This window comes from Plesiocystis pacifica SIR-1 (assembly GCF_000170895.1).
GTDB lineage: Bacteria > Myxococcota_A > Polyangia > Nannocystales > Nannocystaceae > Plesiocystis > Plesiocystis pacifica.
Genome location: NZ_ABCS01000081.1, coordinates 1 through 43,935 on the forward strand (window position 1 = coordinate 1; position 43,935 = coordinate 43,935).

36 protein-coding genes are annotated in these 43,935 nt (G+C 71.5%); 22 read left to right on the plus strand and 14 right to left on the minus strand.

Translation table 11 applies throughout. From position 1 onward, the window contains the following. Positions 1 to 34 precede the first annotated feature (34 nt). The 3 genes from PPSIR1_RS30360 to PPSIR1_RS30370 form a co-directional block, all read right to left on the minus strand. Positions 35 to 793, minus strand: a complete 759-nt coding sequence (locus tag PPSIR1_RS30360) for a hypothetical protein (protein ID WP_006975053.1) — start codon at positions 791 to 793, stop codon at positions 35 to 37. Between the two features lie 94 nt (positions 794 to 887). Beyond that, entirely contained in the window at positions 888 to 1,676 is a 789-nt protein-coding gene (locus tag PPSIR1_RS30365) for a PAS domain S-box protein (protein ID WP_006975054.1), read from the minus strand. A 129-nt stretch (positions 1,677 to 1,805) separates the two neighbouring features. Next, complete coding sequence (locus PPSIR1_RS30370) at positions 1,806 to 3,011, minus strand: hypothetical protein (protein WP_006975055.1); 1,206 nt, start codon at positions 3,009 to 3,011, stop codon at positions 1,806 to 1,808. Between the two features lie 195 nt (positions 3,012 to 3,206). Between PPSIR1_RS30370 and PPSIR1_RS30375 the strand changes: the two genes are divergently transcribed. Beyond that, positions 3,207 to 3,707: a hypothetical protein gene (locus PPSIR1_RS30375; protein WP_006975056.1), complete on the plus strand. Its 501-nt coding sequence runs from the start codon at positions 3,207 to 3,209 to the stop codon at positions 3,705 to 3,707. 40 nt (positions 3,708 to 3,747) lie between these two features. Here the strand turns inward: PPSIR1_RS30375 and PPSIR1_RS30380 are convergent, their stop codons facing one another. Both PPSIR1_RS30380 and PPSIR1_RS30385 read right to left on the minus strand, forming a co-directional pair. After that, a complete protein-coding gene (locus tag PPSIR1_RS30380) occupies positions 3,748 to 5,277 on the minus strand; it encodes a pyridoxal phosphate-dependent decarboxylase family protein (RefSeq protein WP_006975057.1) in 1,530 nt (509 codons plus the stop codon). 64 nt (positions 5,278 to 5,341) lie between these two features. Next, positions 5,342 to 5,962 carry a glutathione S-transferase family protein gene (locus PPSIR1_RS30385; RefSeq protein WP_006975058.1) on the minus strand — a complete coding sequence of 207 codons (621 nt, stop codon included), beginning with the start codon at positions 5,960 to 5,962 and terminating at the stop codon, positions 5,342 to 5,344. A gap of 199 nt (positions 5,963 to 6,161) precedes the next feature. Between PPSIR1_RS30385 and PPSIR1_RS30390 the strand changes: the two genes are divergently transcribed. The 6 genes from PPSIR1_RS30390 (at position 6,162) to PPSIR1_RS30415 (ending at position 14,084) form a co-directional block, all read left to right on the plus strand. Beyond that, the gene (locus PPSIR1_RS30390; RefSeq protein ID WP_006975059.1) at positions 6,162 to 6,650 is read left to right on the plus strand and encodes a (2Fe-2S)-binding protein; all 489 of its coding nucleotides are present in this window, start codon (positions 6,162 to 6,164) and stop codon (positions 6,648 to 6,650) included. Next, positions 6,647 to 8,944: a xanthine dehydrogenase family protein molybdopterin-binding subunit gene (locus PPSIR1_RS30395; protein ID WP_006975060.1), complete on the plus strand. Its 2,298-nt coding sequence runs from the start codon at positions 6,647 to 6,649 to the stop codon at positions 8,942 to 8,944. The genes PPSIR1_RS30390 and PPSIR1_RS30395 overlap by 4 nt, the downstream gene beginning before the upstream one ends. 1 nt (position 8,945) lies before the next feature. Then, positions 8,946 to 9,740, plus strand: coding sequence for a hypothetical protein (locus tag PPSIR1_RS44295; protein WP_006975061.1), 795 nt, complete (start codon positions 8,946 to 8,948; stop codon positions 9,738 to 9,740). After that, complete coding sequence (locus PPSIR1_RS30405) at positions 9,721 to 10,932, plus strand: aminotransferase class V-fold PLP-dependent enzyme (protein WP_045117081.1); 1,212 nt, start codon at positions 9,721 to 9,723, stop codon at positions 10,930 to 10,932. Before PPSIR1_RS44295 ends, PPSIR1_RS30405 begins: the two co-directional genes overlap by 20 nt. Then, entirely contained in the window at positions 10,929 to 13,004 is a 2,076-nt protein-coding gene (locus PPSIR1_RS44300; protein ID WP_006975063.1) for an XdhC family protein, read from the plus strand. Before PPSIR1_RS30405 ends, PPSIR1_RS44300 begins: the two co-directional genes overlap by 4 nt. Positions 13,005 to 13,136: 132 nt before the next feature. Beyond that, the gene (locus PPSIR1_RS30415) at positions 13,137 to 14,084 is read left to right on the plus strand and encodes a fatty acid desaturase (protein WP_006975064.1); all 948 of its coding nucleotides are present in this window, start codon (positions 13,137 to 13,139) and stop codon (positions 14,082 to 14,084) included. A 9-nt stretch (positions 14,085 to 14,093) separates the two neighbouring features. On the opposite strand, the gene PPSIR1_RS30420 is transcribed toward PPSIR1_RS30415, so the two are convergent. Then, complete coding sequence (locus PPSIR1_RS30420; RefSeq protein ID WP_045117072.1) at positions 14,094 to 14,933, minus strand: AraC family transcriptional regulator; 840 nt, start codon at positions 14,931 to 14,933, stop codon at positions 14,094 to 14,096. A gap of 109 nt (positions 14,934 to 15,042) precedes the next feature. On the opposite strand from PPSIR1_RS30420, the gene PPSIR1_RS30425 reads away from it, so the two are divergent. Beyond that, the gene (locus tag PPSIR1_RS30425; RefSeq protein ID WP_006975066.1) at positions 15,043 to 15,732 is read left to right on the plus strand and encodes a class I SAM-dependent methyltransferase; all 690 of its coding nucleotides are present in this window, start codon (positions 15,043 to 15,045) and stop codon (positions 15,730 to 15,732) included. A 19-nt stretch (positions 15,733 to 15,751) separates the two neighbouring features. Here PPSIR1_RS30425 and PPSIR1_RS30430 read toward each other — a convergent pair whose 3' ends face one another. From PPSIR1_RS30430 to PPSIR1_RS30440, 3 genes are all read right to left on the minus strand, one after another. Then, positions 15,752 to 16,309 (minus strand): hypothetical protein, encoded by a 558-nt coding sequence (locus tag PPSIR1_RS30430; RefSeq protein ID WP_006975067.1) that lies wholly within the window; start codon positions 16,307 to 16,309, stop codon positions 15,752 to 15,754. 140 nt (positions 16,310 to 16,449) lie between these two features. Further along, the gene (locus PPSIR1_RS44305; protein WP_006975068.1) at positions 16,450 to 20,406 is read right to left on the minus strand and encodes a serine/threonine-protein kinase; all 3,957 of its coding nucleotides are present in this window, start codon (positions 20,404 to 20,406) and stop codon (positions 16,450 to 16,452) included. A gap of 162 nt (positions 20,407 to 20,568) precedes the next feature. Then, positions 20,569 to 21,387: a glycerophosphodiester phosphodiesterase family protein gene (locus PPSIR1_RS30440; RefSeq protein ID WP_006975069.1), complete on the minus strand. Its 819-nt coding sequence runs from the start codon at positions 21,385 to 21,387 to the stop codon at positions 20,569 to 20,571. Positions 21,388 to 21,670: 283 nt separating this feature from the next. Here PPSIR1_RS30440 and PPSIR1_RS30445 point away from each other — a divergent pair, with 283 nt between their 5' ends. Both PPSIR1_RS30445 and PPSIR1_RS30450 read left to right on the plus strand, forming a co-directional pair. Further along, positions 21,671 to 22,321: a hypothetical protein gene (locus PPSIR1_RS30445; protein ID WP_006975070.1), complete on the plus strand. Its 651-nt coding sequence runs from the start codon at positions 21,671 to 21,673 to the stop codon at positions 22,319 to 22,321. A gap of 46 nt (positions 22,322 to 22,367) precedes the next feature. Then, the gene (locus PPSIR1_RS30450) at positions 22,368 to 24,347 is read left to right on the plus strand and encodes a hypothetical protein (protein WP_006975071.1); all 1,980 of its coding nucleotides are present in this window, start codon (positions 22,368 to 22,370) and stop codon (positions 24,345 to 24,347) included. Positions 24,348 to 24,407: 60 nt separating this feature from the next. Here PPSIR1_RS30450 and PPSIR1_RS30455 read toward each other — a convergent pair whose 3' ends face one another. Further along, a complete protein-coding gene (locus tag PPSIR1_RS30455) occupies positions 24,408 to 26,045 on the minus strand; it encodes a xylulokinase (RefSeq protein ID WP_045117074.1) in 1,638 nt (545 codons plus the stop codon). A 130-nt stretch (positions 26,046 to 26,175) separates the two neighbouring features. Between PPSIR1_RS30455 and PPSIR1_RS30460 the strand changes: the two genes are divergently transcribed. Genes PPSIR1_RS30460 through PPSIR1_RS30470 form a run of 3 tightly spaced genes read left to right on the plus strand, consistent with a single transcriptional unit; the run spans position 26,176 to position 30,015 of the window. Continuing rightward, entirely contained in the window at positions 26,176 to 26,805 is a 630-nt protein-coding gene (locus PPSIR1_RS30460; protein ID WP_006975073.1) for an RNA polymerase sigma factor, read from the plus strand. Beyond that, positions 26,802 to 28,172: a hypothetical protein gene (locus PPSIR1_RS30465; RefSeq protein ID WP_006975074.1), complete on the plus strand. Its 1,371-nt coding sequence runs from the start codon at positions 26,802 to 26,804 to the stop codon at positions 28,170 to 28,172. The genes PPSIR1_RS30460 and PPSIR1_RS30465 overlap by 4 nt, the downstream gene beginning before the upstream one ends. 37 nt (positions 28,173 to 28,209) lie before the next feature. Continuing rightward, the gene (locus tag PPSIR1_RS30470; RefSeq protein WP_198154649.1) at positions 28,210 to 30,015 is read left to right on the plus strand and encodes a serine hydrolase domain-containing protein; all 1,806 of its coding nucleotides are present in this window, start codon (positions 28,210 to 28,212) and stop codon (positions 30,013 to 30,015) included. Between the two features lie 613 nt (positions 30,016 to 30,628). Here PPSIR1_RS30470 and PPSIR1_RS30475 read toward each other — a convergent pair. After that, positions 30,629 to 32,500 (minus strand): FG-GAP repeat domain-containing protein, encoded by a 1,872-nt coding sequence (locus PPSIR1_RS30475; protein ID WP_198154650.1) that lies wholly within the window; start codon positions 32,498 to 32,500, stop codon positions 30,629 to 30,631. A gap of 177 nt (positions 32,501 to 32,677) precedes the next feature. Here PPSIR1_RS30475 and PPSIR1_RS30480 point away from each other — a divergent pair, with 177 nt between their 5' ends. The 5 genes from PPSIR1_RS30480 to PPSIR1_RS30500 all read left to right on the plus strand — a co-directional run bounded on the left by PPSIR1_RS30480 (position 32,678) and on the right by PPSIR1_RS30500 (position 37,548). Next, entirely contained in the window at positions 32,678 to 33,730 is a 1,053-nt protein-coding gene (locus tag PPSIR1_RS30480) for an LLM class flavin-dependent oxidoreductase (RefSeq protein WP_045117075.1), read from the plus strand. A 118-nt stretch (positions 33,731 to 33,848) separates the two neighbouring features. Next, a complete protein-coding gene (locus tag PPSIR1_RS44310) occupies positions 33,849 to 34,652 on the plus strand; it encodes a hypothetical protein (protein ID WP_053335457.1) in 804 nt (267 codons plus the stop codon). A 496-nt stretch (positions 34,653 to 35,148) separates the two neighbouring features. Beyond that, a complete protein-coding gene (locus tag PPSIR1_RS30490; RefSeq protein ID WP_006975080.1) occupies positions 35,149 to 36,009 on the plus strand; it encodes an STAS domain-containing protein in 861 nt (286 codons plus the stop codon). Between the two features lie 13 nt (positions 36,010 to 36,022). Then, positions 36,023 to 36,808 carry an alpha/beta fold hydrolase gene (locus PPSIR1_RS30495; RefSeq protein ID WP_006975081.1) on the plus strand — a complete coding sequence of 262 codons (786 nt, stop codon included), beginning with the start codon at positions 36,023 to 36,025 and terminating at the stop codon, positions 36,806 to 36,808. 74 nt (positions 36,809 to 36,882) lie between these two features. After that, positions 36,883 to 37,548 carry a hypothetical protein gene (locus tag PPSIR1_RS30500; RefSeq protein WP_157596130.1) on the plus strand — a complete coding sequence of 222 codons (666 nt, stop codon included), beginning with the start codon at positions 36,883 to 36,885 and terminating at the stop codon, positions 37,546 to 37,548. A gap of 1 nt (position 37,549) precedes the next feature. Here the strand turns inward: PPSIR1_RS30500 and PPSIR1_RS30505 are convergent, their stop codons facing one another. Then, positions 37,550 to 38,479 (minus strand): LysR family transcriptional regulator, encoded by a 930-nt coding sequence (locus tag PPSIR1_RS30505; RefSeq protein WP_006975083.1) that lies wholly within the window; start codon positions 38,477 to 38,479, stop codon positions 37,550 to 37,552. Between the two features lie 75 nt (positions 38,480 to 38,554). Here PPSIR1_RS30505 and PPSIR1_RS30510 point away from each other — a divergent pair, with 75 nt between their 5' ends. Beyond that, entirely contained in the window at positions 38,555 to 39,136 is a 582-nt protein-coding gene (locus PPSIR1_RS30510) for an SRPBCC family protein (protein ID WP_006975084.1), read from the plus strand. A gap of 45 nt (positions 39,137 to 39,181) precedes the next feature. Here the strand turns inward: PPSIR1_RS30510 and rlmD are convergent, their stop codons facing one another. Continuing rightward, positions 39,182 to 40,582: a 23S rRNA (uracil(1939)-C(5))-methyltransferase RlmD gene (rlmD, locus tag PPSIR1_RS30515; RefSeq protein WP_006975085.1), complete on the minus strand. Its 1,401-nt coding sequence runs from the start codon at positions 40,580 to 40,582 to the stop codon at positions 39,182 to 39,184. An 85-nt stretch (positions 40,583 to 40,667) separates the two neighbouring features. Then, entirely contained in the window at positions 40,668 to 41,282 is a 615-nt protein-coding gene (locus PPSIR1_RS30520) for a hypothetical protein (protein ID WP_006975086.1), read from the minus strand. Positions 41,283 to 41,594: 312 nt separating this feature from the next. Between PPSIR1_RS30520 and PPSIR1_RS30525 the strand changes: the two genes are divergently transcribed. From PPSIR1_RS30525 to PPSIR1_RS30535, 3 genes are all read left to right on the plus strand, one after another. Then, complete coding sequence (locus PPSIR1_RS30525; RefSeq protein ID WP_045117076.1) at positions 41,595 to 41,915, plus strand: hypothetical protein; 321 nt, start codon at positions 41,595 to 41,597, stop codon at positions 41,913 to 41,915. 320 nt (positions 41,916 to 42,235) lie between these two features. Continuing rightward, positions 42,236 to 43,390 (plus strand): pyridoxal phosphate-dependent aminotransferase, encoded by a 1,155-nt coding sequence (locus tag PPSIR1_RS30530; protein WP_006975088.1) that lies wholly within the window; start codon positions 42,236 to 42,238, stop codon positions 43,388 to 43,390. After that, on the plus strand, positions 43,387 to 43,935 hold a 549-nt coding region (locus PPSIR1_RS30535), incomplete at its 3' end, for an FAD-dependent oxidoreductase (RefSeq protein ID WP_006975089.1). The genes PPSIR1_RS30530 and PPSIR1_RS30535, both read left to right, overlap by 4 nt.

Sequence of the window (43,935 nt, forward strand, 5' to 3'; positions counted from 1 at the left end):
AGATGACGTGCAGAGCGGCCCAAGGGGCCGCTCTTCACATCATCTTCGGCGCGCACTCCTTGACCTCAGCCAAGGTCGTCGCCTTCATCCCGCACTCGACCTCCGCCTTGGTCCCCTGGTCCATGCAGGTCTCGACCACGTCCGCGCGGACCTCCTCGAGGATCTCCTTCACGACCTCCGGGTGGTCGTCCTTGGCGTCCTCGATGGCCAGCTTCTCGAACTGGTCAAAGAGCTCGGTGCAGGTCTTCTCGTCGAGGCCGTCGCCGTGGGGCTTTTCGTGCAAGAGCAGCTCGGCCTCCTTCTCGGCGGCGACGCACAGGTCGATCTGCTCGGCCGTGCTCGCGTCCATGAGGCACTCGACGGCCTGGGCGTAGATCTCGGGCCCGAGCAGGACGACGTGGTGCTCCTGCTCCTTGACGCAAGCGTCGAGCTCGCCAGAACCGCGGACCTCGATGATGTGCTTGCAGACGGTCTCGTCGCTGGCGAGCTTCTCGGCGTGGTGCGAGATGTCCGCGAGGACGTCGCTGTGGTGGGCGTTGTCGTTGGTCTCGAGCACGGCGGCGGCGCGGGCGAGCGCGCCGGACTTGTCCGCGGACACGTCGAGGTGCTTGGCCTCGGCCTCGGCGGCCTTGGCCTCGTCGGCCTTGGCCGCGTCGCCGTCGGCCTTGGCCTCGTCGGCCTTCGGCTCTTCCTTGGTCGCCTTGTCGGCCTTCTCGGCCGCGGGCTCGGCCTTGTCGCAGGCGAGGGCGAGGGTGAACGAGCAGGCGAGCAGGCTGAGGCTGAGGCGCTTCACGGCTTCGAAGCTACACGGCGTCTGGGACGCAGCGCAATCCCCGGGGTTTGGGCCGTCCCTGGGGGGGCCGTCCCTGGGGCCCAGGGAGCGCGAATCAAGGGCGCGAGTCCCCTCGCCGGGCGAGCGCCTGCGCCAAATTGGCGGCGATTTCGAAGTCCTCGGTGCCGAGGCCCTGGTCCGCGAAGGCCCTGGCGAGTTCTGGAGACAAGCCCGCGAGGGTGCAGCGGGCCCCGAGCATCCCCGCGACGCGGGCGATTCGAGTCAGCGCCGCGAGCACGCCCACGCCCTCGAAGCGCAGCCCGGTCAGATCCAAGATCAGCTCCCGGGCGCCGAGCTCGGGGAGCGAGGCGATGACGTCCTCGACCAGACGCTCGGCCCGGTCCGCGACGTAGCGCCCCACCAGGGGGATGACGACCACGCCCTCGGCCACGCGGATCACCGGCGCGGTCAACCGCTGGAGCGCCTCGGCCTGCTCGCGGATGTGCGCGACCTTGGCCTCGATCTCGGCCTGCATCGCCCGCTGCTCGCGGATGTCGACGACCGTGCCGATGTTGTAGGCCGCGCCCTCGATGGTCAGCAGCCTGGCCGTGCTGCGCACCGCGATCCGCTCGCCCGAGCGGGGCAGGATCACCGAGTACTCGTAGTCTGGACTGACCGCCTCTCCCCGCATCCGTCGGCGGTGGCGATCGATGACCGCCGGCAGATCCTCCGGGGCGACGAAGTCGATCAGCGAGCGACCCAGGACGGCGCTGCGCTCGACGCCCAGCAGCGCGGTGAAGGCCGCGTTGATGTAGACGACCGAGGTCGCGTCGACGACGTAGACCGGGACCGGCAGGGCCTCGAGCACCCGCGCGAAGTGCTGAAAGTCCCCGCGCTCGGTCACCAGGCCAGCCTAACAGGGCGAGGCTTCCTCGACACGGCCCCGCGCGACGACGACAAAAAAATGGGGCCCCCGAGCGGAACTCGGGGACCCCTCGGGCCCGCCCCTGGCCCCCACCAGGGGCGGACTAGCTCACTGGCACATCACGCCGATCTGGTGCTCGTAGTTCATCGAGCCCGGGCCGCCGCAGCCGTCCCCCACCCCGGGGTACGGGACGCAGGAGTTCGGCACGTAGAAGTAGCTGTTGGGGACCGGGCTGGTGCCCTGCGGGCAGGGGTTGCCCCAGTGGCTCGAGTAGTTGTAGCTCCCGTTCGTGTACCAGCCGACCCAGTTGGCCGCGAACTGCTCGCACTGCGCCTGCATCTGGGCAGGGGTCCCGGCGCCGATGCAGAACTTCCGCGTGCCCTCGGGGATGCCCTCGACCGACTGCGAGGCGAGGCAGTCCGGCGGGGTGACGCCGGCGTCCTCGCTGAGCACCACGCAGGCCTGCTGCACGCCGGCGCCGTCGCGGGAGCCGCTGCCGACGGTGCGGTTGAGGCCGAAGTGCCAGCGGTCGACGTCGCTGAGGCTGCTGTCCTCGAAGTCGCAGCTGATCCCGCGGGCGGGGTCCGAGCTCGTCGCGCAGGCCTGGTAGTCGAGCTTGAAGGTCTGAGTGTCGCGGATGGTCATCGGCGAGCCGCCGCCGTCGAAGCTGAACACGCCGACGTCGCCGCCCTCCTTGTGATAGACGACGGTGTGGACCACCTGGCAGCCGCCGGCGTGGGCCGAGCCCAAGCTGGTGTGGTTGCCGTAGGCCCCGTGGGTGGCGTCGAGGGTGCCGTAGACCTGCAGGCCGGTGCCGTAGAGGTGGGCCTCGGCGTCGTGGTCGGCGGTGCTGGAGTCGCCGCCCCAGCCGTTGGTCGTGGGCGAGTCGGCGACGGCGAAGGCGTACTCGCTCGGGTCGCAGATCTCGGCGTAGATGTCCATGCGGCGGAAGTTGGCGCCCTTGTGGCGCATGTCGACGTTGGCCGTCCACTCGCTGGGGTCGAACTCGTTGGCGTCGACGTACTGCGGGTCGCAGTTGGTGGTCCCGTTGAGCACGTCGATGTCGCACTGGTAGACCTGCTGGGACAGGGTCGAGACGGGCTGGGGCGGCGCGTTGAGGGCGAGCTCTTCGGCGTCGAGCTCGTCCACGGGGAGGGCGTCGAGGTCGGCGAGGGTCGCGGTGAGCTCGGGGCCGTCGATGGCCGCGTCGAGCTCCGCGTCGACGGCGGAGTCCATGTCCTCGGAATCGCAAGCGACAGCGGGGACGAAGAGGGTGAGCAGGGCGGCGGTGGCGATGGTCTTGCTGGCGTTCACGCTCAATCCATTGCCGCGAGGCGGCGGCCATCGAACGCGCCCGATGCAACCCGAGCGCTTTTTTGGGGGTGTCGGGGCTCACGAGAAAAAGCCCCGACCTGGCGACAGATGTCGCCAGACCGCGGACAAGGGGCGGGACTTGGCGCCATCGCACGGTTGAACCGGACCTTCGCAGCGCGGGACAGCCCAAGCACGATGAAGCCCGCGCTCTCGACTCGCCTGCTCGCCCTGCCTTGCGTCGCCCTGCTCGCTTGCGAGCCTGCGGACTACACCGCGAACACCCGCCACGCGGCCGAGCCCTTCGTCCTCGACCTCGACACGCCCCAGCGCAGCTTCATGGTGACGCTGTGCTGGGAAGGCCGGGGCGAGCCCCACGACGCGTGGATGTTCCACCGCGCCGCGGCCCCACAGGCGCCCGACGGCTCCGCGCTCATGCGCCTCGAGGGCAGCGAGCCCCTCGCGCTGTCGGCGACGCCGCCCAGCACCGACGACCCCTCCGACCTGCGCGCCGAGAGCTGGTGGCCCCAGGCCGAGGACGCGTGCCTGACCGGGACCGTCGTCCACTTCAGCCTCGCCGACCTCAGCGAGGGCGCGGAGCCGGTCACCGTCGAGTGGGCCATGGACGGCTACGCCAGCTCGCGCGTCGACGAGGCCGTCGAGGACCTCCTGCTCGACGTGTTCGTCGAAGAGCTGTGAGCGCGCCGAACGACCCCAGCCCCATCGCCCAGGCCACCGATCAGAGATCGTAGACCGCGTCGAGGTACATCTCGAGCAGGTCGCTGACCGCTCCCCGCGCCGGGATGGTCCCGGCCAGGCCGTAGATCGGCGCCATCCCGCTGCCCTCCCCGGGGTTCGCCCGGGTGTGCTCGACGGCCTCGCGCAGGTCGTCGAGGAAGCGCTCGGCGACCCCCTCCTTGGTGTGGCGCAAGGTCACCGCCAGGTGCACGCAGGGCGGGCGGTGCAGGCCGTTGAGGTTCCAGTGCTTCTTGCCCATGGCGTCGAGGACCTCGTAGATGTTCAAGCCCTCCTCGCCGCTGGCGAAGCTGACCACCCACAGCGGGTCGCCGAGCACCTTCAGCCCCAAGATGGCGTCGATGCCCCGGCGGATCTTCTGCCCGGTCTCGACGATGCGCTTGGTCGCGTCGAGGTAGCCCTCCCGGCCCATGGCCTGCATCGAGGCCCAGCACGCCGCGCTCAAGCCCCCGGGGCGGCTGCCGGCGAAGGTCGGCGAGAAGTAGATGCCGCCGGGCCAGTCGGTGACCGTGTACCACTGGTGCCGGCGCAGGGCCTTGCTGCGGTAGAGCACCACCGAGGTGCCCTTGGCCGCGTAGCCGTACTTGTGGGTGTCGGCGGACATCGAGGTCACCCCGGGCACGGCGAAGTCGAAGGGCGGCACGGGGTAGCCGAGCTCCCGGGCCCAGGGCAGCACGAAGCCGCCCAAGCACGCGTCGGTGTGCATGCCGACCTTGCGCTTTTGCGCGAGCTCGGCGAGCTCCTCGATGGGGTCGACGAGGCCGTGGGGAAACGCGGGGGCCGAGCCGACCAGGCAGATGGTGTTGCGGTCCATGGCCCGCTTCATCCCCTTGACGTCCGCCCGGCAGTCCGCGCCCACGGTGACCTTGCGCAGCTGAATGTCGAAGAACTCGGCGGCCTTGTAAAAGGCCGCGTGGGCCGTGTTGGGGATGACCATGTTGGGGCTGGTGATCCCCTTTTCGGCCTTGGCCCAGTCCCGGTAGGTCTTCATGGCCAGCAAGATCGACTCGGTCCCGCCGGAGCTGACCGCCCCGCAGACCTCGTTCTCGGGCCCCGAGCCGGCCTTCTTGGCGCCGAGCATGTCGGCGGTCATGGCCACGATCTCGGCCTCGTACTTGGTCACGCTCGGCCACAGATCCGAGTGCAGCGGGTTGGTCTGCGAGTGGATCGCGTAGGCCTGGTCGAGGAAGCTCGTGTGCTCGCGGTCGCCGTGATAGACGGCCCCGGACACGTAGCCGTCCTTCCAGCGGTCGGCCTCGAGGCCGTGGAAGTTGCGCATCTCCTCGAGGATGGCCTCGCGGTCCCGACCCTGCTCGGGCAGCTCGGTGTAGGTCGGGTAGTCGGCGGCGTAGGGCCGGACCTGCCCGGCGATGTCTTTCATCATCTTCTCGTACTCCGCCGCGATGCGATCGCGGACGAAGGGGACCTTCTTGGCGTACTCGAAGAGGGTCGACACCAGGCTCTCCCCGGTGTCGACCACGCGCTGCTTGGCCTTGGCCGTGATGCTCACCAAGCGCTTTTAGCCCACCAGGGACGCCGTTTCACGCCCAGCCCGGTGAACCCAGCTCACGACCCGCTCAGGCCGGCGGCCGCGTGGCCACCAGGCTCGGGCGCTCGGTGTGAAAGGCGACGAAGGCCGCCAGCTTTGGGTGCGCGTCCACGGGATAGGTCGCGCGAAAACGCATCCACTCGAGGGTGGTGATCAGGTTGAGCTCGGGCAGGCCAAAGCGCCCCGACGGCGTCAACCAGTGCCCGGCCTCGTCGAGCTGAGCCTCGACCCAGGTCATCGCCGAGGCAGCCCGAGCTCCCTGCTTGGCCAGGTAGCTCGCCGCCTCGGGGCTGATCCCGTCGCGCTTCAGGTAAAATACGTTGATCAGCGAGTCGAGGGCGCCGTCGATGACCGTGCTCAGGTTGCGCGCGGCGAAGCCCTCGTCGAGGGGGGCGAACTCGCCGAGCGCCCCAGCCTTGGCCTGACGACGGACCAGCTCCTCGCCGATGACCCGCGAGTCGAACAACGGCTCGCCGTCGAGCACGACCGCGGGGATCTTCCAAACGGGGCTCAGCGCGCGCAGCCGGGCCTGGCCCGCGTCGCTGGCCGTGTCGACGTGCGTGCAGTCGAGGCCGAACTCGATGGCCAGGGCGTGGACGCGGCGGACGTAGGGGGAGGTGGCGGTGCCGTAGAGCTCGATGGCGGTCACGGGCCGGAGTGTAGAGGCGCGGAGCCACCGTTCCCAGCCCGAGACACCTTCGTTCACACAGTTGATCCTTCGAACAGCCGATCGCCGCCGGGACCCCCGTCCTCCCCACTTTGGCGTGATGGGCAAGGGCTTTGACGCCTTTGGCCTCTGCACGCTGCCAGCGAAATCCGTACCCTCTGGAGGACTGCCCTCAAAAGGAGTGCTCGAGGTGAAGCTGAAGGTCAATGGAGAAGAGCGAAGCGTCGACGTCCCCGAGGACGTGCCGCTGCTGTGGGTCCTGCGCGAGGAGCTCGAGCTCACCGGGACGAAGTTTGGCTGCGGTCAGGCCCTGTGCGGGGCGTGCACCGTGCACGTCGACGGCAAGGCCAGGCGCTCGTGCGTCACGGCCGTGGGTGACGTCGCGGGCAAGGCGATCACGACCATCGAGGGCCTCACCCAAGGCGAGGCGGACGGGAAGCTGACCGTGCTGCAGCAGGCCTGGGTCGAGGGCAACGTCCCCCAGTGCGGCTACTGCCAGCCCGGCCAGCTGATGATGGCCGCGGCGCTGATCCGCCGCTGCCCCAAGCCCACGGACGCCCAGATCGACGCGACCATGTCGGGCTCGATCTGTCGCTGCGGGACCTATCCGCGCATCCGCTCGGCGATCCACGCCGCCACCGGCCAGTCCGAGGACGGAGGCGCCAAGTGAGCGAGGCAACGCAAGACCCCGCGAGCTCCCCCGAGGCCAGCAAGGCGATCGTCCCCCTGCTCCGGCGCGGCCGCGTGGCCCGGCGGCGCTTTTTGCTGGGCATGCTCGCCGGGACCGCCGGGCTGACCATCTACGGCGGCGTGCGAGCCAGCGCCGACGAGGCGCGGGTCCCCGACCCCAACGACGTCGAGGGCGCGTTCCGGCCCAACATCTACATCACGGTCACCCCCGACGATCGCGTGCTCTACGGCTTCCCCAAGGCCGAGATGGGCCAGGGCACGATGACGGGCTTCGCCATGCTCGTCGCCGAGGAGCTCGAGGTCGGCCTCGATGAGCTCGAGGTCTTCTTCCCCATCGCCTCGAAGGAGTACGACGCCCTCGAGACCGCGACCGGCGGCTCGACCAGCATCGTGACCGGCTTCGTCCCGGTCCGCCAGGCCGCCGCGGCGGCGCGGATGATGTTGATCGCGGCCGCGGCCGAGCGCTGGGGCGTCGCCCCCGACAGCCTGCACGCCAAGGCCGGCCGCGTCCTCGACGACGCCAACGACCGCTCGGCCAGCTACGGCGAGCTCGTCGAAGCGGCCAAGCAACAACGCGTCCCCGAGGCGCCCGTCATCAAGTCCAAGCAGGACTTCAAGCTCGTCGGCACCCCGGCGCGGCGCATCGACAGCGCGCCCAAGGTCACGGGCGAGGCGCAGTTCGGCATCGACGTCGTCGTGCCCAACATGACCCGGGCGGTGATGATCCACCCGCCCCGGATCGGCGCCGCGGTCGTGTCCCTCGACGACTCGAAGGCCCGGGAGATGCCCGGGGTCGTCGACGTGGTCATCACCCCGCGGGGCGTGGGCGTGGTCGCCGAGAAGTACTGGCAGGCCATGCGGGCCGCGCCCGCCGTCGAGATCGAGTGGGACGAGGGCACCGGCCCGAGCTTCGGGACCGAGAACCTGCGCGCCGAGCTGGCCGCGCGCACGGACGAGGGCCACGTCGCCGAAGACGAGGGAGACGTCGACGCCGTCAGCGGGACCGTGCTCGAGGCCGAGTACGAGACCCCCTACCTGTCCCACTCGCCCATGGAGCCCATGAACGCCGTGGCCGACGTGCGCGGCGATGTGTGCGAGATCTGGACGGGCAACCAGGGCCCCTCGGCGATCCAGGAGGCCGCCGCCAACCAGCTCGGCTGCGACCGCATCCAGGTCATCGTGCACACGCCCTACCTCGGCGGCGCCTTTGGTCGGCGCTCCCACCCCGAGGCCGCGATCGAGGCCGTGTGGCTGTCGGAGGCGGTCGGGCGCCCGGTCCAGGTGATCTGGTCGCGGGAGAACGACACCCGCGGGCACCGCTACCGGCCCCAGTCCCACAACCGCATCAAGGGCACCCTCGACGCGTCGGGCGAGCTCGCGGCCCTCGAGTTCCACGCCCAGTCCCAGTCGATCTTCGCGTCCCTGGACGCCGGCGGCCTGTTCCCGCCGGTCATCCCCCCGCGCCTGCGCAAGTGGCTCGCCGGCAACCTCTCGCGCCTGTTCGACAGCAACACCCTGCTCGCCGACACCATCCCCACCGAGGGCGCGACGCACCTGGGCTACGCCATCCCCAACCGCCGGGTCAGCTACGCCAACTTCCACACCCCCGTGGTCGTCAGCTGGTGGCGCTCCGTGGGCTATTCGATCAACACCTACGTCGTCGAGGCCTTCATGGACGAGCTCGCCCACGCGGCCGAGCAAGACCCCTACGAGTTCCGCCGGGCGATGCTGCAGGACAGCCCGCGGTGGCTGGGCGTGCTCGAGGCCGTCGCCGAGATGAGCGAGTGGGGCGAGCGCGAGCTGCCCGAGGGCGTCGGCCGGGGCATCGCGGTGTGCTTCGCCTTTGGCAGCTACTGCGCCCACGTCATCGACGCCCACGTCGACGAGGGCACCATCGTCGTCGACCAGGTCTACTCGGCCCTCGACTGCGGCTACGCGGTCAACCCCGACCTGGTCGTGTCGCAGGTCGAGGGCAGCGTCATCTTCGCGCTCACGGCCGCGCTGTGGGGCGAGATCACCATGAAGGACGGCGCCGTCGAGCAGGGCAACTTCGACACCTACCGGATGATGCGCATGCACGAGGCGCCCAAGATCGAGGTCCGGCTGCTGAGCAGTGAGGAGGACATCGGCGGCGTGGGTGAGCCCGCCGTCGCCCCCGTCGCCCCGGCCCTCGCCAACGCCCTGTTCATGGCCACGGGCCACCGCCTGCGCCGCTTGCCGCTGCAGCCCGAGCTCGACCGCGCTCGCGCTCGCGCCGACCAAGGAGGGAAGTGAGATGGACAAAAAGCGCATCGCAGAGCTCGGGGTGGACATCCTCGAGTGGTTGGGGGTCGCCGTCTTTGGGCTGCTCGTCATCGGAGCCATCGCCATCGGCGTGACCCTGGCGTGGATCGGCCCGCCGCCCGAAGAGATGGGCCACACCGGGGTCGCCGCAGCCGCTGCGCCCGAGGAGCCAGTCCCCCTCGAAGCCACGGCGACGCGTCCTGCCATCCCCGAGGCTAGCGCCGAAGAGGCCGACTCGCTGTTCGCCCCGGTCTACTCCGTGCTCACCCACCCGCGGTGCATGAACTGCCACCCCGACGGCGACCGCCCCCTGTCCGACAAGGTCGGCACCCACGCCATGAACATCAGCCGCGCGAGCTTCGAGTCGGGGCTCGAGTGCACCACCTGCCACGCCGAGCACAACACCGAGCTGCCCGGCGCGCCTCCAGGGCCGCCCGGCGCCCCGCACTGGCAGCTGCCGCCCAAGGAGACGCCGATGATCTTCCAAAACCGGACCGTGACCGAGCTGTGCGTGCAGCTGCGGAGCAAGGCGGACAACGGCGAGCGCAGCCTCGCGGACCTGCTCCACCACGTGGAGCACGACCCGCTGGTGCTGTGGGGCTGGGAGCCCGGCGGGCAGCGGGCCAAGCCGCCGATCAGCCACGCGGAGTTCACCGCGGCCATGAAGACCTGGGTCGACGCTGGCGGCATCTGCCCCGGCGAGACCGAGCCGCCCGCGCTCGAGGACGCCGGGGAGACCGGCGGCGAGGCGGGTGGAGGCGCGGTCGATGCCCACGCTGCGGGCTGAGTTCCCCACCCTCGTCGATCGCCCCGGGCTGACCTACCTCGACTCGGCCACGACCGCGCTCACGCCCCGGCCGGTGATCGACGCGGTCGCCGCTGCGATGGTCCGCAGCGGCAGCCCCGGACGCAGCGTCCACGATCTCGGGCAGCGGGCCGACGCGAGCCTCGACGGCGCCCGAGCCCGGATCGCGGCGCAGCTCGGCGCGGCCAAGGACGAGCTGGTGTTCGTGCGCTCGGCGACGGAGGGGCTCAACCTCCTCGCCGAAGGCTGGGCGGCCCCGCGTCTGGGGCCCGGCGACGAGCTCGTGCTCAGCGTCGCCGAGCACAACAGCAACTTCCTGCCCTGGCGCCGGGCCTGCGCCCGAACGGGGGCCAGGCTCGTCGTCGTGGGCTGCGACGCCCGCGGGGACCTCGACCTGGCCGAGCTCCGCGCCAAGCTCAGCCCGCGCACGCGCCTGCTGGCCCTGACCCACGTGTCCAACGTGACCGGAGCCCTCACGCCCATCCCCGAGGTCGCCGAGCTCCTCGCCCGCTCCCCGGCCGCCGGCGCCCCCCTGATCGTCGACGGCGCCCAGGCCGTCGCCCACCTCGACCTCGACCTGCCCGCCCTCGGCTGCGACGCCTACGCGTTCTCGGGCCACAAGGCCCACGGCCCCCCGGGGATCGGCGCGGTCTGGGCGAAGGCCTCGCTGTGGCGCGAGACGGCGCCGCTGCTCGTCGGCGGCGGCATGGTCCGCCGGGCGCAGCTCGACCGCGTGACCCACGTCGAGGGGCCGGGGCGCTTCGAGGCGGGCACGGCCAACCTGCCCGGCGTCGAGGGCCTGGCCGCGGGCCTCGAGTTCCTCGCCGCGCGCCGTAGCGAGCCCGCTGCCGCGGCCCTCCTCGACGCCCTCGTCGACCGCCTCGACGCCCGCCCCGAGATCAGGGCGCTCGGCCGGCCGCGGCGGCGCGTGGGCCTGGCCTCGTTCCTGGTCGCGGGCGTGCACGCCCACGACGTCGCCTCGATCCTCGACGGCCACGGCGTCGCGATTCGGGCCGGCCACCACTGCGCCCAGCGACTCATGGCCCACTTCGGCGCGTCGAGCTCGAGCCGCGTGAGCCTCGGGCTGCACAACACCCGCGCCGACCTCGAGCGGCTGTTCGCGGCCCTCGACGAGGTCCTGCGCGTGTTTGGCCGGAGGCGGACCGGGGCATGAGCGGGCTCTACCACGAGCGACTCCTGGCCCACGCCCACGACCCCTGCTGCGGCCCCGTCCCCGAGGATCCGACCGTCGAGGCCTGCGCGACCAACCCGCTGTGCGGCGACGAGGTCCGCGTCGCCGCACGCGTCGAAGACGGGCGCTTCGCCGCCCTCGGCTGCGCCGTCGAGGCCTGCGCGGTGTGTGTCGCGTCGGCCTCGATCATGAGCGCGCTCCTCCGCGAGCAGCCCGTCTCGACCCTCGACGAGGGTCTGCGCGCCCTCGAGGCCGTGGTCGCGGGCGATGCCCAGCTCGACTCCGCGCTCGCCGAGTCCGACCTCGACGTGTTCGCTGCCCTCGCCGACTACCCGAGCCGCCGGTCTTGTGCCTTCCTGCCCTGGCGGGCCCTCGAAGAGGCGCTACACGGCGCCCCTCCCCAGGCCAAAGACGACGCCTCGAGCCCGCGCGCCCCCGCCATCGCCCCGAGCGTGTCCGCGGCCAACACCGCCTGGGAGGCCGTCGCGGCCGCCCGCGCCCTCGGCCGCGACCCCGCCATCGCCACCTTGATCGACGTCGTCGGCTCGAGCCCCTGCCCCGTCGGCAGCCGCATGGTCGTCAGCGCCACCGGCGAGTTCTGGGGCTCGGTGTCCGGCGGCTGCGTCGAGTCCATGGTGGTCCAGGCCGGCCTCGAGCTCCTCGACGCCCCCGAGCCGACCCCGCGCATCCTCGAGTTCGACATCGCCAACAGCCAAGTCGGCGCCGTCGGCCTGCCCTGCGGCGGGCGCATCCGCGTCGCCGTGAGCCAAGCCCCGAGCCCCGCGCACATCCAGGCCCTCCGCGCCCTCGCGGCCACGAACGCGGGGGTCCGCCTCCTCGACCTGCGCACCGGCGACGCGCGCCTCGTCGCCGCCCCGGCCTTCCCCGAGCTGGCGAGCCTGAGCCCCTCGCTGCCGAGCTTCGCCCGCGAGGCCCTCGACGCCGGGCCGCGGCTCCTCGAAGAGGGCGAGACCCAGGTGCTCGTCGAGCCCCTGCGCGCGCCCCCTCGACTCGTCCTCGTCGGGGGCACCCACGTCGCCCAAAAGCTCGCCCGCCTCGCCCGCGAGGTCGACCTCGAGCCCGTCATCGTCGAGCCCCGGGCGGCCCTCGCCGACCACCGCCGCTTCCCCGGGGTCGAGGTCCTGCGCGAGCGACCCGAGCGCGCCCTCCCCCGGCTGATCGACGCGCGCACGGCCGTGGTCATGCTGACCCACGATCGCAAGCTCGACGACCCCGCGCTGCGCGTCGCCCTGACCAGCCCGGCCTGCTACGTCGGCGCCCTCGGCAGCCGCAAGACCGCGAGCGCGAGGCTCGAGCGCCTGCGCGAGGCCGGACTGAGCGAGGACGCCCTGGCCCGCCTCCACGGCCCGGCCGGGGTCGCCATCGGCGGCAAGGGTGCGGGGGAGATTGCCCTGTCGATCCTCGCCGAGGTCGTCGCCACCCGCCGACAAAAGGCCGCCCGCGAGCGCCGCGTGGGCGCGGTGGTCCTCGCGGCTGGCTCGTCCCGGCGCGCCGGGCCCATCAACAAGCTCCTGCACGTCATCGACGGCGAGCCGATGATCCGCGCCGTGGTCCGCAAGACCCTCGCCGCCGGCGCGAGCCCCTGCGTCGTCGTCCTCGGCCACGAGGCCGAGCGCGTCCGCGAGGCCCTCGCCGAGCTGCCCGTCGCGTTCGTCCTCAACCCCGAGCACGCCGAGGGCATGGGCCCGTCCATCGCCCGCGGCGTCGAGGCCATCGCCCAGACCGCCGTGGACGCGAGCTTCGTCGTGCTCGGCGACATGCCCCACGTGCGCGTCGAGGACCTCGAGCGGCTCATCGCCGCGCACCGAGCCAGCACCCAGCACCTCATCGTCGCCCCCGAGGCCGGCTCTGGGGACCAGCGGCGGCTGGGCAACCCCGTGCTGTGGCCGCGGCGCTACTTCCACGAGCTGACCCGCCTGCGCGGCGATCGGGGGGCCAAGGCGATCTTGCTCGGGGCTCCGGGGGCGGTGCTGCGGGTGGCCATCGAGGACCCTGGCGTGCTGATCGACGTCGACGTGCCCGGCCCTCGCTGACGCCGCCTAGCAATTCCAACCCGACGCCGGTACGGGGGCATGGCTCACGAGCCGCGAAATTGGTGCTGGTTGAAAGGAATCATCGAGCCCGGGCACAACCGTATCGGGCATGCAGCCCGCCGCGCCCTCACCATGGACACAAACTTCGACGAACGCGAGCTCCTGTCGCGCCGCGACCTGGCGACCTTGATGGCCCGCCGCGACCTGCCCACCCACCTGCGACTCACGCTGCACCTGGGCCTGTTCGTGGGGCTCACGGCCGCGCTGATGACCACGGCCATGCCCTGGCCCGTGCGCGCGCCGGCCCTGCTCGCCCTGGCCTTCTTGCTGTTCAGCCTCTACGCGCCCTACCACGAGTGCACCCACCAGACGGCGTTTCGGACCAAGTGGCTCAACACCCTGTGGGGCCAGCTGCTGGGCGTGCCCTACGGCTACTCCCTGGGCATGCACAAGGCCTTTCACTTCACCCATCACCGCAAGACCAACCGCGAGGGTGACCCCGAGAAGGGCTTCAGCCTCCCGCCCATGCCGGGGCGCCTCGGCTTCCAGGCCGTGTTCGCCGGGGCCCTGGGCAGCCTCGTGCCCCTGCACTCCCTCGTCCTCGCCGTCGTCCCACCGCGCTTGTGGGACCGGGTCGAGGCCGGCTGGACCGCGCCCGCGGCTCGACCCCGGCTGGCCTGGGAGTGCCGCGCCATGGCCCTGTGCTGGATCGCGGGCGTCAGCGCCCTCGCCGTGTTCCACCCGGTGTTCCTGGCTGAGTTCCTCGCGGTCCTCGTGCTCGCGCGGATCATCCACGGCGTGGTCACGGTGACCGAACACGAAGAGATGCCCGCGGAGGGCGACCAGCTCGCGCGCACCCGAACGGTGCGGACCAACGCCGTGTTCCGGTGGTTTTGGTGGAACATGAACTTCCACGCCATCCACCACGCCTGGCCGGCCATCCCCTGGCACGCGCTCCCCGAGGCCCACGCGCGCTGCCTCGCCCAGGACATGCACGTCGAGTCGAGCTACCTCGCCTTCTACGCCAAGTCGGCCCGGGGTGAGCTCGGCGAGGCTCCTGCTCCGGACGCGCGCGCTTAGAGCGGCGCTCTAGCCTCCGCGCTCGTCCCCGGAGCCCTGATGCCCGCGGCGATGCCTGCGTCGCCAGGCCGCCGGCGTCTCGTCGTGGGCCTTGCGAAACTGGCGAATGAAGTGGGTCTGGTCGCGCCAGCCGACGGACGCGGCGATGTCGGCGATGGGGTCGTCGGTGTGGAGCAAGCGCGAGCTCGCCTCGGCCAGCTTGGCGGCCGTGATCCACTCGCCGACCGTGTGCCCCGTCTCCCGCTTCACCGTCGCCGCCACGTGGGTCGGCGCGCGGCCGACCGCCGAGGCGACGTCGCGCAGCGAGATGGCCTCGAGGGCGCGGCGCTGGATGAAGCTCAACGCCTCGGGGACAAAGGAGCTCGCCCGCCACTTGCTCGGCCCCGCTGGCGTCGCGCGGTAGAACTCGGCGAGCAGCAGCAACAACATGCTGCGCAAGAGCTCGGGGGACTCGGGCAGTCCAGCGTCTTGCTCCCGGGCCATGTCCTCGTAGAGCTGCACGACGCGATCACGCCGCGCCTCGGAGAGCGAGACCAGGGGCAAGGCGCCGCGCCGAACCCGGGCGTAGGGCGTCATCAGCGGGTGGCTCTCGTCGAGGTCGAAGCAGCTCGCGCAAAAGCGGACCCCCCACAGCTCCAGGTCGTGCCCACGCACCGGCTCGTGCGGGACGCCAGCGGGCACGACGAGCACGGCGTTGGGTCCCGCGGACACGGTCTCGCCCACGGTCATCTCCAGGCTGCCCGCGACGATGAGCGTGGCGGAGTGGTCGGTGTGGCTCAGCGGCGCGTGCCAGGCGAGCTCGGCCACGTGCATGTGACCGACCTCGATCAAACCGGGCCGCGCGTGCATGGGGTCACTCTAGCAAGCTGTTGGCCGATGCCCTCGGGGCACAAGATCGGCCGACTCAAACACAAGATGCGCCCTGTTCGAGGTCCGGGGCGCGGGCCAGTCTGCGTGCATGAGCGCTCCTCGACTCTTCGACGAAGGCCACGCCGCCCGCTACGACGACCAATTTCGCGAGCTGACGCCCCTGCGGGACGCGCTGCACCTCGTCACCCAGCTCGCGCTCACGCGGCTCCCGGCCGAGGCGCGAGTCCTGTCCGTGGGGGCCGGGACCGGAGCCGAGCTCCTGGCCCTCGCGCCCGCGTTCCCCGGCTGGCGCTTCACCGCCGTCGACACCTCGGCGCCCATGCTCGCGCGCTGCCGCGAGCGCGTCGAGGCGGCCGGGTTCGGCGATCGCTGCAGCTTCCACCACGGCCCGCTGCAGAGCCTCCCCGAGGCCGGGGCCGAGCCCTTCGACGGAGCGACGATGATCTTGGTCTCGCAGTTTCTCGTCGACCGCGAGCGCCGGCGGCAGCTCTTCGCCGACATCGCCAGCCGCCTGCGCCCAGGCGCGCCGCTGGTCGTGGCCGACCTGTGCGCCGACGCCCTCGACGGCGAGCTCGCCGACCTGTGGAAGCAAGCGTGGCGGCTGTCCGGGGCCAGCGAGGCGCAGCTCGAGCAGATGACCCAGATGTTCGGCGCGCGGCTCTCGGTGCTGCCGCCCCGCGAGCTCGAGGACCTCATCGCATCGGCCAACTTCGACGCCCCGACGCGCTGCTTTCAGACCCTGTTCATCCACGGCTGGGTCGCGCGGCGGCGGCGATAGCCAGCCGACCGCGACCGGTCTAGACCGCCTGCGCGGCCGTCACCGTGTAGGGCGAGAGCACGTTGAGCCGCTCGAAGTCGATGCCCAGGCTCGCGACCAGCGTGATCAAGTCATCCACCGTGATCTGCCGCCCCCGAAAGGCCGACTCGATCGCCAGCGGCGTCCCGACCTCTTCGCGCTCGCCCTCGCACACGGCCACGGCCCGGCGGCGGCCGTCGGGGTAGTGCACCGCGAACGCGCGCATGCCCGGGTCGGGCTCGCCGTGGAGCAGCACGACCCGCGCCCCGTGCTCGACGGCGAGGGCGGACCAGCGCTCGGTGGACACCGAGGCGAGGCGCCCGTCCTCGTCGGCGAGCACGGTCCAGCCCTGGTCACGACAGTGACGCAAGAAGGCGTGGTTGGGCCGACGCTCGCGCTCGTCTTCGACGAGGCCGAGGACGGCGATACCGGGGGTGGGCTCGCCGACGACCTCGCAGCCGCGATAGCCACAGTCGGCGTAGATGGACTCGATCTCGCTGTCGCGCAGATCGCTGTGAATCATGACCAAGCTCAAGTGCATGACGGGTGGCGCGGTCATGGGACCACGGCGCCGCCGGGGCGCCAAAGATCCGGCGCAAAGGCGCTGTAAGGCCGTACAGGACCGGCTAGATCGCGCTTTTCTCGACTTTCAGAACGTCCTGATCGTGCCCGTCATCGGCTCGGTTGCCGATCGCTTGTTCAGTCGCCCGCGCTCGAAGAGCCCGAGGGAGCAGAGGAAGCAGAGAACGCGGCGATGGCCGCGAGCCCACGGGCCAGGCCCTCGCCCTCGCTGTGGCTCTCGCGGAGCCGCTCGTCGGCAGCAGCCGCGTGGATCAAGGCACGCTCTTCGTCTCCGAGGCCCCTCGCGGCGCGGGCCAGGCCCAGCTCGATCTCCCAGGCGTGCAGGCTGCCGGCGCCCGCGAGGCGCTCGTGGGCGAGCTCGAGGACCTCTCGGGCCGCCGCCCAGGCCCCGCGCTCGAGCTCGCAGCGGCCGATCTCGAACAGCGCCAGGGCGGCGTACTCGCGCCGGCCGACCTCCTCGCAGGTGGCGAAGCCGCGGCGGAAGCTGGCGATGGCCTCGTCGACGTTACCCCGGGCCCGCAGCACCCGACCCAGGCCCACGCGGGCGTCCCCGGCCGAGGCGACGTCGCCGAGCTCCTCGCAGATCCCGATGACCCCGAGCATGCCCTCGAGGGCCTCGTCGAGGGTCCGGCTGTCGGCGCTCCCCTCCGAGGGGGAGCCGCCGCCGTCTTCGCTCGCCTCGCGCTCCCGACCGGCGAGCAACACCAGCGACATCGAGAGGTTGGCCAGCTCGATCATCTCGCGGCGGCGCAGGGACAGGGCCCGGGCCCCGCGCAGCGCGGAGCGGTAGCGGGTGATGGCCTCGGCGTTGTCGCCCCGGGCCGAGAGCACGACGGCCATGAGCGAGTGGGCGCAGTACTCCGCGAGCGGCTCGCCGCTGGCCCGGGCCTCGGCTTCTGCTTGGCGCGCGAGGGCGTCGGCCCGCGCCCCTCGGCCGCTGCGGGCCTCGACCCAGCCGAGCTCGCGCAGGGCGAGGACGTGGAGCACGCGCAGGTGCGGGAGGGGCTCGACCTCGACGACGGGGGTGAGCACGGCGCTCGCCTCGGGCCAGTCGCCAAAGCGCGCGAGGGTGTGCCCGAGGGCGACCCGGGCCTCCCACTCGGCCTCGCGGGCGCGGCCCTGGTCGAGCTCCCCGCCGGCGACGAGGGCCTCGGCGAGGGCCAGGGCCTGACGGCCGGCCTCGGCCGAGGTCGCCAGCTCGCCCTTGCCCAGGTGGCAGCGCGCCAGCGCCAGGGCGACCTCGAAGCGCAGCTCGGGGACACAGCGGGCCCCGGAGCCCAGGCCCGAGGCGCCGTCCGTGCGCACGGAGTCCAGCGCGTCGCCGTGACGATCGAGGAGCCCCGAGACGCCGCGCAGCCGCGACACGCCCTCGGCGAAGCGGCCGACCCGGGCGTCGAGGGTGCCGGCGAGGGCGTCGACGTCGACGCGGGCGCGGACCAGCGCCAGGGCGCGCTCGCCCTCCTCTTGTTCCAGGGCCTTGAGGGCGTGCTCGGCGTGCTCGAGGGCGTGCTCGGCCGCGTCGTGGTCGTGGCGCTCGACGGCTCGCCGGGCCGCCCGCAGGCCCCAGCGCAGGGTCTCGGGCCAGGCCGCGAGGGCCCGGTAGTGGCCGGCGAGGATCTTCGCGACTCGCCCGGGGCGTTCGATCTCCAGCAAGGCCTGGACCACCCCGCGGTGCAAGCGACGACGTCGGCGAGTGCCCAGGCCGTCGTAGAGCACCTCGCGGACGAGCCCGTCCCGAAAGCGCAGCTCGTCGGCCCCGCCCTCGGACTTGTCGCCGAGCTCCTCGAGCCAGCCCTCGGCCACGGCCTGATCGACGAGCTCGTCGAGGGTGTCCTCGTCCATGGCCTTGCCGAGCACGCGCTCGAGGGCCTCGAAGCGCAGGGTCTCCCCGATCACCGCGGCCGCGTCGAGGAGCTTGCGCAGCTCGGGGTCGACGCTCGCCAGCTCGGCCTCGACGGTCGCGCGCAGGCCCTCGGGCAGCACCCGGCGCGGGAGCGGCTCGCACACCCAGCTGCCGTCGTCGAGGCGGTGGATCGCCCCGCGGCCGAGCAGGTGACGCAGGAGCTCGGCGAAGGTCCGCGGCACGCCGGCGCAGGCTCGGCGCAGGCGCCGAAGGTCCCGCGGACGCACGCGCACGCGGCCGAAGGTCTGGTGCAGGCACGCGCGCAGCTCGTCCTCGCCCAGGGCCGAGAGCAGCACGCTCGTCCGCGCCTCGAGCCCCGACAGCTGCAGCAGCCAGCGCGACAGCTCCGTGCGCGCGTCGGTCCGCGCCGCCGCCCGCCGGGCCGACGCGACCACGACCACGGGCACGGGCAGCCGCTGGCCGCGGACGAGGAAGGTCAGGAACTCGAGGTCGCGCCGGGGGGCGCGGTGGAGGTCGTCGAGGATCAGCACCAGGGTCCGCCCTCGGGCCGCGTCGGCGAAGCGCTGGGCGAGGACCCCGTGGCCCGAGCGGCGATCGTTGCCCGCCTCGCGCTCGCGCGGGGCCGTGGAGGCCACCCGGGCGTCGCCGAGCATGCGGGTGAAGGTCTCCTCGGCCGGGGCCCGGTCGCCGTCGTAGCTCCAAAAGCGCCCCTCGAACACGGCCGCGCCCCGCTCCCGGGCGTACTCGCCAAAGCGCTCGAGCAGGCGGCTGCGGCCCATGCCCGGATCGCCCAGGACCACGGCGATGGGCGTCGCGTCGCGGCGCGGCGCGGCGGCGAACAGCTCGGCGAGGGCCTCGAGCTCGAGGCTCCGACCGACCAGGGGCAAGCTCGACAGGCTGGCCCGGACCCCCTCGGGGCTGCGCCCGCCCTCGCCCCGACCGCTCCCGTCCGCCGAGGAGTCGCCGCTGCGGCTCGGGCTCGGCTTGGCCGTCGCGGCCGTCGCGATCATCGTCGCGGCGCCAGACAGTTGCCCCGCGCGGCGAGCCTGCCCCGGCGAGCTGTCGCGCGTGGCGTCGGCGTCTCGCGGACCGAGGGAGCGCAGGTCCATGGACGCGCTGTCCCCTCCCAAGGTCAGCTCGTCGCCGACGAGGGTGTCCGGCCCGCCGAGCTCCGGCCCGTCGCGCCCGCCGAGGCCCTTGCCGTAGAGCTCCCCCGATCGCCGGCTGTCCGAGCTCGACACCGAGCTCCCCGAGCCCTCGTCCGAGCCCTCGTCCGAGCGCCAGGTCTCCGAGCCCTCCCCGTCGACGCGCAGGCCCCCGCCCATGGACCGCCGGGCCTCCCCGGCGCGCCAGGGCTCACCTCGGGCCATGGCGCCGAGCTCCAGGGCCGAGCCGGGCCGATCGCCGGGGCGCTTTTGCAAGGCCGCGTCGATCGCCGCGACCACGGCGTCGGGCAGGCCCGGCACGAGCTCCCGCGGCGAGACGTAGCCGTCCTCGCAGATCGCCATGACCGTGGCGATGGCGTTGCTGCCCCGAAAGGGCACCCGCCCCGTGACCAGCTCGTAGAGCAGCACGCCCAGGGAGAAGAGGTCGCTGGCCGGGCTGGCCGTCCCGCTGCGCACGCCCTCGGGCGCCATGTAGGCGACCGTGCCCACGAGGCCGCCGGGGCGCGAGCGGTCGCCCTGCTCGTCGAGCAAGCTGGCGAGGCCGAAGTCGAGGACCTTGACGGTCTCGCCCCCGTCGTCGCTGCGCGCGAGCATGACGTTGCCGGGCTTGAGGTCGCGGTGGACCACCCCGCGGCGGTGGCCGGCCTCGACGGCTCGGCACACGTCGGAGAACAGCGCCACGGAGTAGGCCGCGCTCGGCCGGCTACGCTGGAGCACGCGCGCGAGCGTCGGGCCCTCGACGAACTCCATGACCATGTAGGGGCAGCCGTCGGCGAGCTCGCCGAGGTCGAAGACCTGGACCACGTTTGGGTGGCGGATGCGGGCGAGGGCTCGGGCCTCGCGCATGAAGCGGGCGCGGTTGCGCGGGCCGAGGCGCTCGGGCAGCACGCTCTTGATCGCCACGATGTCGTCGAGGTCGCGGCGCCGCGCCGAGTGGACCACGCCCATGCCGCCCGCGCCGATCCGCGCCAGCAGCTCATACTTGCCGGCGATGACGGTCCCGGGGCTGAGACCGGGCGCCGGGGTCGCGGGGGGTCGGGGCATCGACACCCTGAATGAACCACAAAACCGGTCCCCGCGGGGAAAACACGGTTGGGGGCGTGCCCTCGACCACGACGGCTGGCCCCAGCGCGCCCCAGACCTGCCTAGACGCGCGCGGACAGCCCCGCCGACACCCTGCTTTCGGTGGGGGAACCCCCTGAACGATCAGCCCTGGGGCACCCGCTGACCCATCTCGGTGACCACCTCGACGAGGCGCCCAGGCTGGTCGGTCATGATCCCGTCGACGCCCAGCTCGACCAGGCGGCGCATCTCGTCGGCGTCGTCGATGGTCCACACGTGGACCTGAACCCCGCGGCGGTGAGCGGCGCGCAGGAAGTTGGGGTCGAGGACCCGGAGCCCCCTGTAGTCCACGGGGATCTGCATGGCGTCGAACTCGATGGGCAGCCAGTCGGACACGCCGGCCCGCGCGGCCAGCCAAAACCCAAAGATCTCGACGCGCCCGCTCGAGGTCGCCACCCGCCCGCGGGCGAGGTTCCGAAACGCGCGCACCGGGCCGTCGAACTCGCACGCGACCAGCAGGCGATCGTGCAGGCCGCGGTCGTCGATGTAGCGCCACAGCGCGCCGACCATCTCGGGCTCGCGCTGCTTGATCTCGATGTTGATCCGGACCTCCGGATCGAGGGCCAGCACCTCGTCGAGGGTCGGCACCGTGATCCCCTGCCCGCGGAAGGGGTGGCCGCCCCCGCCCTCGGGGCTGAAGTGGTAGCCCGCGTCGAGGCGCTGCAGCTCGGCCAACGTGTACTCCCAGACCTTCCCGCGGCCGTTGGTGGTCCGCTCGAGGTCGTTGTCGTGAAAGCAGACCACGTGGCCGTCCCGGGTCAGGTGCACGTCGGTCTCGATCCACCGGCACCCCGCCTCGAGGCCGTGGCGGAAGGCGATCATCGTGTTCTCGGGGTGCAAGGCCGCACCGCCGCGGTGGGCGAAGCAGGCGACGCCGCTGGTCTGGAAGTAGGGCCGGGGCACGGGGCCGTTTTCCGTCGCGCAGCCGCGCAGGGCAAGGGCTGGCGCCCCCGAGACCGCAACGATGCTGCAAACAGGCGCGGAGTGCACTCGCGCTCAGGCCGCAGATCCTGCCAGCCCCGAGACCGAATGAGTCACGAATCAACACTCATCAATGCCCATCAAGGCCCTTTGTAAGAACATTACTCTCCGCTCTCCTGTAACGATTACAACCATGGACGGGTGGGGTTCAAATCATCGCAGTGCTACCCCTGCCTTCATCATGACCTCCCACACCAACGCCGTTATGGGTGCCCTCCTCTCCCTCTCCCTGTGCGTCGCGGCCTGCGACGGTGGCGGAGACAAAGCGGACACCTCCGCCAAGACTGACGACAAGAAAGACAGCGAGAAGAAGGACGAGAAGAAGGACGACAAAAAGGAAGAGGCCAAGAAAGCCGACGAGGCCAAGCCCGCCGACGCCAAGCCAAAAGCCAAGCCCGCCGACGCCAAGCCCGAGCCCAAGGCGATCCTCCCGGTCCAGGCCGCCAAGATCGACGTCAAGGGCGACGAGCCCGGCGCGGGCCTCGAGATCAAGGCGGACGGCACCGTGACCGTCGGCGGCGAGCTCGTCGGCAAGGTCTCGACCGACGGCAAGCTGACCCAGCCCGACGGCTCCGTCTACATGACCGTCAGCGCCGACGGCAAGATCATGGAGGGCAGCGAAGAGGTGCCCATGAAGCTGGAGGCCAACGGCGCCCGCCTCGAGCTCGACGGCGAGGGCCTGATCGTCGAGTTCGAGGCCGGCGGCAAGGTCAACGTCACCGGCGAAAAGGGTGAGCCCGCCCCCGCCGAGTTCCAGATGTTCGTGCACGAGGGCTGCGAGGGCGAGATGGGCAAGACCTGCGGCATCGCCTTCATCAACATCCTCGTCGCCGAGCTGCTCGAGGCCGCCGAGTAGCCCGGCGCCCCCGCGCCGCCACCCCGAACGAAGCAAGGAAACACCCATGCAACGGATCACGCAGACCAAAGAGCGCCCCGCCCTGCGGCCCTTTCTGTCCCGGGCTCTGGCGGCGTCCACCCTGGCCCTCACGCTCTTCGGAGCGGGGTCGGGCGTCGCCCTCGCCCAGCAGCCCGCTGGCGAGGAGCCCGTCGCCATCGAGTCGATGAGCGCGGATGAGATCTTCACCACCATCGACGCGATCATCGGCGCCCGCCTCGAAGCCGGCGCCATCACCCAAGACGAGGCCGAAGCCTTCTTCGCCGAGCTCGAGGGCCTCGCCCAGCCCGAGCTCGCCGCCGTGCTCGGTCAGCTCGTCGCCCAGGAACAGGCCGCCGCGGAGCAAGCGGCCGGTACCGAAGCCGGTACCGAAGCGGTCGAGATCCCCGAGGACATCGCGGCCATGAGCCCCGACGCCATCCTCGACGAGATGAACGGCATCCTCGGCGCCCAGGTCGAGGGCGGCGCGATGACCCAGGAGGAGGCCGAGGCCTACCTCGGAGAGATCCAGGCGATGTCCCAGCCCGAGCTCGCCAGCATCCTCGCCCAGACCCGGGCCAACATGGCCGCGGCGCAGGCCGAGGGCGGCGGCGGCGTGGATCCCCGCGCCATGGCCCTCGAGGCGGGCTACGCCGCCTGCGGCTTGGAGTCCGGCGACCGCGACGGGCTGATCGCCTGCATCCGCGAGCACCTGGCCACGGCCCAGACCAAGGCCCTCGACGCCGCGGCCGAGAAGACCGCCAAGAAGCAGAACAAAAAATTCCGCCGGACCTTCCTGGCGCTCGTGTTCCTGACCCTGCTCTCGCCCCTTTTGCTGCTCAGCCCGATCCTCTACCGCAAGCAGTTCCCCTCCCCCGAACAGCAGCGGCAGCTGCGTCAGCACTCGCTCACGGCGACCAAGCTGGGCCTTTTGGCCATGGCCATGTTCAGCGGCACGCTCCTGCTCCTGCGCCTGTTCCAGCGCATCACCGCGAGCCTCATGAACCCCCAGGCCGCGATCGTCGACGCGACCTTCCAAAACCTCGACAAGCTCACGCCCGACATCCTCGACCTGATCGGCGCGTTCATGACCAGCTTCATCACCAAGGCCCAGGAGTTCGCCAACCCGGACATCCTGGTCACCTTCGTGGAGGCCCTCCAGGAGCTCGCCCCCAACGTCGAGTTCTTCACCAACGTCGCCAAGCGGATCCAGTCGGTGTCCGAGGCGCTCTCGAACTTCGACGGCCTGTTCACCCTCGTCGCCGTGCTGATCTTCGCCCTGGCCTTCAAGGACATGTTCCTGGCGGTCGTCAAGCTCCCGCGCACGGCCATGGAGTCCGGTGAGGAGGACGCGGGCGAGCGCGTGGCGATGATGGTCGTCGAGACCTGCAAGGCCGAGGCGAAGGTCATCGGCGCCTTCCTCGGGGTCATCCTGTTCGTCGCCATCGTCTCGGCCATCGCCCTGGCCTCGGCCGTCGGCCCGAGCACCGAGGGCGTCATCGGCATGCTGGTCATCGCCGTGGTCTACGCCAGCGCCGTGCCCGACGCGGCCATGACCAGCCTCGGCGTCGGCATCGGCAGCACCGGCGCGCTGCTGGTCTTCCACGTCGCGATGATCATCGTCCCCTGCGCCCTGTACATGTCGCGCAGCCAAAAGATCCTGCGCGGCTACTTCCGCTGGGGCATCCCGCTGATGGAGCACAAGAAGTTCTTCATCACCGGCACGCTGATCGTCATCGGCATGGCCTTCATGCCCGCCATCTTCATGGCCATCATGGAGCCGGTGATGGAGTCGCTGACCAAGTCGATGACCGAGACCGCGGGCCCCGACATCACCAAGTTCGGCGACATCGTCGCCAAGCTCGGGCTCATCCCCCTGTTCGCCTGGATCGCGGTGTTCTTCGCCACCTTGTCGCCCAAGTGGATCCTGTGGCTGGTCCGCTACCCCGTGCCCAAGGGCCCGCCGAGCGCCGACGGCAAGGAGGAGGAGAAGGCCGCGGCCGCCTGAGCCGAGCGCCCTCCCCTTCCCGACGAGCCAGCGGAGTCTCCCGCTGGCTCGTTTTCTTGGTTAGCTCGAGCCGGGGCGCGCCCCGTTGAGGCGGCGGTGGATCGCCTTGTTCTTGGCGTAGATGTCGAGGAAGGCCGCGAAGTTGGCGTCGTAGACCTCGCGGGCGTCGGCCCGCGGCTCGTAGCGCCGGGCCACCCGGACGCGCGCGGGGATGTCCTCGACCTTCAGGTAGCCCAGGCCCAAAGAGGCCAGCAGCGCGGCCCCGCGGGCGTTGCAAGCCCGCGGCTGGGCGACCTGCTCGATGGGCCGGTCGAGCACGTCGGCGAGGATCTGCGACCACAGGGCCGAGCTCGCGCCGCCGCCGATGAAGCGAATGCTCGGCGCGGGGCGGCCGACGAACTTCTCGACGTACTGCAGGAGCCAGCGGGTGTTGAAGGCCACGCCCTCGTAGACCGAGCGCAGCAGCTCGCCTCGGGTGCTCGCCAGGGACAGGTTGTGAAAGCCCGCGCGGATGGTGTGGTCCGGCGTCGGGCAGCGCTCGCCGTAGAGCCAGGGCGTGTAGATGAGCCCGCGCGAGCCCGCCGGGGCCGCGGACGCCAGGGCCTCGGCGCGCTCGAAGAAGTCCTCGGGCGGCGGCCCGCTCAGGCCGTCGTCGGGGAACAGCAGGTGGTCCCGCAGGTGCTCGAAGCAGGCCCCGGCCGTCTCCTGGGAGTCGCCGATGAGGTAGCGACCCGGGAGCGCCGAGGGCAGCGAGGCGATGTTGTGAAAGAGATCGATCTTTTTGGCCCGGGTGTGCCCGCTGAGCCACGAGCTGGTCCCGAAGTAGAGGTGCAGCTCGCCGTCACCCACGGCCCCGGAGCCCACGGCCGCCGAGTGCACGTCGGGCGTGCCGCCCATGACCTGCACGGCCGCACCGCCGGTCACCAAGGGGGCCAGGCCCAGGTCCTCGGCCGCGCCAGCAGTCAGCTCCGCGATCACCTCGGTGGCCGCGACGAGCTCGGGCAGCTTGGCCCGCGGCACGCCGAGCTGCTCGACCAGCGCGTCGTCGTAGGCGATCGCCCCGATGTCGCGGTTGTCGGTGATCCAGTGCAGGCAGATCGAGTCCGTCGTCGCCGTGGCCCGCCCGGTCAGCCGGCGGTTGATCCAGTCCTTGGGCTCGAGGAAGTGGGCCGCGGCCGCGAACACCTCGGGCTCGTTGTGGCGCAGCCACAGAAGGTGCGCCGTGGGCTCCTTGCCGACCAGGCTCGGCGCCCCGCCGGTGCGCCGGATCCAGCGGACGAGCTTGCTGACGCCGTAGCCCTCGACGCGCAAGGCCCCGCCGCAGTGCGCGTCCATGTAGCGCGCCCCCCTCGAGTCCATCCAGGTGATCGCCGGGCGCAGGGCCTTGCCCTCCCCGTCCACGGCGACGGTTCCCGCCCACTGGGCCGTGACCGAGACGGCGACGATGCGCGCCTTGCCGTCGGCGCTGCGCCCCCCCGAGAGGCCCGTGGCCTCGAGCACCGCCCGGGAGGCCGCGCAGATCGCCCGCCACCAGTCCTCGGGGTCCTGCTCGGCGCCGCCGCCCTCGCTCAGGTGCAGGGCCGTCCGCTCGGTCCGCCAGCCGAGGACCTCGGCCTCGACGCTGACCACCGCGACCTTCGGCCCGGAGGTGCCCAGATCGATGGCCAGCACGCAGTCGCTCGTCGCTCGAGTGGTCACGCAGGCGCGATGATGGCAGAGCCCGCGGACACCGTCCAACGGGCTCTACGCGGCGGTTTTCAGGGTCTGAGCAAACTTTTTTGCCGGAGCGTGTAGGGATCGGTCCGGGCCGGCGACAACCTCGGGCAGGATGGAGTCCCGGGACCTCGCCTTCGGCTCCGCCTCCGCCCGCCTCTCCGTGAACACCCGCTCCGACAGCTCTGAGCGCGCCGACACGACCGCCCTCGCGGCCGTGGCCGGAGGCGATCGGGAGTCGCGCTCGGCGGTGGCGCTGCGGTCGGCCCGCTACACCGAGATCGCCGAGAGCTGGGGCCGCGGGCTGGCGCGCGTGGCCGCCCACTACAGCCGGAGCGCGAGCGAGCGCGAGGACCTCCAACAAGAGATCACCCTGGCGATCTGGCGCGCGCTGCCGAGCTACCGCGGCGAGGCCTCGCTGCGAACCTTCGCCTACCGCATCGCCCACAACTGCGCCATCAGCCACCTGCGACGACGCCGACGCACGACCACCGTCGAGGCTGCCGAGGCCGTCGACACCGCCCCCTCGGCCGAGCGCGTGCTGGCCCGCGAGGCCGAGCGCCAGCGCCTCCTCCACGCCATCGCCGAGCTGCCCCTGGGCTCGCGCCAGGTCCTCACCCTCCACCTCGAAGGCCTGTCCTACGCCGAGATCGCGGCGGTCGTGGGCATCACCGAGACCAACGTGTCCGTCCGCCTGACGCGGGCCCGCAAGACACTGCGCGAGCGCCTGGGAGCACCATCATGAGCGAGCCCCACTCCGACGCCCCAGACCCTCAATGGTGGGCCGAGGTCGTGGACCTCTACGACGCCGACCCGGCCGAGCTCCCGCCCGCAGCCGAGCTCCCGCCCGCGACCCAGGCGGACGGCCTGGCGACGCACCGGAGCCGCCGCGAGGGCCTACGAGCCCTCGGCCTCGCCAGCCTGGTCGCCCTGCCGCTCGCGGGCGCGACCCTCGAGGACACCGTGTTCCCGGCGGTGCCCCTCGCCGCCGCGCTGCTCGTGCTCACCTGGTTGGCCATCGTCGGCGCGCAGTGGAGGCGAGGGCGGATCCTCGAGCGCGCCGAGGCCCTCGACATCCAGGCCCACCTGCGCACCCGGGCCCGCGTGCTGCGGCGGGCCCGAGCGCACTGGCGCCTGACCTTCGCGGCGATGATCCTAGCCACCGTCCTGGCCGGCTCCGCGGGCGCGTGGTCGTTCTTGATCCCCGTCGCGTCCATGGCCCTGTCGAGCCACCTGCCGTGGCTGCTGTGCGCCCTGCCCTCGCTGGCCGCGGCCGTGCTCGCCGGGCGCCGCAGCCTGGGACTCAGCGACGAGCTGCGCGCCCTCGGGGAGTTCGCCGAGGACCTCGAGCTGTCCTTGGTTGGCGACACCCTCGAGCTCGAGCGCAACTGGACCCAGGTCATCGCGCTGTCCGTGGTCCTGGTCGCCAGCCTCGGCACGGCCCTGGTCAGCGCCTTCCCGCCCACCGACTGGTCCGCCCGCGTGCTCGGCGAGCCGCTCCAGCTCAACCACGTGCTGATCGTCAGCGACACCCCCCACGCCCACGCCCCGTGGCTCGCCGGCTTCGAGTTCGAGGTCGATCAGCGGACCCCGGCGCAGATCGAGGCCCAGGCCCAGGCCCTGTTCGGGCGCCGGGGCACGACCCTCGAGCGCACCCTCGCCGTCGCCGATCACGGGGGCTACGCCGTGCTCCTCTACGACCTGCGCGGGACCGAGCCTGGCCACGAGACCCTCACCCCGACGCGCTTTCGGCCCCCGAACTGCCGCGGCTGGGACAGGCCGCCCGAAAACCAGGTCCGCTCGCGGGACGACAGCTTCGCCAGCTACCGCATCGATTGGCTGGGCAGCGGGTGCTACCTCAACTTCGGGAGCCCGACCCGGAGCTGGCGGGCGACCTACGCGAGCGAGGCCCAACGCGCGCTCGTCGAGGAGCGCTCGGCCCTCGGCCACGCCCTGTTCGACACCGCGGGGATCCGCTACGCGTCCCCGCGCCACAGCCCCTTCCGCTGGGCCACGGCGCACTTCGAGTTCCTCGACAACGCCCTCGCGTCCGGGCGCCTCGACCCCGCGTGGCTCGGCGACGATCCTGGCTTCGAGCCCGTGTCTCAGTAGCTGTAGGGATCAGGGCGCCGCGCCGACAACCATGGGCATGCGACGCATCGCCACCATCGCACTGAACATGGCCCTGGCTCTGGCCCTGTCCCTCGCCCTCGGCTGCGCGGGCCAGACCGCCGAGACCCAGACCGACGCCCCCGCCCTCGCCCAGCCCCTGCCCACGGACTACGCCCAGCTCGGCGAGCGCCTGAGCGAGGCCATCCCCGCGCGCATGGAGGAGCACGGCGCGAGCAGCATCAGCGTCGCCGTGGTCCACGGCCAGGAGATCGTCTACGCCGAGACCTTCGGCCTCGCTCGCCGCGAGGGGGAGTTGGCCGCGAGCCCGGAGACCGTCTACGAGATCGGATCCATCTCCAAGCCCTTCATCGGCCTGGCGGTCATGCAGCTCGTCGAGGCCGGCGCCCTCGACCTCGACGCGCCCATCGACCAATACCTCCCGGAGTTCGAGATCCAGTCGCGCTTCGAGGACACCTCGGCCCCGACCCTGCGCCAGCTCCTGAGCCACCGCGCCGGCATCCCCTCGGACCTGGCCGTGCTCGAGGACCCGAACTACACCCCCGCGGTGCTGCCCGAGCTGCTCCGGGACGAGTGGCTGACCCAGCCCCCCGGCCACGCGGCGGTCTACTCCAACGTCGGCGCGGACCTGGCCGCGCTGGTCGTCGAGCGCACCGTCGAGCGCGACTACGGCGAGCACCTCGAGGCGGAGGTGCTCGCGCCCCTGGGCATGGGCGGGGCGTCGATCCGGCTGACCGACGCGCAGCGGGCCGCGCTCGCCACGGGCTACGACGCGGGCGGGAGCGCGGCCACGCCCATCACCTACAAACCCTGCGGCTCGATCCGCGCCACGGCCACGCAGCTCGCCCAGCTCGTCAAGTGGGTCAACGGCCGCGGCGAGGTCGAGGGCACGCGCTTGCTGGCGGAGGCCAGCGTCGACGAGATGCTGCGGGCCCAAAACGCCGACGCGGCCATCGACCTGGGTACGCAGATCGGGCTCGGCTGGTTCATCCGCCCGGGCAGCGAGGCGAGCGGCGACATCGTCCACCACAACGGCGCGACCGGGGGCTTCTTCTCCGACCTGCGCGTGTCCCTCGACCACCGAGTCGGCGTGGTCGTGCTCGGCAACCAGCGCAGCCCCGCGGTCGTGACCATCGCCGACGAGGCCCTCGCCCTGGCCGTCGCCGTCGAAGCCGACCTCGACCTGCTCGCGGAGCTCGACGCCGTCGACCCCGTCCCGCCGCCCCCGAGCGTCGAGCTCACGCCCGAGCGCCTCGACGCGATCGCCGCCCACGACTACTCCGACGGGACCACGCACCTGCACTTCGAGCGCCGCCGCGGGCAGCTCCACGCCAAGCTGCGCGGGCGCCAGAGCCTGCGGCTGATCCCCCGCGACGACGGGACCTTCGACCTCCAGGGGCGGCTCTTCGGCATGCCCGTCGGCCAGCTCTTCCCCGGCCACCGCGTCAGCCACGAGGTCCTCGACGGCGACGAGGTGCTCGTCGCCCGGGGGCCTCACGGCGCGTGGGTGTTCGCCCGCCGCTACGAGCCCGGCCCGATCACCGAGGTCTGGCGCGGGCGCGCCGGGACCTACCTGCCCGTCGGCCCCGCGGCGGAGCAGATCGAGCGCGTCGAGCTCCATGTCGAGGACGCGGGGGTCCGCGTCGACGCCTACGCCAAGGGCCAAAAACACCCGCTCCCCTTCGTGCTGGAGGTCCACAGCGACGCCCTCGCCACCGTCGCGGGGCACGGGCGCCGCTCGGGCGGGGCGGTCGTCGTCGAGAGCCGGGAGGGCAAGACGGTGCTGCGCGCTCAGGGGATGGAGTTCATCGAAGCGCCGCGCTGAGCTCTGTTTTGCCCCCACAGCTGCCTGGGACCGGGGACACTTCGTCGCTCCGCTCCACCTCTTTGGCTTGGTGGGCAATGAGGTTCGTGCCTTGGAGAAGGCTCGTGGTCGCCCCCGCTCGCGGGGGCGTGGATTCGTTGACAGTCCCTGAGTCGTGGACGTGGGGCAGGGAGGGCGTGGCGTCGTCCACGACGGCTAAAATCGACAGAGGGGCGGCCAGGACTCGTTTTGGCCGACCCCCTGAGTCGTGGACGTGGGGCAGGGAGGGCGTGGCGTCGTCCACGACGGCTAAAATCGACAGAGGGGCGGCCAGGACTCGTTTTGGCCGACCCTCTGAGTCGTGGACGTGGGGCAGGGAGGGCGTGGCGTCGTCCACGACTCCACGGCCTTCTCAGCGCAGCCACGCCCAGTCGACGTCGAGGACGAAGCGGTTGCCGGCCTCGTCGGCGCCGACGAGCCGGGTCCCGACGAGGCCCAGGGCCATGATCCGCCGCGGCAGCTCGACCCGGGTCAGCTCCCGCTCCTCTTCGCCATCCCTGGTTTTTACAAAAAGAGACGGGACGCGCGCTGCGTCCCGTCCCTTCGAATTCGCGCTCGCGCGCGGCAGTCGTGCTCAGTCGCGGCGGCGACGGAGCAGGCCCAGGCCGAGCAGACCCAGCAGACCCAAGACGCCGCCCTGCGCGGGGCTGTCCGAGTCCGTCGAGCAAGCGCAGCCTGCATCGCCGCCCTCGTCGGCCATGGCGTCGCCGCCGGTGTCCTCGGTCCCGACCTCGTCCGCCGCGGTGTCGCTCTCGCTCTCCTCGCTGGTGTCGGTGCCGCTCTCCGAGCCGCCCTCGGTCGTGGTCTCCTCGCCCGTGGTCTCCTCGCCCGTGGTCTCCGCGGCGCCGCCCTCGATGGTGTAGACGATGTCCTCGCCGCAGCCCTCGTTGCCGGCGCGGTCGCGGGCGCAGAAGGCGTAGGTCACCTCGGCGCCGGCCGCCTGGGCGGGGATCTGACCGACGAACAGGTCGCCGCCCAGGAACCAGGCCTCGGTGGTCTCTTCCTCGCCGCCGACGGTGATCGAGATCCACGCGGCGTCGAGCAGCGGGCCGCTGTCGTTGACGATCTCGTCGCGGACCGCGAAGCGCAGCCAGGGGCTGAAGTCCTCGGCCTGCTCGCCCTCGACGACCTCGCCGTGGGTGATCTCCGGGGCCTGCTCGTCGACGGGCTTGACCTCGGCGCCCAGGTAGACGCGCAGGGGCCCGGACTGCTCGCCCTGGGCCGTGACCCAGTCGAGGCGCCCGTCGCCGTCGAAGTCGCCGGCCTCGCCCCACAGCGTGGCGTCGTTGGTGGTCGAGAACTCGTCGGCCTGGGGGCTGCCCGAGAAGTTGCCGGTGCCGTCGTTGAACAGCACGCGCTCGACCCCGCCGCCGCCGAACAGGTTGAAGATCACCGCGTCGAAGTCGCCGTCGTTGTCGACGTCGGCGCAGGCCACCCCGTTGTCGTCGGCGCCCGAGATGTTGCCGTTGACGCGGGCGTTGGTCTCGTCGGTGAACACGCCGGTGCCGTCGTTGATCGACAGCTGCTCGCGGTAGCCCGAGGCCATGTTGTCGATCCACACGTCCAGGTCGCCGTCGTTGTCGACGTCGCAGATGCCCGGGTTGTAGTGGAAGCCGCTCGAGGGCTGGGAGGTGAAGTTGTCCGTGGCGTCGGTGAAGTTGCCGGCGCCGTCGTTGAGCCACAGCTGCGACTGCCCGCCGTGCATGTTGATCAGCACGTCGAGGTCCCAGTCTCGGTCGACGTCGAAGATGTCGACGTCGTCGGGGTCGTTGGCCACGCCCTCGGCGCCCGTGGGGATGGTGCCGCCCTCGGTGAACACGCCGGTGCCGTCGTTGAGGAAGATGCGCACGTAGGTGTCCCCGACCGAGCCCTGGCCGTAGCCGTCGGCCACGAAGATGTCGAGGTCCCAGTCGCCGTCGAGGTCCGCGAAGCGCACGCCGCCGGCAGAGCCGGGCGCGCCGCCGCCCTCGGGCAGGCGAGTCTCGGCCTCGTCGATGAAGGTGCCGTCGCCCTGGTTGATGAACAGCACGTCGGTCGCGTTTTGCGAGCCGTTGAAGCCGTCGGGGGCGTAGATGTCGGGGTAGCCGTCGCCGGTGATGTCCGCGACCGCGACCTGGCGCAGGCGACCCTCGAAGTCACCGACGGCCGCGGACGACTCGTTCGTAAAGTTCCCCTCGCCGTCGCCGAAGAAGATCAGCAGGGGCTGCTGGCCGCCCTCGGAGAAGAAGCCGAAGTAGTTGGGCTCGACGATGTCGAGGGCCCCGTCCTGGTCGAGGTCGGCGACGCGGATGTAGTTGGACCAACAACCCGCGCCACCACAGCCCGCGTCATCGACGGCGGCGGGCGTGTAGGTGAACAGCTCTGCGGCCGAGGCCGTGCCGCTCGCGGTCAGGGCCACCGCGGCCACGAGCAGGGCCGCACTCTTGGAAAGGCAATGAAGCTTCACGGGGCGAAGGATACGCAATCTCGCCGCGGCGCGGGTGTGATCGAGGGTGCGAAACATGTCGCGCGGGGTCACGGTCGAAGCTGGCTCCATCTGCTGGGTCCTGCCCGAGTGGGGCCCGAGTTTGGGAATCGCCCCGCCACCCTTGCAGGCCGGGTCGGCCGCAGTACCCTCGCCGTCGTGTCCAGTTTTGGCCCCCCCTTCCGCCTCGGCGTGCTCGATCAGTCCCCCGTCGCGGCAGGACGCAGCGCCCACGCGGCCATCGCCGAGACCCTCGCGCTCGCCCGGCAGACCGAGGCCTGGGGCTACGAGCGCTACTGGCTCGCGGAGCACCACGGCGCGGGGAGCTTCGCCGGCACCCGCCCCCTCCTGCTCGCCAGTCGCGTGGCGTCGCTCACCACGAAGATCCGCGTCGGCACCGGGGGAATCATGCTCATGCACGCCAGCGCCCTCGCGGTCGCCGAGCAGATCCGGACCCTCGAGGCCCTGTTCCCCGGGCGCATCGACCTGGGCATCGGCCGCGCCCCTGGAGGCAGCGGGCACACCTCGGTCGCCCTGAGCCCCAACGGGGCGCCCCCCGATCTGGACCAGGATCTCTTCGCGCGCAAGCTCGAGGATCTCGGCGACTTGCTCCACGGGGCAGCCTCGGGCCCCGAGGGCTTCCCTCCAGCGCACCCCCACGCCGGCGTGTTCGCCCAACCTCTGTCCAAGCTCGAACCCGGCGCCACCCAACCCTGGTTGCTCGGCTCGGGCAGCAAGAGCGCCGCCCTCGCGGCCCGCCTGGGCTGGGGCTTTTGCTTCGCCGCCTTCCTCGGAGGCGCGACCGGAATGAGCGTCGTCGACGAGTACCGCGAGCACTTTCGGCCCTCGCCGTGGCTCGAGAAGCCGCGGGTGTCCGTGGCCGCCTACGTCGTCGCCGCGGACACCGACGACGAGGCCGAGGCCCTGCTCAGCTCCACCGAGCTGTGGTTTCTGCGCACCCGCCAAGGCCGGCGCGAGCCCTTCCCGAGCGTCGAGGAGGCCCTGGCCCACCCGTGGACCCCGGCCGAGATCCGGCTCCGCGACGCGACCCGAGCCCTGCGCATCCGAGGGGGCCCCGAGCGCGTCCGCAAGGGCCTGAGCCGCCTCGCCTCGCGCTACGAGACCGACGAGCTGGTGATCAACTGCATCACCCACGACCCCGCCGCGCGCCTGCGCAGCTACGAGATTGTCTCGGAGCTGAACCAAGGCTGAATCAGGGCCAAATCGGGGCTGAATCAGGCTCCAGCAGCGCAAGCAGCGCTGTTCCCATCCTTCGGGACCCGCCGGTGGTCGTGTTAGCATGGCCCAAATCCTTGTTTTGGACGCCCCGATGACTCTCGCCCGTCGATTCCTGCCCTGCCTCACCCTCGCGCTTCCCCTCGTCGTGGCCTGCAACAACGACGGCGGCGGAGACGACGGGCAGAACTTCACCACCAACATGTCGACCACCTCGACCACCATGGGCGACAGCGACACCATGGGCGACGAGGTCGGCTCCGAGTCCGGTGACACCATGGGCTCCGAGAGCACGACAGCCGATGACACGACGGCCGATGACACGACGGCCGATGACACGACGGCCGATGACACGACGGCCGATGACACGACGGCCGATGACACGACGGCCGACGACACCACCGGCGGCGGCGAGTGTGCCACCGACGAGTCCCTCGTCGGTCAGAGCTGCGGGCAGGACGCGGGCAACTACGGCGCCGTGGCCAACGGCGAGAGCATCGCCGACATGCCGATCGGGACCATCTACCAGACCGACAACGGCCTCGGCAGCGGCTACGAAGACTGGTACCGCTTCGAGTTCCCCGTCGACCCCGGCATGGCCCGCCCCTTCGCCGGCACCGCGACCATCCAGTTCGCCCAGAACGACAACGACGACTACCGCTTCGAGATTTACCGAGACTGCGGCGCCCAGGCCTACGGCCAGGGCCTCGCCTCGGACTTCGGCTCCAACGCCCCGCCGCTGACCGAGTGGAGCTTCAACGACCTCGACCCGGGGCCGGAGGAGCAGCTGGACTACCTCGAGATGGTGCCCTGGCCGACGACGGTGACGGTGCGGGTGTTCCGGTTCCAAAACGACGAGAGCTGCGGCAGCTACCAGCTCGAAGTCGTCCGGGACTAGCCGTTATGCCCCCACGAGCGCTCCGGACCCGGGGCGCTTCGTCGCTGTCCGCTCCTCCGCGTTGGCTTGGTGGGCAATGGGGTTCGTGCCTTCGAGTTGGCCTGTGGTCGCCCCCGCTAGCGGGGGCGTTTGCTGTCATGCCCCCCACACGCGCCTCGGACCGGGGCGCTTCGTCGCTGTCCGCTCCTCCGCTTTGGCTTGGTGGGCAATGGGGTTCGTACCTTCGAGTTGGCCTGTGGTCGCCCCCGCTAGCGGGGGCGTCAGCTGGCGGGGATGAGAGCCCTTCGTTGTGATGAGGGGGAGACTGGTCGGTCGTGGGAGGGCGGGGTGCGGGGCTCATCTCGGGGGCGCCAGGCCGGACGTATGGTGACTGGGTGTCGGTGCTCGAAGTTGCGCTGATTGGGGCTTGGATGTGGGGTACGGCTGGGGTTGGTGGGGTTGATCGGGCTGGCCGAAGGGCCGACCCTGGCGACGCGTGAATGAGCGAGGGGGCAGGTTGATCGACGCGCTATTCGCACGGCTCGGGGTCACGGCAGAGTCCGTCGAGGAGGCTCGGATCGCGCTGGCTCGGCAGATGCGGCTCGAGGGGGATGACTTCATCGACGCGGCCGCTCGGGCGACGATGGAGCTGCCGGGCTACGAGCGCCTCGACATCGAGGCGGTGCGGCCGAACACGGCGCGGAGCATGGGCAAGGTGCTCGAGGCCCTCGAGAGCAAGGATCTGAACCTGTTCGGCGCTCTGGTCGAGTCCGTCGCCTACGATCGCGCGCGCCAGGGCCTGCCGGCGTCTTCGCTGTTTCGCCTGGCCAACATCACCGAGGACATGCTCAACGAGCTGGCCATGCGCTGCCTCGAGGGGCCCCGCGCGCTCTTGTCTGCGGCGGCGGTCAACCGCCGGATCACCGACGGTGCCCGCGACGTGATCATCGACGGCTTCGCCCGCGCGCACATGCAGCTGCGCGACGAGGTCCAGCACCTGGCGAGCCAGTTCTCCGCGCCGCTGCTGCCGGTGCTGCCCGGCGTGCTCGTGCTGCCGATCGTCGGCGCCGTCTCGCCGCAGCGCGCCGAGCAGATCCTCGACACCGTGCTCGAGGGCATCGGCCCCCACGCAGCGGATACGGTCATCCTCGACATCACGGGCATCAGCGACGTCGACGAGACCCTGCCCGAGCACCTCGAGCGAACGGCACGGGCCGCCCGCATGCTCGGAGCGCGCGTCGTGCTCGTGGGCGTCAACGCGCAGGTCGCCCAATTGCTGGCCACGCGGGGTGAACAGCTCGCCCAGGTGGGCGTCTACCAGACCCTCGCGTCGGCGCTGCTCGCCCTGGCCCAGCGACGCGCTCGTCGACGCGGCTGATACCATCGCGGCGATGGGCATCACGACGAAGAGGATCGAGCTCGAACACGGGATCGCGCTGCACCTGCGCGAAATGGGCGAGGGCAAGCCGACGCTGCTCGTACACGGCTGGGGCGTGCCTGGCACGGTCTGGGACCCGGTCCTGGCCCGCTGGACCGAGGCCGCTGGGCGCGTGCTCGCGCCCGACCTGCGCGGCACCGGATGGAGCGCCAAGCCGCGCGAGGGCTACACCCTCGAGGACGACGTCCGCGACGTCGTCGCGCTCATCGACGAGCTCGAGCTGAGCGACCTGGCCCTCGTCGGTCACTCCAAGGGCGGGGCCATCGCCCAAGCCGTCGCGCTCGAGCGGCCCAAGGCCCTGCGCAAGCTCGTCCTCGTGTCCCCCGTGCCCGCCTCCGGCGTGGCCCTCGACGAGCCGACCATCGCCTACTTCGAGTCCATGTGTGGCCACCGCGAGGGCGCGTCCACGCTGATCGGAGCCATGCTCGCCATGACCCCCGAGCCCGCGCTGCTCGAGGCCCTCGTCGCGTCCATGGCCTCGGTCTGCATCGAGTCGCTGCTCGGGGGCTTCGCCGCGTGGCGCAACGCCAACTTTGGCGATCGCATCGGCGCCATCGAGACGCCCACGACGGTGCTCAGCGGCGCCGCCGAGCAGGTGCTCTCGCCCGAGCTCATGCGGACCATGGTCGTCGAGAAGATCCCCGGCGCGACCCTGGAGCTGATCCCCGGCGCGGGGCACTACCCGCAGATCGAGTGCCCCGACCCCTTCACGGCCATGCTCCTGGCCGCGATCGGCTGAGCGCCGAGCGAGCGCTGCGCGGCGGCCCTCGATGGGGCCAAACATTGAGCATGCGTCGCGCTCGCGTTGTCCTCGTGCTTCCTCTGCTCACCGCTTGCCCCGAGCCCTCAGCGCCCGCCGAAGGTGACGGGTCCGATGAGTCGGACTCCGAGTCTGGGGAGTCTGAGTCCGAGTCGAGCACGGAGATGGACTCGACCTCCGAGACAGACTCGACCTCCGAGGCAGACTCGACCGCCGAGACGGGCTCCGAACAAATCTGCGAGTGCATCGAGATCCAGGGCGACGACGCCGAGTTCTTCGAGGATCCCCTGCTCCCGACCTGCCCCGCGGACAGCTGCCCGCCGATCCAGGTGAGCTCGGTCTACGGCGGCGCGACGGATACGGGCGGCGACGAGGGCTTCGTGCTCACCAACCCCGACGCCCTCGTCTGCGCCCTCGAGGCCCTGCGCGATCGCAGCCCCAAGCTGCTCCAGTGGGACGAGGACATCGACTTCGGCTTCTCCTACGACAGAGGCTACGTGTTCATCCGCGAGGACGGCTCGGCGATCCACCGGCGCTGGGACAGGGAGGACCTCGGCGGCGAGGTCTACGACGCGCAGCTCGGCGAGCTCCACGAGCCCGAGCACTTCCAAGCTTGCCTCGACGACCCCGACGACGCGGCCCGCTTCGACTGCGCCCGCCACCCCCTCGCCAACTCGACGCAGGTGTGCGACGAGGGCTGGTGGACGTCGTCGATCTGACTCAAGCTGGCTCCCCCTCCGGCACGGGCCCGGTCAACGCCGGCACGTTGCGGACCAGGTGCTCGACGAAGGCTCGGGTCGCCGCGCTCTTGCTGCGGGCCACGGGATAGACCGCCCAAAAGGTCGCCGGCCACGGCAGCGCCCCGGGCAAGACCTCGACCAGCGCACCGGACTCGAGCTGGCGCCAGCAGGTCATCTCGACCATGGGCGCGATGCCGAAGCCGTCGAGGGCGGCCTTGCGCGCGGTCTCCTGGCTGTTGCTGCGCACCCGGTTGCGGAAGTCGACGCTCACCGGGCCGTCGGGGCCCATGAGCGAGGAGAAGGCGTTGGGCACCCAGGTGTCCATGGCCACGCAGTCGTGCTCGGCGAGCTCCTCGGGGCGGGTCGGGGTCCCGCGGCGCTCGAGGTAGCGCGGGCTGGCGACGAGCACGAAGCGCGAGTCGACGAGGCGCCGCGCCGTGAGGGCCGTCGAGTCGGGGGGTGAGCCGCCGCGCAGGGCCACGTCGACGCCCGCCTCGATCAGGTCGACGTACTCGAGGGTGTGGATGATCTCGAGCTCGACCTCGGGGTGGTCGCGGACGAAGCCCGAGATCATCGCCCAGATCACGCCGCCGTCGTCGGGGGGCGCCGTCACCCGCAGCAAGCCCTTGGGCGTGTCGAGGTACTCCTGCACGGCTCGGGCCGCGTCGAGGACGTCGTGGGCGATGTGGGCGGTGCGTTCGTAGTAGACCCGGCCCGCGTCGGTCAGCCCGACGCTGCGGGTCGTGCGGTGCAAGAGCTTGAAGCCCAGCGCGGCCTCGAGCCGGGCGACGCGGCGGCTGACCGCCGACGCGGGCAAGCCCACGACCTTCCCGGCCCGGGTGAAGCTGGACTGGCGGACGACCTCCGTGAACACGACGACGTCGTTGAGGATGGCGAGCTGGGGATCCATTGATATCAATTTGGCAAGAGAGTTATCTTGAAATGACTTCTAATACTCTCGAGACATCAATGATACACAATCTTCGTGACCCGCCGCCAGCCGCTCCGCTCCGCCCTCTCCGCTCTCGTCCTGGCCTCCGCGCTGCTCTGTGCGTCCGCGTGCGCCTCGACCGCTCCCGCCGAAGCCGGTGAGGCCATCACCCTCGACAGCCCCGCCGTCGCCCTCGAGGGCACCCGCTACCTCGAGGTCCGCGTCGGCGCGACCCTCGACGCCCCGCCCGAGGCCGTGTGGGCCGTGCTCACCGACGGCTCGCGCTACACCGAATGGAACTCGACGCTGATCACCTTCGAGGGCACCGTCGCCGAGGGCGAGACCGTCCGCCTCGTCGCCAAGACCGACCCCGACCGCAGCTTCGAGCTCGCCGTCAGCGAGGTCCGCGAGCACGCGGGCATGGTCTGGTCTGACGGGGGCCGGGCCTTCCGCGGCGAGCGGACCTTCACCCTCGAGCCCGTCGGCGACGGCCAGACCGCGTTCACCATGAAGGAGGTGTTCACGGGCTCGATGATGGGGATGATCGCGCCCAAGCTGCCGGACTTCCGCCCCGCCTTCGACGACTTCGCCCGGGACCTCGGGGCCGAGGCCGCCCGCGTGGCCGCGGCGCAGTGAAGCGCACGTTCCTGGTTCGGGACGTCTGCGGGGGCAAAGCAGCGCTCAGTCCCGCTCGAACAGGGCGATGGACTCGACGTGGGCGGTGTGCGGGAACATGTCCATGACCCCCGCTGCGCTCAGCCGATAGCCGTGGGTCCCGACCAGCACCGCCGCGTCGCGGGCGAGGGTCTCGGGGCTGCACGCGACGTAGACCAGCCGGGGCTTGCCGGCCCAGGCGATGCGGTCGATGTGCTCGACGATCGCCAGGGCTCCCGAGCGCGGCGGATCGAGGAGCACGCGGTCGACGGGCTGGCCCCCGAGCCACTCGAGCTCGCCGACTTGGGTGTAGAGGTCGCGGACCTCGAAGCGCGCGTTGCTCAGGCCGTTGCGCTCGGCGTTGGCGGCCGCCCGCGCGACCAGGCCGGCGTCCCCCTCGACGCCGAACACCGCGCCTGCGCGCCGGGCCAGGGCCAGGCTGAAATTGCCCAGGCCGCAGAAGAGATCGAGCACGCGGTGCTCGGGCTCGAGGGCGAGCAGCTCGACGGCCCGGGCGATCATCGAGCGGTTGATGGCCGCGTTGACCTGCACGAAGTCCGTGGGCCGAAAGCGCAGGTCGAGCTCGAACTCGGGCAGGGCGTAGCTGAGCTCCCGCGCGTCTTCAAAGCCCTCGCCCTCGGTCTGGCCGCGCTCGTCGGCGAACAGGGCGACGGTGTCCAGGCCCTTGGACTGCAGGAACACGCGCAGGCCCTCGGCCGCGGCGAAGGCCCGCAAGCGCTCGCGGTCCTCGTCCGTGGGCGGCTCGAGCACCCGAAAGACCAGGGCCGTGACCGCGCCATCGGTGTCATCGGCGACGGAGACCTCGACCTGGGGGATCTTCGTCGCCAGGCTCAGGCCCGCGATCAGCTCCGAGAGCTTGGGGATCAGCGCGCCGCCGTGGCGACCAGCCAGCACCTCACAGCCCTCGAGGTTGGCGATGAAGCGCTTGTCCTGCTCCCGAAAGCCGACCACGACCTTGTCCTTGCCCGCCACCCACTTGGCCCCGAGCCGCGCCCGCCGGCGGTAGGCCCAGGGCTCGGCGCGCAGGGGCTCGAGCCAGCGCTCGGGGGCGAGGCCGTGACCCTCGAAGTCGCTCGCTAGCCAGCGCTGCTTGAGCGCCACCTGCTCGTCGGGGTCGAGGTGCATCAGCGAGCAGCCCCCGCACACGCCGTAGTGAGCGCAGCGCGGCTCGACCCGCAGCGGCGAGGACTCCAGCACCTCGAGCACGCCCGCGACGTCCGAGGGCCCCTCTCGATCTCGGCGCTGGAAGTGGACCCGCTCCCCGGGCAAGGTCGCGTGCACGAAGGCCTGGCGCGGCCGCCCGTCCTCGCCGGCGGGGACGACCCCCCTGCCCTTGCGATCGAGCGTTTCGATGACCGCCGTCTCCGGCTCCCAGCTGCGCTTGCGTCGACGACCCCTGCGGCCCATGAGAGCGCGGGTGTACCACCGCCCGAACCAAAAAACGAACAGGCACGGCGCGGTGCGCTGTACCTGTTCGTTTCTGGAGTCGGACCTAGAGGTCGCCGAAGTCGGAGCCGACGGGCTTGGTCGGCTTGGGCTTGGTCGTCTTGGGCTTGGTCCGCCGCGGACGCGGCTTCTTCTTGGCCTTGGCGGCCTCCTCGGCGGCGGCCTTCTCCGCGGCGGCCTTCTCTGCCGCGGCCTTCTCCGCGGCGGCCTTCTCTGCCGCGGCCTTCTCTGCCGCGGCCTTCTCTGCCGCGGCCTTTTCTGCTGCGGCCTTGTCCGCGGCGGCCTTCTCCGCGCGCGCCTCGTCGAGCTGCGCGGTGGCGACGGCCAGACCCTCAGCCTGGTGGTCCCCCGCGGCGGCCCCAGCGGGCTGGAAGGCGAACATCGCCGCGATGGCGACGGCCGAGAGGGCCGCGGTCACGATGCCGACGATGGCGACGGTGTTGCTGCCCTGGGGCGGGGTCTCGGCGCGGGCCTCGGCCTTCGCCGCGGCCTGAATCGCCAGACCCTCGGTCGAGGTGATGCGCGCGTTGTGGGCAGGCTCTTGTTGCTCCGGGACGAGCGAGACGGCGTTGTCCTCGGGGGGGGCCATGGCCAGCTCGTTCACGAGCTGCCCGAGAAGGTCGTCGAACTCGGCTTCAGTTTCTTTGGCAGGCGAGGGCATGGGTCACTCCAACGGCGAGGGCTACACATTCGATCTAGCTGGGGACCCAGGAGCGTCGACAACTCTTTGACATGGCAATTTCGTCGTGCATTTCCGAGGCGGGTGGCTATGACCCTAGCCAGCAGCAATGCGAGCCCCGCGGCCCCGCGGCCCCAGCCGTCGATCCCGCATAGCCAGCATTCCCGACAGCGAGGCGCGCTCTTGCGGCGCCTCCCTGGCATCCGCCCCCCGAGCGGGTAGGCCTCGGCTGCTCGAAAAAAATTCCGCGCCCCCCTTGACCCGAGCCATCGCCGACCGAACTTGGGGGTCGTCATGAGCCAAGCCGGAGCCTACCGTCCCCGCCGCCGTCCCGTCATCGGAGGCAAGCGAAGCAAGCCCCGTTTCTCGGGCAAGCTGGGGCTCCTCGCCATCTTCATCGTCCCCTTGCTGCTCGTCCTGCACGCGCCCTTGCTCGCCGCCTTCGTCCCCGGAGCGCTGCTGACCATGGCCGGCATCGACGCCCTCGAACAGCGAGGAGAGCAGCACCAGCAGGCCCTCGCGGCCGGTCAGGTCGTCCAGGTCGGCGACCTCGATGACCTCCGCCGCATGGAACACGCCGAAGCGATCGTCGCCACGAGCCGGCGCGTGTCCTGAACCAACGACTTCACTGCGTCCTTCATCGTCCATCGTCCGTCCCCATCGAGCCCGTGGAGCACCCGCTTCACGGGCTCGACCTTTTGGTCGAGCGCAGGCTCGCCCTCGCGTCTGCGTAGGGAGTTCACAAATTGGCCTCGCGAACCCATTTCACGGCGTTCTGAGCACGCGGCGGCCTCGCCGGGCCCGGCGCGAGGCGCTCACGGCCGCGATCTCCAGGCTCTCCAAGCCCCCCCCTGCGTACCGTGGCGAACGCTTTTGATGGCGCTCACTGGCGAGCGCGGGTGCGCTGGTTCAGTGACGCGCTGCAAAGTGCTTTCATGACGCCGCCCAAGGTGTCGACGACCGACATGTTCAGCCCGATGCAAGACCGCGCGACCCCCCCCGCGGGAGTGAAGCTCCCCCTCAACCTCGGCCTCAACGACGGCACCTACGCGCCGCAGCGCTGCTTCGAGGTGTTCAAGCGCTACACCCAGCGCACGGACCTGCGCAACTACTCGTCCCCCAACAACGATCCGCTCCGCGAAGTCATCGCGCGGATCGACGGCGTCGACCCCGACAACATCTTCCTGCACAACGGGACCGGGCCGATCCTCAAGCTCGCCATCCCCTACCTGCTCAAGCAGCGCGTGCTCGCCTCGCCCAAGCGGATCCTCCGGCACGCGGTCAGCCGCGCCGGCTTCCCGATCATCACCCCGCGCTTCACCTACTCCAAGGTGCCCAAGAAGGCGGCCGAGGGCGGCATGCACGTGGACATGCTGCCCCTCGACCCCGGCGACAATTTCCAGCTCGACGTCAGCCGCATCGAGCGTCGGCTCGAGCGCGGCGACGGCCTCGTCTACATCGTCAACCCCAACAACCCCACGGGCAACATCCTCGCCACCCGCGAGAAGATGATCCCGCTGATCGAGCGCTTCCCCGAGTCGCGCTTTTGGATCGACGAGGCCTACGTCCACTACGTCGACCCGGGCGAGCACGAGTACTTCTCCAACCTCGTCCCGCGCTACCCCAACCTGATGGTCTCGCGGACCTTCAGCTTCGCCTACGGCCTGGCCGCGGTGCGCATCGGCTACCTCCTGGCCAAGCCCAGCTTCGTCGCCGATCTCGAGAGGCAGGTGACCAACTACCGCCTGGGCATCCTCCAAGAGCAGCTCGGCGTGGCCGCCCTCGAGGACCCGGACCACCTGCCCTTCGTGCGCGAGGCGACGGCCAAGGCCCGCGCGCAGCTCTACGCCGGCCTCGACCCCCTCCACGGCGTGCAGACCTTCCCCTCTCAGGCGAACTTCATCCTGTGTCGGTTCACCGACGGGCGCCGGGGCTCGGAGCTCAAGGCCCAGATGGCCCGGCGGCAGATCGCCATCAAGTGCTTCGACCCGGCCAACGGCCAAAACTACGACCCCTACTTCCGCCTGACCGTCGGGCTCCCGGAAGAGAACGCCTTCTTGCTCGAGAACCTCGCCGAGGTGATCGGGTGAGCGACGCGCGGCTGTCCACCCTCGACCGCGCCGCGACCCTCGAGGCCATGGGGCGCGAGCACTTCGATCTCGTCGTCATCGGCGGCGGGATCACGGGCGCAGGCATCGCCCGCGAAGGCTCGCGCCGCGGCCTCAAGATCGCGCTGATCGAGGCCGCCGACTTCGCCTCGGGCACCTCCAGCCGCTCGTCCAAGCTGATCCACGGCGGCCTGCGCTACCTCGAGCGCGGCGAGATCAACCTGGTCCGCAAGACCGCCCTCGAGCGCAAGGAGATCTATCGCCTGGCCCCGCACCTGTCCGAGCCACGCTGGATGGTGATGCCGATGACCGGGCGGACCATGCTCTACAGCCTGCGCCTGGCCGTGACCACCTACGAGCGCCTCGGCGCCGTGGAGCGCAAGGACGGGCACCGGGCGTGGAGCGGCTCGACGCTATCCGAGGAGGAGCCGGTCCTCGACCGCAAGGCCTTCCCCCACGCCCTCGCCTACCGCGAGTACCTCACCGACGACGCGCGCCTGGTCCTCGCCAACCTGCGCGCGGCCACG

Excerpts from the sequence above, each read along its gene's own strand:
- PPSIR1_RS30375 (WP_006975056.1), top strand. The coding sequence starts at position 3,207 with ATGAAGCCCGCGCTCTCGACTCGCCTGCTCGCCCTGCCTTGCGTCGCC.
- PPSIR1_RS44295 (WP_006975061.1), top strand. The coding sequence starts at position 8,946 with ATGGACAAAAAGCGCATCGCAGAGCTCGGGGTGGACATCCTCGAGTGG.
- PPSIR1_RS30405 (WP_045117081.1), top strand. The coding sequence starts at position 9,721 with ATGCCCACGCTGCGGGCTGAGTTCCCCACCCTCGTCGATCGCCCCGGG.
- PPSIR1_RS44300 (WP_006975063.1), top strand. The coding sequence starts at position 10,929 with ATGAGCGGGCTCTACCACGAGCGACTCCTGGCCCACGCCCACGACCCC.
- PPSIR1_RS30415 (WP_006975064.1), top strand. The coding sequence starts at position 13,137 with ATGGACACAAACTTCGACGAACGCGAGCTCCTGTCGCGCCGCGACCTG.
- PPSIR1_RS30420 (WP_045117072.1), bottom strand. The coding sequence starts at position 14,933 with ATGCACGCGCGGCCCGGTTTGATCGAGGTCGGTCACATGCACGTGGCC.
- PPSIR1_RS30425 (WP_006975066.1), top strand. The coding sequence starts at position 15,043 with ATGAGCGCTCCTCGACTCTTCGACGAAGGCCACGCCGCCCGCTACGAC.
- PPSIR1_RS30430 (WP_006975067.1), bottom strand. The coding sequence starts at position 16,309 with ATGACCGCGCCACCCGTCATGCACTTGAGCTTGGTCATGATTCACAGC.
- PPSIR1_RS44305 (WP_006975068.1), bottom strand. The coding sequence starts at position 20,406 with ATGCCCCGACCCCCCGCGACCCCGGCGCCCGGTCTCAGCCCCGGGACC.
- PPSIR1_RS30445 (WP_006975070.1), top strand. The coding sequence starts at position 21,671 with ATGGGTGCCCTCCTCTCCCTCTCCCTGTGCGTCGCGGCCTGCGACGGT.
- PPSIR1_RS30450 (WP_006975071.1), top strand. The coding sequence starts at position 22,368 with ATGCAACGGATCACGCAGACCAAAGAGCGCCCCGCCCTGCGGCCCTTT.
- PPSIR1_RS30460 (WP_006975073.1), top strand. The coding sequence starts at position 26,176 with ATGGAGTCCCGGGACCTCGCCTTCGGCTCCGCCTCCGCCCGCCTCTCC.
- PPSIR1_RS30465 (WP_006975074.1), top strand. The coding sequence starts at position 26,802 with ATGAGCGAGCCCCACTCCGACGCCCCAGACCCTCAATGGTGGGCCGAG.
- PPSIR1_RS30470 (WP_198154649.1), top strand. The coding sequence starts at position 28,210 with ATGCGACGCATCGCCACCATCGCACTGAACATGGCCCTGGCTCTGGCC.
- PPSIR1_RS44310 (WP_053335457.1), top strand. The coding sequence starts at position 33,849 with ATGACTCTCGCCCGTCGATTCCTGCCCTGCCTCACCCTCGCGCTTCCC.
- PPSIR1_RS30495 (WP_006975081.1), top strand. The coding sequence starts at position 36,023 with ATGGGCATCACGACGAAGAGGATCGAGCTCGAACACGGGATCGCGCTG.
- PPSIR1_RS30505 (WP_006975083.1), bottom strand. The coding sequence starts at position 38,479 with ATGGATCCCCAGCTCGCCATCCTCAACGACGTCGTCGTGTTCACGGAG.
- rlmD (WP_006975085.1), bottom strand. The coding sequence starts at position 40,582 with ATGGGCCGCAGGGGTCGTCGACGCAAGCGCAGCTGGGAGCCGGAGACG.
- PPSIR1_RS30520 (WP_006975086.1), bottom strand. The coding sequence starts at position 41,282 with ATGCCCTCGCCTGCCAAAGAAACTGAAGCCGAGTTCGACGACCTTCTC.
- PPSIR1_RS30525 (WP_045117076.1), top strand. The coding sequence starts at position 41,595 with ATGAGCCAAGCCGGAGCCTACCGTCCCCGCCGCCGTCCCGTCATCGGA.
- PPSIR1_RS30530 (WP_006975088.1), top strand. The coding sequence starts at position 42,236 with ATGACGCCGCCCAAGGTGTCGACGACCGACATGTTCAGCCCGATGCAA.